The organism is Rhodothermales bacterium (assembly GCA_039944855.1).
Taxonomy (GTDB): Bacteria; Bacteroidota; Rhodothermia; order Rhodothermales; family JANQRZ01; genus JBBSMX01.
The window spans coordinates 114,057-155,959 of sequence record JBDUXZ010000011.1 but is presented as its reverse complement, the minus strand read 5'-3'; the positions used below and the strand labels follow the sequence as shown (position 1 = coordinate 155,959).

Below are 41,903 nucleotides of genomic sequence, written 5' to 3'. Positions count from 1 at the left end.
CGGCCAGTTCGCCGACGTCACGAACGCCGGGCTCCTCCGGCTCACGACGGCCGCGACGAAGCAGATCGCCGGGAACGCGGCGGTCACGAACGAGGGGACGGCCGTGATGGCCGACCTCGGCAACCTCCAGTTCCTCGGCGGCAACAGCCTCTTCACCAACGCCGCCGGCGCTACGTTCGACCTCCAGAGCGACGCCGACTTCATCATCTTCAACGGCGGCAACAGCGTCTCCAACAGCGGCCTCTTCCAGAAGACGGGCGGCTCGGACGTGAGCCAGATCAGCCAGAGCAACCTCGCCTTCAACAACAACGCAGGCGGTGTCGTCAGCGCCGAGTCCGGGGTGATCGACGTCAACGGCGTCTTCGTCCACGCCGACGACGCGCTCATTCAGGGCACCGCTGAGATCGACTTCCTCGGCGCGACCCTCACCCACAACGGCGACACCGGCCCCGGCGTCTCGCCCGGTACGCTCGTGTGGGACGGCCCCTTCGCGCCGTCCGCGACTGCGATCCTCAACGTAGAGATCGGCGGCAACGGCGGCGCGGGCGCGGCCGACGGCCACGACCAGCTCCAGGTCACCGGCACCGCCACCCTCGACGGCATCCTCGACCTCGCGATCTTCGGCACACCCGATCCCGCGCTCGAAGTCGGCGATAGCTTCGTGATTCTGACGGCGAGTGCCGTCTCGGGCACGTTCGACGCCGTGCAGGAACCCACCGGCTACGACTTCTCGGTGACGTACAACGCCGACAACGTCGTCGTCACGATCACCGCCATCACCCCGGACAACGCCGACCCGGTGATCGCCAGCCTCGATGGCGAGGTCGAAGGCAGCGAGGGGGAGGTGCTCTCGTTCACCGCGAGCGCGAGCGACGACGATGAGGGCGATGCGCTCACCTACACCTACGACTTCGGCGACGGCGAGAGCCAGTCCGGCGTCGACCTCACGAGCGTCACGCACGTCTACGATGACGAGGGGGACTACGTCCTCACGCTCACCGTGGACGACGGCAACGGCGGGACCGACACCGCGACGCTCGAGGTGTTCGTCTCGAACGTGGATCCGACCATCACGAATCTCGACGGCGACACGGACGGCACCCAAGGCGATACGTTCGACTTCACCGCCGCCGCGAGTGACCCCGGCGCGGCCGACGTGCTCACCTACACCTACGATTTCGGCGACGGCACCCCGAATCAGTCCGGCGTCGACCTCACGAGCGTGAGCCACGTCTACACGACGGCCGGCACGTACACCCTCACGCTCACCGTCACGGACGGCGACGGCGGGAGCGACACGGCCACGCTCGGCGTCACCGTCAACGAGCCGGGCAACGAGCCGCCTGTCGCCGTGGACGACGACGCTGAGACCGACGAGGACACCGCCGTCGAGATCGACGTGCGTGCGAACGATTCCGATCCCGACGACGCCACGGTAGCGATCACGGCCGTCTCCGACCCGGCCAACGGCTCGGCGGAGATCGTCGAGTGCGCGCCGGGCACGGCGGCCGTGACCCTCCCGCTCACGGACCCTGCGGCGCCGACGGTGCCCGGCACCGCGCGAGGCCGCGCCGCGCTCGCCGTCACCGACGCTGCAGGGTCCGCGAGCGCCAGCGCATCCCTCGTCGGTGGGAATCAGTGCGTCGTCTACACCCCGGATGCGGACTTCAACGGGGTCGACACCTTCACCTACACCATCGACGATGGCAACGGCGGGACCGACAGCGCGACCGTCACCGTCACCGTGAACGCCGTCAACGACGACCCCGTCGCCGAAGACGACAGCTACGCCACGGGCGAGGGTATGACGCTCGTCGTCGACGCCCCCGGCGTGCTCGGCAACGACTCCGACGTGGACGGTGACGCCCTCACAGTCTCCCTCGTGGACGACGTGGACGATGGCACGCTCACGCTCGATCCCGACGGCTCGTTCACCTACGACCCCAGTCCCGGGTTCTTCGGGACGGACACGTTCACGTACCGGGCGAATGACGGGACCAGCGACTCCAACGTCGCTACCGTCACGATCACGGTGAACGAGGGCGACGATGACGTCCCGCCGGTGTGTGCGGGCTCGCTCGACGGCGGCACCTTCTTCGGCAGCGTCACCGACGTCGACAGCGGTGTGGCGAGCATCGTCCTCGACGGCGCGAGCATGAACCTCACGCTCGCAGTCAGTCCCTTCACCTCGGGCGATTCCCCCGTGGGCTTCACCGTCATGCTTTCCGATCCGACGGTGGACGGGAGCGGGAGCGTCGTCGGCACCGATGTCGCGGGGAACACCTGCTCCGTCGCGGTCGCGATCATGGGGCAGCCTGACGGCGACGGCGACGGCGTCCCGGACGCTGACGACAACTGCCCGGGCGTAGCGAACCCCGGCCAAGAAGACGCAGACGGCGACGGCCTCGGCGACGCCTGCGACGACGACGCCTGCCCGAGCACGTTGCTGATCTCGGACTTCGCCTCGACCGGTTCCGAGTTCGTCGAGATCAAGAACGTCGGTTCCACGACGATCGACTTCGCCACGGTAAACTGCTCGCTCGGCGCTACCTACACCACGGTCTACTTCGCTACGCCGGTCCAGGGCACGCTCGCCCCGGGCGCGACCGTGCAGGTCCCGACGAATGGCGTCCTCCGCAATACCTTCGGCGGGCTCGCGGTGGTCGACCGAGAGCCGCTGGCCGTAGGCGTCTCGATCCCGGCGGTCCAGCCCGACATCGTGACGTCGCTCGTGTACCTCGCGAACGGCGTGGTCTATGGATTCTTCCACATGGACGCGGCGACGCAGCAGCTCTACTGCGCCGAGTACGGCCCGTCGCGGCTGCACCCGTTCGCGCAGAGCCAGTGCGCGGCGGCGCGTGGAGCCGGTGCGGAGGCGCTGAACCACGAGGCGATGATCGCAGCGGCCGAAGCCGAGGTAGAGGCGGCGCGCATCGCGGCGCTCCCGACGGAGTTCGCGCTGCGGCCTGCGTACCCGAACCCGCTCGCGCAGCGAGCGACGCTGGGCGTGGAAGTGCCCGAGGACGCCGAGGTACGGGTGGTGGTCTACGACGTGCTGGGCCGGTCGGTGGCCGTGCTCATGGACGAGGCGGTGGAGGCAGGGCGGTACGAGGCCCTGCTCGACGCGGCGTCGCTGGCCTCGGGGACGTACCTCGTGCGGATGACGGCGGGCTCGTTCGTGACGACGCAGCGGCTGACGGTCGTCCGCTAACACGACGCGCTCGACGCTCCAACCGCGGCCCCGATCGGATGCACCCGGTCGGGGCCGCGGTGCGCCCGGGCGAGGCGGCAGAGTCCGGCGCCTTCGTCGTAACATCCGGCGAACCCAACCGCCGCGCCCGTGAACGTCGCCTGCATCGGCGGAGGCCCCGCCGGCCTCTTCCTCTCGATCCTCCTCAAACACCGCTGCCCGGACTGGCCCGTCGCCGTTTACGAGCAGAACCCGCGCGGCAACACGTTCGGCTGGGGCATCGTGTTCTCCGACGGGACGCTGGAGAACCTCCGCGCCGCCGACGCCGTCGTGGCGGACCGGACCGAGGCCAGCCTCGCGCACTGGGACGACATCGCCGTGCACTTCCGAGGCGAGACGCTGTGCTCGTCTGGCCATGGGTTCATCGGCGTCGGGCGGCACCGGTTTCTGGAGATCCTCGAAGCCCGCGCCGAAGCACTCGGCGTCGCGCTCCACTACGAGCACCGCGTCACCGACCTCGACGCACTCGGTGCCGATCTCGTCGTCGCGGCCGACGGCGTCAATAGTGTGGTTCGGAGCACGTTCGCCGGGCAGTTCGAGCCGACCGTTGAGCCGCAGCAGAACAGGTTCACGTGGCTCGGGACGCACCGCCCGTTCGAGGCGTTCACGTTCGACTTCCGCGAGACCGAGCACGGCTGGTTCCAGGCGCACTGCTACCAGTTCTCCGAAGACACGAGCACGTTCATCGTCGAGTGCCGCGAGGAGACGTGGCACGCCGCCGGGCTCGACCGGATGACGAAAGAGGAGGGCCTCGCCTTCTGCGAGCGCCTCTTCGCCGATACCCTCGGCGGGCACAGCCTCCTCGACAACAGCCCCCACCTCGACGGCCCGGCGATGTGGATCCGCTTCCCCAAAGTCACGAACGAGCGGTGGCACGCGGCGCTGCCCTCGGGCACGCCCGTCGTCCTCCTCGGCGACGCCGCCGCGACGGCGCACTTCTCCATCGGCAGCGGGACGAAGCTCGCCCTCGAAAGCGCGATCGCCCTCGCCGACAAATTGACGGAGGCGATGGTCCGGTCTGGACCCGTAGAGGCGCAGCATGCTGCGTCTGACAGAGCGCTCGCAGACGTACTCGAAGCCTACGAAGACGAGCGTCGTGTCGAAGTCCTCCGGCTGCAGAACGCGGCGCGCAACTCGACCGAGTGGTTCGAGAGCGTCGAGCGGCGCGGCGGGCTCGCGCCGGAGCAGTTCGCCTACAGCCTCCTCACGCGCAGCCAGCGCGTGAGCCACGAGAACCTCCGCCTCCGCGACCGGGCCAGTCTCGAAGCCTACGAGCGCTGGCTCGCCGAGGCCCTGACGGACGGCACCGTCGCCGAGGCCGTGCCGCCGATGTTCCTCCCGTTCCGGCTGCGCGACCTCACGCTTCCCAACCGCATCGCCGTCTCGCCGATGGCGATGTACTCGGCCGAGGACGGGCTCGTGACCGACTTCCACCTCGTCCACTTCGGCGCGCGAGCGCTCGGTGGGGCTGGACTGATTTTTACCGAGATGACGTGCGTTGCCCCCGACGCGCGGATCACGCCGGGCTGCGCCGGGCTCTGGACCGACGCACAGGCCGAGGCATGGCGCCGCGTCGTCGACTTCGTCCACACCAACTCGCCCGCAAAGGTCGCGCTCCAACTCGGCCACGCCGGGCGGAAGGGCTCGACGAAGCGGCCGTGGGAGGCCGGCGGACGCGACACCGCGCCGCTCCCTCACGGGTGGGACCTCGTCGCTCCCTCGCCGATCCCGTATGTCCCCACGATGCCCACGCCGCGCGCGATGGATCGGGCCGACATGGACCGTGTCCGCGACGAATTCGTCGCCGCCACGCGTCGGGGGATCGACGCCGGGTTCGACCTGCTCGAACTCCACTGCGCGCACGGCTACCTCTTGTCGTCGTTCATCTCGCCGCTCACGAACCAGCGGACGGACGAGTACGGTGGCTCGCTCCAGCGCCGGCTGCGCTACCCGCTCGAAGTCTTCGATGCCGTCCGCGCTGCGTGGCCCGAGGTGAAGCCGATGAGTGTCCGCATCTCGGCGCACGACTGGGTCGAGGGCGGGATCGGTCCGGACGACGCCGTCGAAATCGCCCGCCGCTTCGCCGAGCACGGTGCCGACGTGATCGACGTATCGAGCGGGCAGGTCTCGCCCGATCAGGCGCCCGTCTACGGCCGGATGTTCCAGACGCCCTTCGCCGAGCGCATCCGGCTCGAAGCCAACGTCGCCACGATGGCCGTGGGGAATATCTACGAGCCCGACCACGTCAACTCCATCATCGCCTCCGGCCGCGCCGACCTCTGCCTCCTCGCCCGCCCGCACCTCTCCGATCCGCAGTGGACGCTCCGCGCCGCCGCCGACCTCGGCTATACCGCCCAGTGGTGGCCGCCGCCGTACCTCTCCGGCAAGCGCCAGTTCGAGCGCCTCTTCGAGCGGCAACGGGCGGCGGAGGACTGAGACGAGGGGACAGGCTGCACGTCAGGGGATGAGCCGATACGGTCCGACTCGTCTCCCGACGTGCAGCCGCTCGCGTCAGCGCAGCAGGAGCACCTTCCGGCTCTGGGTCTCCCCGTTGACGTGCAGCCGCACGACGTAGACCCCTGTGCCGAGGCGTCGCCCGCTCCCGTCGCGGCCGTCCCACGCCAGCGTGCTCGCGCCCGCCGGGCGCACCGCGTCTACGAGGTGGGCGACGGGACGACCGAGGAGTTCGTAGACGGCGAGGGTGACGTGCGCGGGCTGTTCCAGCGTGTACGAGATCGTGGTGCCGACAGCGGCGGGGTTGGGGTAGGCCGGGTGCAGCGCCCCCATGCCCGACGGCGTAGCGCCCGGTTCGGCAGAGACGGCGAGGGGTGCCGTTGCGTAGCCGATGCTCGCGCTGTTGTTCTGCCACCCCTGGACCCACATGCGGTAGGTGTCTCCGTCGCGCAGGACGCTCGGGTAGACCAGGCCGCCGGGAGCCCACGCGGGGGCTTCGAAGACCGGGTTACCCGCATACTTCGTCCAGGTGATGCCGTCGGGCGAGGTGGCGTAGCCGATGTCCTGCTCGGAGCCGCGCCGCCCGGAATACCAGAGCTCATAGCCGGTACCGGTCGAGAGGACGTACGAAGAGAAGGCGTAGTTGGTGTCCCACGCGCCCGAGGGGCCGGGCTCCAGCACGGGGTCGCTGAACTGGTACGGTGGGTCTGTTGTCGCCGGGTCGTCATAGAGTGTCCACGTGATGCCGTCGGGCGACGTGGCGTAGCCGGTGCTGGCTCGGGTAGCGGGCGTGTTGCTGCATACGGTGCCGGTCCCGGAGAAGAACCACATCTTGAACAGGCCGTCCTCCTCGATCACGCTGCCGGGCGAGAGGAAGTCGACGTTCCATTCGCCGGCCGGGCCCCGTTCCATCACCGGAGCCGGTAGCCTCTCCCACGTGAGGCCGTCGGTGGATGTGGCGTAGCCGATGCTCCCGTCGTCGGGGCACCCGCTGCCGCTGTACCACATCCTGTACGTGTCGCCGTCCTTGATCACAACGGGGACCGACACCCCCGGTGCGTCCCACTCGCCGGGGCGGTCGGTCATCACCGGATTGCCCGGGTGCTTCGTCCAACCCACTCCATCCAGTGACCACGCATAGCCGATGGCGTAAGAAGAGGGATTGTTCAGGCTGGCTAGCCCGAAGTACCACATCTTGAGCGTATCACCGTCTTGGATGACGGTGGGGGCTATCAGGCCGCCCCGGTCCCACTCCCCGCTTGGGCCCGGCACGAGGATAGGGTTTGCCGGGTGTTGCGTCCAGTCGACCTGGGGATAGGCAGCGGGAGCCCAGGCTAGGGCAAGGACGCAGGCGGTGAGGGCGAAGCGATGACGTAGCGGCGTGTTCATAGTCCTACCTCCCATTGAGCGTGAGTTGGAGCGGTGAGTCGCGGCACGCCGGAGATCGGCGTGGGAACGATGAAGACCCAGAACGTGGGCTTGGAGCGATCTGCACGGGCGCGGTCTGCCGCGCTTCACCGCAGGTTTAGACCCGGTAACAAAACCTCATGCTGTCATTGCGAGGAGCGCCAGGGACTCGTCCCGTAGCGACGCGGCAATCTCATGTGGCCTGCTGGAATCGGGAGATTGCCGCGCTCCCGCTGGTCGCTCGCAATGACGTGAAGGGGTTTTGTTAGGGACTCTTAGCGCCCGAGGTACTTCACGACGGCCTCCGTGCGCGAGCGGACGTGGAGCTTATCGTAAACCTTACGGAGGTGGCTCCGCACCGTCTCCGGGCTGATGAACAGCGCCTCGGCGATCTCTTTGTAGCGGTAGCCCTGCGCGAGGTAGTGGAGCACCTCGCGCTCGCGCGGGGAGAGGTCCGCCTCCACCGGGGCCTCGGGGGCCGGTGCGTGGAACGAGTCCACCACCTTCCGCGCGATCGAGGCCGACATCGGCGCGCCGCCGCGGTGGACGTCGGCGAGGGCGTCGAGGAGTTGGTCCGGCGGCGTTCGCTTGAGGAGGTAGCCCGTGGCCCCAGCCTTGAGCGCGGCGAAGACCCGCTCGGCGTCGTCGTAGACCGTCAGCATCACGACGGGGAGTGTGGGATGGCGCTCCTTGAGGAGGGGCACGCCGTCGACGCCGGAGAGCAGCGGGAGGTGGATGTCCATCAGCATCACGTCGGCGGCCCCGTCGAACCGGGCGAGCATCTCCTCAACGCTCCCGAAGACCCCGGTGCAGACGAACCCCTCGGCGGCGTCGAGCACGGCGCACAGCCCGGCGCGGATGCCGGGGTCGTCTTCGACGAGGGTGACGCGGAGCGGGGCGGCGGACATGGCGGAGGGGACGGTGGAGAGCAAAGGTAGCAACGATGACGGCCGGAGCAGCGCTGAGTGGAGGCGCGGCCGGCCGCCCCCGCTACCCGGCCACCGTGTCCAGAATGTAGAGGGAAGTGATGCGCCATACGCCGTCCTCCTGCCGCTGCCATTGGAACGTGTGCACGCCGGTCCCTGCACCGAGCTTCCACCGGCCGGTCTGGAAGGCGGCGTCGCCGTGTTGCTCGCTGTGGAGCGGCCACAGCACGAGCGTCCCGGAGCCGGCCATCTGCTGCCGCGCCCACCCCATCACGGCGTCGGCCCCGACGAGCGGCTCCCGCCCGAGCAGGACCACGTCACCGGCCATCAGGCCCCGGACGGCCGCCTCGTCGTCGGTGGACCAGGCGACGGCGAAGTCCATCATCCGCTCGTCGGCGACAGGGAATGAGTCGGCGGCGGGTTGCGCGGCGGCGGAGCGGCCGGCGAAGAGGAGGGCGAGCAGAGCGGCGGTACGCATAGGATCAGGCAGAGCGGGTTGGTGGCGGGAGAAGCGGGGGGGGGGAGGCGAGCGGAACGGGTCAGGGCGTGCAGCGCGAGCCGCTGACGGTGCCGGGGTTCTCGGGGTCGTTGACGGTGCCGGTGAACGTCGCGCCGTCGGCCGCGAGCGTCGCGGTGGCGACATTGGCCGTCGGGCCGGCTGCCGTAGCGTAGATCGTGAGGGTGTTGCCGCTGACCGAGCCGGAGAGGTCGATCGTATCGCCGTCCACCGACGAGACGGCGAAGCCGCGGAGGCTCGCGTCCTGACGGACGAGGTTGAACGTGCCGTCGTCGTTAGCTGTGTCGTAGGCCCCGCAGTAGACGGCGACGACGGTGCCCTCGCCTTCGAGGAGCGCCGAGAACGAACCGGAGGTGCCGCCGGGGCCAGTCCACGTGCCGGAGAGGACACCGCCAGAGAGCGTCCCGGTGAAGGTGTAGCCGCCGCCTTCGAGCTGGAGCGCGCCCGCGTTGAACGAGCCGGTGAGGGGCGGGTGAGCCGAGCCGCTCACCGAGCGTTCCCCACCCCCGGCGAGCGCGAAGGAGCCGGAGGCGTCGCTGCCGTCGATGGTGACTTCGAGCACGCCACTGGTTTGCGCCCCGGCGAGGGTCCCGACGTAGGTGCCGGCGGTGCCGGCCGGCGGGTCCTCCTCTGTGCTGTCGCAGCCGACGGCGAAGGGGACGAGGAGGACGAGCAGGAGCAGCGTGCGGGATGCGGAGAGGGGGAGGAAGGAGGCCATGAGAGTGAGAGTTCGGTAAGCCCTGAGCGGGGCGAAGACGGAGGCGCACCGGGCGGCACGGAGCCTATCCCTGGTGCGTAGTCCAGCTTAGCCCGCATCTCGCATCCCCCGCTATCCCCCATTCGGGGGATTCTCACCCTCGCTCTCCACCCGCAGCGGCAACGTGATCCGCACGCGCGCACCCGCGCCCGGCGCGCTCTCGACCGCCAGTCGTCCCCCGGCGGCCTCGGCCCGCTGCTGCATCGTCTGGAGCCCGTTCGAGAAGACGTCCACCGCAGCCGGGTCGAACCCCGCTCCGTCGTCCTCGACCTCCACCGCCACCGTGTCTGCGTCGGAGAGGAAGCAGAGGCGGATGGTGGTGGCGCAGGCGTGGCGGGCGGCGTTGCAGAGGGCCTCTTTCACCACGACGAAGGCGGGGTAGCGGACCTCGGCCGAGAGCCGACCCTCGGGCCACGTTGTGGGTCGCTCGAAGCGGCAGCGCAGCCCGGCGGCCTCGCAGAACTCGGCGGCGTAAGCGCAGAGGTAGTCGGCGAAAGCGTCGAGCCCGTCGTGGGCGGGATTCACGGCCCACACGATGGCGTCGAGATCCTGCGTGGCGGCGCGGGCGGCGTCGGCGATCTTCGCAGTGTAGGCCGCGCTCCGGCCGTTGCGGCTGCGCCGGCTGAGTTCGGAGAGGAGTTGGATCCGTGTCAGCGTGGCCCCGACGTGGTCGTGGACGTCGGCGGAGATGCGGGCGCGCTCGGCCTGGAGCGCCCGCTCCGTAGCGCGCTCGGCTTCGAGCGCAGCCAGCCGCCGCCGGAGCCGCCGACCCGCGAGGTGGCGCGTCCCCCCGGCCACGACCCCGAGCACGAGGAGTCCACTGAGGGCGCGGAACCACCCCGTCAGCCAGAACGGCGGTGGAATCACGACCGCGAGCGCGCGCGGCGGCCCCCACACGCCGTCGGCGTTGGCGGCGCGGATGCGGAAGGTGTAGCGGCCGGGGGCGAGGTTCGTGTAGCGGGCCTCGCGCCGGTCCCTGGCGTCAACCCAGTCCGAGTCGACGCCTTCCATCCAGTAGGCGTGGGCGACACGGGCAGGGTCGGCGAGATCGAGCCCGGCGAACGTCAGCGCAAAGACGGCGTCACGTTGCCAGTCGAGGCGGAGGGCCCCCGGCTCCGCCTCCGAGGCCGCGTTGAGGTCGAGGCCGGGCTCGGCGGGCTCGTCAAACCGCTTGAACCCCGTGAATGCAACGGGAGGCCCGGCCCGATCGGCAGCGACGGAGGCGAGGGTGAAGGCGTTGAGCCCCGACACGCCGCCGGCGTAGAGCGTGCTCCCGCCGTGGCGGGACCCGCGGTTGTCGGCGCGGAAGGCGGCGTTTGTGTTGAACTCGTTGGACTGGAGGCCATCGGCGGGGGTATAGACGCGGAAGGTGGGCGTTGCGGCGCGGGGGTCGAAGTGGACCAGGCCACGGTTGGTGCCGGCCCAGAACCCGCCGACCTCGTCTTCCAGCAGGAAATAGACGAACGCGCTCGTCAGCCCGTCCCGCTCGTCGAACCGGCGGAGGGCGCCTCGTTCGAGGTCGAGGCGAACGAGGCCACGTTGCGTGCCGGCCCACAGCCGCCCCTGGCGGTCGAATGCCAGCGCCATGATCGTGCTGCCCAACTCGACCACCCGCTCGTAGTCCAGCACACCGTCCGTGGCCGACCGCTTCATTTCGATGAGCCGGCCCCCGTAGGTGCCCACCCACAGGCGTCCCCGACGGTCCTCGGCCAGCGCGCGGACGTCCGTCGTGAACACGCCCCCCGTGTCTCCCCGTCTCCCCACGGCGAGGGCGAAGGAGCCGTCGCGCCGCCGGTGCGAGAGCCCCGACCGCGTGCCCACCCACAGGGTCCCGTCGCGGGTCTCCAGCAGGCGGGTGACGGACGTAGACGCCAGGTAGGGGTTTGGCAGCGCGTGCCGGACGAACCCGCCGTGTCCGTCGTAGGCGGCGAGGCCGTCGGCCGTGCCGACCCAGAGGGTACCGGAGCGGTCGAGAAACAGGGCGCGGACGTCATCGTGGGGGAGGCTACGGGTGTCACCCTCGCGGTGGTGGAAGGCTTTCCAGGGGCCGGCGTCGGTGCCCGGCGCGCGGCGGCGGAGCCCGCTCAGGCCGCCTACCCACAGCGCTCCCGCCGCGTCTTCCGCAACGGACCGGACGAAGAGCTCCGGCGTGTCCTCCGGCCCGACCTGGACGAGATCGAACTTCGGTGGGCGAGAGTCGGCCCGGAGGAGGCCCCCGCCATCGGTCCCCACCCATACGATCCCACTCCGATCCGCCAGGAGCGAAGCCACAAGCGGGATCGTCCCTCCGGGCTGGAACCGCTCGACGCGCCCGGTCGCGGCCTCCACCCGGCTCAGCCCCCCCTCGGAGGCGGTGGTCCCTGCCCAGACCCACCCGTCGTCGCTTTCCGCAAGCGCCATGGCCCCGTGCCCGACCTGCACCGCCGCGAAGGTCTCGGCCCCGGCGGCCCAGTGGAAAAGGTGCTGGTCGGTACCGGCCCACAGGCCGCCGTTCCGGTCCGCAAGGACGGCCAACACCGGAACCCCGTCGAGCCCGGGCGGGAGGGCGGGGGGGACGGCTAACGAATCGCCGTCGAGTCGGCGCAGGCCGGCGCTCGTTCCGGCCCAGACCGTGCCGCTCCATTCGGCTACGGCCCGTATCACCCAGGGACCGTCGGCGGCGGCGACGAACCGGCCCGTGCTCGGGTCGAGGGCATAGAGACCGGCACCGGTGCCGATCCACACACCCCCGGTACGGCGCGGCGCCAGCGTGTTAGGCATCCACCCGGTGGCGGGCGTGCCGTACCGTGAGACGTGGCCCGTCCGGGCGTCGAGGTGGTCGATGCCTGCGCCCGTGAGCAGCCACAGCCCCCCGTCGGCGTCCGGGAGGAGCGCGCCAACGCGGTGGTGCGAGGGCGACCGCGTGTCGCCGGGGATGTGACGAAAGACGACGAAGTCGTGGCCGTCGAAGCGGTTGAGCCCGTCGTGGGTGCCGATCCAGAGGAAGCCGCGCGCGTCGCGGGCGAGAGCGTACACGCTGCTCTGCGAGAGCCCGTCGCCGACGCCGAACGTTGTAAAGCGCACGGCCTCCTCCGGTCTCGGCTGTGCCGCCCCAGCGGACGCGAAGGCGAGGAGGGCGAGCGCCACGGACGCTATGGATCGGAACGCTCGGAGCATAGGAGAGCGTCAAGCCGGCAGGCGCGCTGGCAGGCGCGATAGGGTTAGGAGGACAGCGGGTAGGCTTGGGGCCGCACCAGCCTCGGAGGCGTGAGCTACGCACTCTCCCTTCTGACACCGGAACGTAGGTAACTAAATGGAAAGAAGCTACAGTTCGCTTCCTGTTCGGCCGCTCGCATGCGCGCTCACCAGCCTCCCGCGCGCCCGACGCTCTAGCCGCGGGGAGGTGGCGACCACGACAGCGGTGGGTGCGTACTATTCCACAACGCAGAAGGGCGCGGAGCGATAAGTTTGAGAACCCTGCCTGCCCTGCCTTTGCCGCGCCATGGACCCCTACGCCTACACCCCCGAGCATTTCCTGTGGTCGTTCGAAGACCGCGTCGCGACCGTCACGCTCAACCGGCCGGAGAAGAAGAACCCGCTGACGTTCGAGAGCTACGCCGAACTCCGCGACCTCTTCCGCGCCCTCGTCTACGCCGACGACGTGAAAGCCGTCGTCCTCACCGGTGCGGGTGGCGACTTCTCGTCCGGCGGCGACGTGCACGAGATCATCGGGCCGCTGACGGAGATGGCCATGCCCGAGCTCCTCCGGTTCACGCGGATGACGGGCGACCTCGTCAAAGCGATCCGCGGGTGCCCGCAGCCCGTCGTCGCGGCCGTCGACGGGATCTGCGTCGGCGCGGGGGCGATCATGGCGATGGCCTCCGACCTCCGTATCGGGACGCCGGAGAGCAAGGTGGCGTTTCTGTTCACGCGCGTCGGGCTTGCCGGGTGCGACATGGGCGCGTGCGCCATCCTCCCCCGGATCATCGGGCAGGGCCGCGCCGCCGAACTCCTCTACACCGGCCGCTCGATGCGCGGCGACGAGGCCGAGCGGTGGGGCTTCTACAACCGGCTCGTCAAGCCCGATGCTCTCCTCGATACAGCGCACGGGCTTGCGCACGACCTCGCGCACGGCCCGACGTTCGCCCACATGATGACGAAGACGATGCTCGATCAGGAGTGGAGCATGGGCGTCGAGCAGGCGGTGGAAGCGGAGGCGCAGGCGCAGGCGATCTGCATGCAGACGCGCGACTTCGAACGCGCCTACCGCGCCTTCGTCAACAAGGAGAAGCCCGTCTTCGAGGGCGATTGATGGCCGCGCCCGCCCATCTCGCCTGGCCGTTCTTCGACGCCACGCACCGCGCGCTCGCGCGCGACCTCGGTGCGTGGGCGGCGGAGCACGTCGCGGAAGACGAGTCGGAGGATGTCGGGGCGACGTGTCGCGAGAGCGTCCGCGCGCTCGGCGACGCCGGGTGGCTGACGCTCTGCGTGCCTGCGCCCGCCGGTCGCCACGAGCGGCTCGACGTGCGGAGCCTGTGCATCGCCCGCGAGACGCTCGGCTACCACTCCGCCCTCGCTGACTTCGCGTTCGCGATGCAGGGGCTCGGGAGCGGCCCGATCTCGCTCTTCGGCACCGAGGCGCAGCGCGGCCGCTGGCTTCCCGCCGTCGCGCGCGGCGAAGCGGTCGCTGCGTTCGCGCTCTCCGAAGCCGCCGCCGGGTCCGACGCCGCCGCGCTCGCCACGACGGCCACGCCGGACGGCGGCGGGTTCGTGCTCGACGGCGAGAAGACGTGGATCTCGAACGCGGGGCTGGCGGACTTTTACGTCGTGTTCGCCCGAACCTCAGACGGGCCGCGCGGCCTCAGCGCGTTCGTCGTTCCGGCCGATACGCCGGGGTTGACGGTGACGGGACAGATCCCGACGGCCTCGCCGCACCCGCTCGGCACGCTCCGTTTCACCGACTGCCGCGTGCCGCACGCCGCGCTCCTCGGCGACCCGGGGCAGGGGATGCGAATCGCCCTCACCACGCTCGACGTGTTCCGCTCGACGGTCGGGGCCGCCGCCGTCGGCTTCGCCCGCCGCGCGCTCGACGAGACGCTCCGCCACGTCCGCCGCCGCGAGGTCTTCGGCGGGACGCTCGCCGATCTCCCCGTCGTGCAGCAGAAGCTCGCCGAGATGGCGACGGAGGTCGACGCGAGCGCCCTCATGGTCTACCGGGCCGCCCACGCGAAAGACGCCGGGGCGGAGCGCGTGACGAAGGAAGCAGCGATGGCGAAGGCCTATGCCACCGAGGCTGCGCAGCGTGTGATCGACACGGCCGTCCAACTCCACGGCGGGCAGGGCGTCACGACGGGCTCCGTCGTCGAGCGGCTCTACCGCGACATCCGCCCGCTGCGTATCTACGAGGGCGCGACCGAAATCCAGCACCTCGTCATCGCCCGCCAGCTACTGAAAGAGGCCGAGTGATGTCCTTCCACCGTGTCATCCTGAGCGGAGGCCCGGAGGGCCGGAGCCGAAGGATCTGTCGCGGCACGTCGCGCAGATCGAGCATGCGGGTACCCGTAAAGATCCTTCGACTGCGTTCGCTGCGCTCCCTTCGCTCAGGATGACAGACTCTGCGTTTATGCGATTCCTCCAGCCCCCGGACTGGCTCCCGCCGAAAGGCTACGCGAACGGCGTCCTCGTCGATGGCCCGGTCCTGTTCGTCGCCGGGCAGATCGGGTGGGATGGCCAGCAGCGCCTCATTTCCGACGACTTCGCCGAGCAGACGCGGCAGGCGTTGGAGAACATCGCCGCCGTGCTGCGCGAGGGCGGAGCACGGCCGGAGCACGTCGCCCGGATGACGTGGTACGTCACAGACAAGCAGGCCTACCTCGCCGCGCAGCGCGCTATCGGAGCTGCCTACCGCGTCGTCTTCGGCGATCACTATCCCGCGATGACCCTCGTCGAAGTCGCCGACTTGCTGGAGCCGGGCGCGCTCGTCGAGATCGAAGCCACCGCCGTCCTCCCACGAGTTGAGTCATGACCGAGCCGAGCGCCCACACCGACACGTTCGCCCGCGACCACCTCCCGCCGCGCGAGCTGTGGCCCGACCTCCTGCTCGACGGCGACTTCGCGTACCCGCCGCGCCTCAACTGCGCCGTCGAGTTGCTGGACGGAACCACCGCCGCCGGGCACGGCGAGCGCGTGCTGTTCCACACCGCCGACGGGACGCAGACCTATCGGGAGTTCGCAGCCGACGTGAACCGGATCGCGCACGTGCTGGTCGACACCGGGCTCGTGCCCGGCAACCGCGTGCTCCTGCGCGGCCCGAACACGCCCCGCCTCGCGGCGTGCTGGTTCGCCGTCGTCAAAGCCGGCGGGATCTGCGTGACGACGATGCCCCTCCTCCGCGCGTACGAGCTGACGTACACCGTCGATAAAGCCCACGTGAGCCACGCGCTCTGCGACGCTCGCTTCCGCGACGAGCTGGAGAAGACGCAGGCGCAGACTGATCTCCTCACCTCGACCCTCTATTTCTACACCGACGACGCGGACGGGCTCGAAGCGCGCATGGCCTCGATGCCCGAGACGTTCGACGCCGTCGATACGGCGGCCGACGACGTCGTGCTCATCGCGTTCACGAGCGGGACGACGGGGCAGGCGAAGGCGACCGCCCACTTCCACCGCGACGTGCTCGCGATCTGCGACGCTTTCCCGAAATCGTGCCTCGCCGTGTCCTCTGGCGACGTGTTCACCGGCTCGCCGCCGCTCGCGTTCACCTTCGGGCTCGGCGGCGACCTCCTGTTCCCGATGCGGATCGGCGCGTCGTGCGCGCTCATCGAGAAGCCGAGCGTCGAGTCGGTCCTCCAGACGATCCACGACCACGGCGCGACGGTCTGCTTCACCTCGCCGACGGCGTATCGCGCGATGCTCGGCCGGCTCGACGAGTTCGACCTCTCCAGCCTCCGGCAGTGCATCTCGGCCGGCGAGCCGCTCCCCGCGCCGACGTTCCACGCCTGGCACGAGGCGACGGGCCTGAAGATCATCGACGGCATCGGCTCGACGGAGATGCTGCACATCTTTATCTCTGCGCCCGAAGCCGCCCTCAAGCCCGGCACCACCGGCAAGCCGATCCCCGGCTACGAGGCCAAAGTCGTGGACCGCGACGGGAACGAGGTCGCGCCCGGCACGGTCGGGCTCCTCGCCGTGCGCGGCCCGACGGGCTGCCGCTACCTCGACGACGCAGCGCGCCAGCGCGCTTACGTCCGCGACGGCTGGAACTACCCCGGCGACGCCTACATCATGGACGCCGACGGCTACTTCCACTACCAAGCCCGCACCGACGACATGATCGTCTCATCGGGCTACAACATCTCCGGGTTGCAGGTCGAGAGCGCCCTCCTCAAGCACGACGCCGTCGCTGAGTGCGGCGTCGTCGGCGTGCCGGACGAGGCGCGCGGGCAGATCGTCAAAGCGTTCGTCGTGCTGCGCGAGGGGTTCGCGCCGGGCGACGACCTCGCGAAGGCGTTGCAGGACTTCGTAAAGGCCGAAATCGCGCCGTACAAATACCCCCGTGCGGTGGCGTTCGTCGACGCCCTCCCGCGCACGCAGACGGGCAAGCTCCAACGCTTCCGGCTGCGTGAGCAGGACGCGTGACGCTTGGTCCGCGGTGCCGGGGAGATCACTGCGTCCCGCCAGGACTGCTCGGCGAAGGGCGCAGCGGGCCGGTGTGCGAGTGCCGGGGGATCAGGTGGAGGTCCGTCTGCCGCCCGTCGATGTACCACACCGAGGCGCCGTCGAAGAAGGCGTCCTGCTCCAGCATGATCCGCACCTTCTGATCGCCCCACTCGGGGACCGGCACGGCGGCGTTGAGTTCGATCGAGAACGCCGTGTTTGGGTAGAGCGGGTAGTCGCCCGTCCCCGGCACGCCGTCTTGCTTGTCCCACATTCCGATGGCAGGCCCTGCCGCGTGTCCGTGGAACCCGATCGGGTGGGTGTAGATCGTCGCCTCGATCCCCTCCCGGTCGGCCGCGCTCAGACTCGCTGCCAGGATCTCGTTGCCGGTCCGGCCCGTCGCAAACTGGTCGGTGAGGAGGTCTTGCAGGCGGTTGCCTGTCGCGAGGGCGGACCGGAGGCCGGCCGGGGCTTCGTGCTCGCCGGGGCGCAGCACATAAGCGTGCTCTTGCGTGTCCGTGTTCAGCCCGAGATAGGTGATCCCGAAGTCGACGTGCAGCAGGTCGCCGGGAGCGATCGTGCCGTTGCCGCTTCCCCAGTCGGAGAAGTCGTTGCTGCGGGGCCCGCTCTCCGCACGTTGGATCGAGACCGTCGGGTGAAACCAGGTGACGAGGCCGAGTTCGCGCACCCGGTCGCGGTACCACCACTCGACGTCCTCGACGGTCGTGACGCCCGGCGTGATGACCTGCTCGGAGAACCCTTCCGCGATGATGGCCTGCGCGATCTTGACGATCGTCGGGTACACCACCATCTCTTCGGGGATGCGGGTCTCCAGCCAGCCCACCGCCAGGGCTTCGCCCGACACGATGCGGTCGCGGAACGGCTCCGGGAGCGCCGCCTGCAACCCGTCGAATTCGCTGTCGGTCATCCCGTCGGCGAGGGCGAACGTCGAGGATCGGTTGATGGCGATGCGCTCGGGGTTGCGCTCGGCGATGACGTCGGCGAGACGCGCCCACTGGTCTGGCTGAGCGTCCGGGTCCCACGCCGCTGGGAACGCCTCGCCGACCGCGTAGCGGGCGATCGCGAGCCGCTCGACGCCTTCCTCTTCGCCCCGGTCGTAGAAGAGCAGGATCGTGCGGCGACGGGCGTTGAGCCAGGTAGCCGGCAGCATCGTCCGCGCCACCGGGTCTTCGTTGTACTCGCGCGCGCTGATGACCCACATGTCGACGCCGGCTCGCCGCATCACGAGGGGGATGACCGTCTCCAGACGGCGCTCCAGCCAAGCGTCGCGCACCTCCGCTCGCTCACGCATGGAGAGGATGGCCGGGACGGCGTCTTGGGCCGAAGTGGGGGAGCCGGCCAGGGCCATGAGGGCGAGCAGACAGATCAGCGGGCGCATGACGTTCCGAGAGGGTCGCGAGGAAGAGGCGACCGAAACGTACGAGCGCGGCCGATGCCGTGCTCAGCCGCCGAGCCCTACACCTGGAGCCGAATCTACGCCGACGGGCAAGCTCCAGCGCTGCCTGCTGCGGGAGCCGGGCGCATAGGCTTACCGCCCGTGGTGCCGTGCGATCTCGTCCTCGCTCAGCCGGAGGAACCGAGCGGCATTGTTATACAGGATGTCGCGCTTCTGCTGCTCGGAGAGGAACGGCGCTTCTTCGATGACCGCGATGGCCCGCTCGATCACGCCGGGCCACACCATCTGGTCCGAGCCGAACATCACGCGGTCGCCGAAGCCGGCCTCGAGGATCCCGCGCAGGTAGCGGTAGAAGTCGGCGCGGGGCCGGGTGTAGACGATGACGCCGATGCCCGCATACACCTGCGGATGGGCATAGAGCACGGCGAGGAGGTCATCGAGCATGGGGTAGCCCGCGTGCATGAGGTAGACGCGGAGCCGGGGGTGCTTCACGAGTACCTCCTCCATCGTGAGTGCGCTGTGGAGGCGGGCGCGGTAGCCGGAGGCACCGAGGTAGTGCACGCCTGGGGGGCCGGGGCCGATGTGGATGCCGACGGGGATGTCCAACTCCTCGGCCAGCGCCCAGTACGGTTCCATCCGCTCGTCGTCCGGCGCGATGCCGGCATATTGGTTCGTGACCTCGCCGAAGACGTCCAGGGCCCCTGTTTCGGCGAGACGGCGGAGCGAGTCGGGCGTGATGTCGGTGTCACGGGCGACGTTGAACAGGAGGCCGGGGATGAGCCGCTCGGGGGCAACGGCTCGCCATGCCGCCACGCGCTCGACGGGGCCACTCACCACGCCGATGATATTCCGCCGCTCCAGCACATCGAGCGTCTGCCGCATCACCTCCTCGTCTGTCTCCGGCGACCACACGGGATCGGAGCACGTTGGCTGCTTCATCATTGTTATGAACGCGGCGCCATAGGGCTGCGCCGGGTCCCACGCAGGGAAGGTTTCGAACGGCGCGCACATCCCGAGCGGCGGCGGTCCCTGCGCATCCGCCGCGAGGGCGTGGAGGTGCACGTCGAGGACAGGGGCCGGCGGAGCCTGGGCGTGAGCGCTCGTTGCTGCGACAGCGACGACGAGGAGGATGCGGACGAGGTTCATAGGGAGAGGGGATAAGCGATGACCGGAGTCCTGAACTGGAAAGCATCAGGTTACATCATAAGGAGATAGTGACAAATATTATGCATCGATCGGGCGTTGAGGAGAGGTACAGTAGGGAGCGTGGGGGAGCGAACCATGAAGAACGAGGCCGAGCCGAGCTGGTGCGCGCGGGTGCGCTCGGCTCCGGGTGTACCTTTCGGCTCACCCACTTCTCGTCTCTGCATGGACCTCTGGCTCTACGCGCTCGGCAGCGTGCTCCTCGTGAGCCTCGTCTCGCTCGTCGGCGTCTTCACGCTCTCGCTCAACGTCGAACGGCTGGAGCGGATCGTGTTCCTCCTCGTCTCGTTCGCCGTCGGGGCGATGCTCGGCGGCGCGCTGATCCACCTCATCCCGCGCTCGTTCGCGGCGCTCGGCGACAGCACGGCGAGCCTGCTCGTGCTCGCGGGCGTGATCGCGTTCTTCGTGCTCGAGAAGTTCCTCCACTGGCGGCACGACCACGGCGTCGCCCTCTCCGCCGCCGAACTCGAAGTGGCGGCCGCGCTCGACGTCAAGCCCGAGCCGGTGCAGCCGTTCGCGATGATGAACCTCGTCGGCGACGCGGCCCACAACCTCCTCGACGGCATGGTGATCGCGGCGGCCTACCTCGTCTCGATCCCGACGGGCGTGGTGACGACGGTGGCGGTGATGCTCCACGAGATCCCGCAGGAGATCGGCGACTTCGGCGTGCTCGTCTACGGCGGGTTCGAGCCGAAGAAGGCGCTGCTCTACAACTTCGCGTCCGGGCTCGCCTCCGTCGTCGGGGCCGTGCTCGCGCTCGTGATCGGGGCGCAGGTCGAGGGCTTCGCCGACTACCTCCTGCCGATCACGGCGGGCTCGTTCCTCTACATCGCCGGCAGCGACCTCATCCCCGAGCTTCACCACCACCACAGCACGCCTGCGATCAAGTCGGTGTGGCAGCTCGTGATGATCCTGCTCGGCGTGGGCGTGATGCTGCTGCCCGCGCTGCTCGGGTTCGACGGGATGCACTGAGGCGGGGCGCAGGATCGACCGTACGCTAAAGACGCAACATGTTGCGTCTCTACGGTTGGAATTCAGGGTCGAGGAGAGGCGGACTGTGCAGCGGCGATGCGCTCGGCGGTGGCGCGGAACGGACGGAACGTGACGCCGAGCGCCTCGCGGGCCTTCGCGTTGTCGTAGTGGAAGGGGTGCGCCGAGATGCGGGCGGTCTCGCGCGTAAGCGTCGGCCGCGTGCGCGTCACGGCGGCGACGGCCTCGGAGAGCGTCCCGGCGAGGAGCGCGAGCGGCGGCGGGAGCACGACGCGCGGGCCGCGCACGCCGAAAGCCTCGGCGAGCGTGTCGAGGATCGTCTTCCAGCGGAGGTTCTCACTCCCGAGGAAGTAGCGCTCGCCGGTCTCCCCGCGTGCCATCGCCGCGCGGTGACCGGCCGCGACGTCCTCCACGTCGACCACGTTCGTCCCGCCTGCCGGGGCCGCCGGCATCCTTCCCCGGCGCACCTTGTCCACGATCTCCATCGTGTTCTCGCCCGCCCGCCCCGGCCCGAAGATCATCGACGGGTTGACGATCACGGCGTCGAGCCCCTCGGCCACCCCACGGTGGACTTCGAGCTCCGCCTGATGCTTGCTCCGGGCGTAGGCCGTGTTCGTCTTCGACGGGACCCACACCGCCGTCTCGTCGATCACGCCCGTCGGCTTCTCCGCGCGGCCGAACGCGGCCTGGCTGGACGTGAGCACGAGCCGGCCGATGCCCTCCGCGAGCGCGGCGTCGACGACGTGGGCCGTGCCGGCGACGTTCACGGCGTGGAGCTTGTCCGCATCGCTGGCCCCGCCGAACCCGACGAATGCAGCGGTGTGGTAGACGGACGCCACCCCGCGCATCGCCTCGCGCACCGAAGCCGCGTCCGTCACGTCGCCGACGGCGTGCTCGACGTGGTCGGCGGCATCGCCGAGGAGGTCGAGCGCGGACGAGGCGCGGCGGAGGATGCGGACGGGCTCGTCCTCGGCCAGGAGCTGGCGGACGAGCACGGACCCGAGGAACCCGGTGGCGCCGGTGACTAAGATCATGAGTCGAGGGTCAAGGGTCGGGCGTCGAGCGTCGGCCGAGTCGGAGAGACGCTCGACTCCCGACTCAGGACACTCGACTCAAGCGAAGCTAACCAGCAGGTCGTTCTTGCCAACGGGGCTGCCGGGCTCGACGTGGACGGTGGCGACGGTGCCGGCGGCGGCGGCGCGCAGCTCGTTCTCCATCTTCATCGCTTCGAGCACGACGAGGCCCGCGCCTTCGGCCACCTCCTGCCCCGGCTCGACGAGGACAGAGAGGACGAGGCCCGGCATCGGCGCTCGCAGCTCGCGGTCGGCCGTGGCGGCGGCGGCTTCCATCCCGAAGGATTCGAGGAGCAGGTCGCGCTCGGTCTTCACGCGCACGGGCAGGCTGCGCCCGGCGTGCGTCAGCCGCACCGTGCCGTCGCGCTGCGGCTCGACGGTGAACGGGAAGCTGCGGCCGTCGAGGAGGAGGAGGACTTCGTTCGGGGCGATGCGCCGGAAGGTGTAGTCGGCGCGCTCGCCGTCGATCGTGAGCGTGTCGCCGTCGAGCTCGAGCTCGAGGGGCTGGTCGTGGACGAGAGCTTGGAACTTCATGGGTGCGCGGGGGCTAGAGGCGGAGACGAGGGCGAGCGGCAGGCCCTCCAGAAACTACGCCATTCGCCCGTCTTCCGGCATGTCCGATCCGCCCCTCTCGCCCGACCTCCTGCTCTACACGTACCGGCTCGGCCTCTTCCCGATGGCCGATCCCGATCAGGCCGGCGCCGTGTATTGGATGGACCCGGACCCGCGCGGCATCATCCCGCTCGACACGTTTCACGTCTCAAAAAACCTCCGCAAGCTCGTCCGCCGCGCGTCGTTCGAGGTCGTCCCGGACCGGGCGTTCGAGGCCGTGATGCGGGCCTGCGCCGAGCCCGCGCCCGGCCGGGAGTCGACGTGGATCTCGGAGGAACTCGTCGCGGTCTACACGGCGCTCCACCGGCGCGGGTTCGCGCACTCCGTCGAGTGCTGGGCGGAGGGGCAGCTCGTCGGCGGGCTCTACGGCGTCGCGATCGGCGGGGCGTTCTTCGGCGAGTCGATGTTCTCCCGCGCCCGCGACGCCTCGAAGGTGGCGCTCGTGCACCTCGTCGCGGCGCTCCGGCGCGGCGGGTTCGGCCTGCTCGACACGCAGTTCGTCACGCCGCACCTCGAACAGTTCGGGGCCGAGGAGATCCCGCAGGCCGACTACAAGCGGCGGCTCGCCACCGCGCTCACCATCGACGCCTGCTGGCGAACGGGATGGGCGCCGTCGCCCGACACGCCGTTCGACTGAACGAACTTTTAATCCACCGTGTGGACAAACCGTGGACGACGCGCGTACATCACCCCGCTCTCCCGCCCCCGAACCCTCCTTCTCCGACGATGCGCCTCCGCTCCCTCTCCGTCCTCCTCGCGGGCCTGCTCCTGGCCGCCTGTGGCTCCGAACCGTCCGATCCCGCTCCCCCGGCCGATGAGGTCGTGACGCCCGTCGCCCCGGCGTCGGACGTGGCGCTGTCGGACTCCGCGACGTTTCGGGCATTCGAAGACGTCATGGCGTACGCGCGGGAGAACGACCTCGCGGCGCGCCCCCTCGGCGAGATCGCGCAGCAGATCGGGGTGCAGCTCCTCGGGCGGCCCTACCTCGCCGGCATGCTCGACGAGGCCGAGCAGGAAGCGCTCGTCGTGGACCTCATGGGCTTCGACTGCGTGACCTACGTCGAGAACGTCGTCGCGCTCGCGCAGGCGGTCGAGGCGGGGGACCCGAGCTACGCGACGTACATCGAGAACCTCGAAGACCTCCGCTACCGCGGCGGCACGCTCGACGGCTATTGCAGCCGCCTCCACTACTTCTCCGACTGGATGCTCGACAACGCCCGGCGCGGGAACGTCGAGGTCGTCTCGCGCACGTTCGGCGAGCCGTTCGACAAGACGATCGACTTCATGAGCGGCCACCGCGATGCGTACCCGAAGCTCGCTGGGAACGACAGCCTGTTCGCCTGCATCCAGCAGGTCGAGGCGGGGCTCGAAGACCACGGCATTTTCTACGTGCCGCAGGACAAGATCCGTAGCGTCTACGACCAGCTCCGCGCCGGCGACATCATCGCCACGGCGACGGGGATCGATGGGCTCGACGTGACCCACACCGGCTTCGTGTACAAGCACGACGACGGCCGCACCGGCTTCCTCCACGCCTCGCTCTCCGGCGAGGTCAAGATCAGCGACGACCTCGCGGACTACGTCAACGGGGTGAAGGCGCAGACCGGCATCATCGTCGCCCGCCCGCTCGCGAAGAGCGCGCAGAGCTGAATGCGCGTAATGCGTGAAACGAAGCGCAACGGCGTGGCGGCCCCGTGCCCGGTGACGGCGTGGCGCGTAGGTTTTGCGCGGCCCGCTTCCCACCCTCTCGACCGAGCTTCATCATGGCAGAAATAAACCGGATCGGCGTGCTCACCTCCGGCGGTGATGCACCCGGCATGAACGCCTGCATCCGCGCCGTCGTCCGCCGCGCTATCCAAGACGATTTGGAGGTCGTCGGCATCCGCCGCGGCTACGCCGGGCTCATCGACGGAGACCTCGTGCAGATGGACCGGCAGAGTGTGTCGAACATCCTCGGCAAAGGGGGGACGATCCTCAAGAGCGCGCGCTCCAACCGCTTCCGCACGCCCGAGGGCCGGGAGCTCGCCGCCGCCGCCGTCCGCAACGGCGGGCTCGACGCGCTCGTCGCCATCGGCGGGAACGGGACGCTGATGGGGGCCGCGATGCTCCACGAGGAGCACGGCATCGCCGTCGTCGGCTGCCCCGGCACGATCGACAACGACCTCTTCGGCACCGACGAGACCGTCGGCTACGACACCGCGCTCAACACGGCCATCGAGAACATCGACCGCATCCGCGACACGGCCGACGCGCACGACCGGCTGTTCCTCATCGAGGTGATGGGGCAGGACGCCGGGTTCATCGCGCTCAACTGCGGCATCGGCGGCGGGGCCGAGCTCGTGCTCATCCCCGAGACGCTCACGCGGATGGACGCCATCAAGGAGCGGATCCTCTCGCTCATGGCGAGCCAGCACCGCTCGTCGATCGTCGTCGTCGCCGAGGGCGAGGAGATGGGCGGGGCGGTGAAGATCGCCGAGGCGCTCAAGGGCGACCCCGCGTTCGACCCCATCGACCTCCGCGTGTGCATCCTCGGCCACATCCAGCGCGGCGGCTCGCCGAGCGCGCGCGACCGCGTGCTCGCCAGCCGCCTCGGCTCCGCCGCCGTCGAGGCGCTCATGGAGGGCCACGACAACGTGATGGTCGGAATCGTCAACGGCGACGTGAAGCTGACGCCGCTGCGGCAGGTCTGCGAGCGGAAGAAGCAGATCGACTACGAACTCCTCAACCTCAGCCACACCCTCAGCTAGATGCCCGACGCCACGCACAAGCCCCCGATCGGCGAGGTCGAGGGGAAGAAGCGCGAGGTCGAGTCGATGTTCGACGCGATCGCGCCGAAGTACGACCTCCTCAACCGTGTGCTCTCGCTCGGCATCGACAAGGTCTGGCGGACGCAGGCGGTGAAGATGGCGGGCCGCGCGCTCGACCGCCCGCCGCGCCGCATCCTCGACGTCGCCACCGGCACGGCCGACCTCGCCGTCGAGGCCCTCAAGCTCGGGCCGGACGAAGTCATCGGCGTCGACATCGCCGAGGAGATGCTGGCCTTCGGCCGCGAGAAGCTGAAGGCGCGCGGGCTCGACCACCGCATCACGCTCCAGCGCGGCGACGCCGAGAATCTGGAGTTCGAGGACGGCGCGTTCGACGCCGTGCTCGTGGCCTTCGGCGTGCGCAACTTCGAGAACCTCGGGCGCGGGCTCGCCGAGCTACGCCGCGTGCTGCGGCCCGGCGGCGTGCTCGTCGTGCTGGAGTTCAGCCGGCCGCGCGCGTTCCCGATGAAGCAGCTCTACGGGTTCTATTCGAGCCAGATCCTGCCGCGCGTCGGCCGCGCCGTCAGCGGCGACAGCGGGGCCTATGCCTACCTCCCCGAGTCCATCCAGGCCTTCCCCGACGGCGACGACTTCCTCCGCGTGATGCGCGAGGCGGGGTTTGAAAAGCCCAAAGCGAAACGGCTCACCTTCGGCGTCGCCTCCCTCTACCGCGGCGTAGCCGGCTAGCGCCCGACGACGGCAGCTTCGCCCGGCGTGGCCGAACGAATCGCGTCGTTGACGCGGGGCATGAGCGGAGCGACGTGCGCGTAAGCGTTGCTTCGAGCGCTGAGCACGACCACGGCTAGGCCGAGCGCTTGCAGGTTCTGCTGGTACGGGAGATTGCGGTCCATCGTCACAAACACGTCGAACTCCGTTGCCGCCGCGCGGATCAAGTCTCCGTTCTTCCTGGCGGCCCATCCTTGCTCCTGCACGGTGACGACACGAAATGCTGGATGACGACACGAAATGCTGGATCGAACAGCGGGGTGAGGAGCCGGTCCACGTTTTCGTCGAGCAGGACACGAACGGTAGCGGCCGGGTCAGGCATGGGCCTCGGCGTCGGCCAACGTCATTTCGAGGTACGCTTCGGCCTGCTCACGCCGCACAGTGGGGAAGCCTTCGAGGAAGCGATCGAGGGTTTCGCCCGATTTGATGTAGTCCACGAGTGTTTGGACAGGCACGCGCGTTCCGGCGAACACAAGAGCGCCGCTGACAACGTCGGGGTGGCGAGATACGATGACATTCGCGTTCATGGCTTCGATGGGTTTCTCGTCCAACGTACCGCTCCTTCCGTTCGATCCCACTTCATCTTCGGCGTCGTCTCCCTCTACCGTGGCGTCGCCGGCTAGCGTCCGAGCAACTGTTCGACGGTCACGCCGATGTCGTGCGCGATCTTGCGGAGGAGCGACGGCGCGATGTCGCGGCCGTTGTGGAACGGCACGGTCGTGGCGCGCCCGTCGGGATGACGGAACTGCTTGTGCGAGCCGCGCTGACGGACTTCCTCGAATCCGAGCGTACGGAGCAGACGGATCACTTCCTGCGGTGAAAGAACTGGGACGTTGCCCACAGCGTCCTCGAGTTCAGGCAGCGACTGAGATTTGGTGCGTTCCGACGAACTCGCCCTCAAACTCCGGCTCCCCGTCCTCCAGCAGCATCTCGATCACCTCACGCATGTTCGCGTCGAGTTCATCGAGCGTTTCGGCCTGCGAGTGCGCACCGGGGAAGCCGGGGACGTAGCCGACGAGCAGCTTGGTTTCGGGGTCGCGCTCGATGACGATGGTGTAGGTACGCATGGTGAGGAGGTCAGGTAGCTGAGCCGTCTGAGTCGAACGGCGAGATGGTTTTGAAGTTGCCGTTCTCTACCGCGGCGTCGCGGGTTAGCGTCCGAGGAATTGCTTCACTGCCACGCTGATATCGAGCGTGCAGACTGAGCGACTATTCGAAGTGAGCGTCCCTAGACAGCAAGCACGTGTTCGCACTGAAGACGTACTGGATGGCGTCAATCGGCCAATCGCCCCATGTCCACCGTCGGAAAGCCTGGTTTGAGTAGGACTCGAATACGCCTCGGTAACCCAATCGTGCTTTCGCTGTGGCAGTGTCGAAGGGAGCTACAGATAGCATTGCACAGTCGCTCTCATCCAAGCGAAGCAGAGCTTTTTCGGTGCTTTCCTCAGCCCATCCGCGTTGTTCGAAGGAGATTAAATCAGGGCACGACGCTAGATCAACTTGTAAATCAGTCTCAACCTGTGAGCAGAGCCTCCGCTCTTCGAGGTAGTTACATCCGCTGAGGACACCGCAGGCGGCAAGCAGCGAGAAGAGCTTGGTCGGACTCATCGGCGAATAGTGGTGCAAACCGAGGTTCAATCCGAGGCCGCTTCGCCGTCGTTGCCGTTGAGGCGTTTGACGAGGCAGACCTCGCTGGCGTCGCCGCGGTGTCGGAACTCGACGGTGTCCACGAGCCGGTGCATCAGCGCGACGCCGAACCCGCCCTTCCGCCGCTCGTGGATGGACCGGGCGACGTCGGGCGGCTGGTAGGTGCTCGGGTCGAAGGGGACGCCGGTGTGGCGGATGATGACGGTGAAGAGGCCGGGGGCCCGCTCCGTCGTCACCTCGACGGTCCCGTTCGCCCGCCCGCCGTAGGCGTGCTCGATGGCGTTTGCGCAGGCCTCGTCCACGGCGAGCATCATCTCGTCGACGGCGCGCTCGGAGAGGCCGGCGGCCGTGGCCTGCTGGTCCACGAAGCGGCGGACGCGCTTGAGGTAGCGCGTGGCGCTGGGAATGGTGACGGTGGGAGCGGAGGCGGCCATCGGGGTCAGGCGCCGTCGTCGCTGAAACGCTGGACGGCTTCGTCCTCGGTCGAGGTGATGTCGAAGAGCACGGGGAAGCCGAGCAGGTCGAACACGTTGTAGACGCGGGGCTGGAGCGCGGCGATCTTGATGTCGCCACCCTGCTCGCGGACCTCCTCGATGTAGGCCATGAAGACGCCGAGCCCGGCCGACGAGATGTACTGGAGGTCGCCGCCGTGGACGATGATGCGCGAGCGCTGGTCGTCCAGGCATTTCTGGAAGGCCGCTTCGAGCTCGCTGGCGGTGTGGGCGTCGAGCTCGCCCTTGAGGTCGAGTACGCAGACCTCGTCGTCGGGCGAGCGGAAGGTGACGGAGAAGGAACTCACGGGGTTGGGCGTAGGGTGATCGGTGGAGACGCGACGGGGCGCGTCGGGAGCAGGAAAGACAAGAATCAGGCCGAACGGGCGACCTCGGCAGCCTGTGCCTCGCCGTTGGTGGCAGCGAGCTTGGGCAGGCCCTCCCACTTCACGATGACGAGGGTGAGGTCGTCGTCCCACACGTCGTGGCCGGCGAACCGTTGGAGGTCGTGCAGGAGGGCATCGCGGAAGGCGTCGGGGGCGAGCGTGCGGTGCTTCGCCACGGCGGCGGCGAGCCGCTCGTAGCCGTACTCCTCGCCCGTGCCCGCCCGGTCGCGGGTCTCGACGAGACCGTCGCTGTAGAGCACGAAGGCGTCGCCGGGGCGGAGCGCGATCTGCTGCTCTTTGAGGGCGCGGCGGAAGAGCGGCCCGCGGTCGAGCCCGAGCCCGAGCCCGCCGACGCGGAGGAGGTCGACGGTGCCGTCGGCGTGGGCGTGGGCGACGGGGCAGTGGCCGGCGCGGGCGAGCGTGAACGTGCCCGCCACCGTGTCCATGATGCCGTAGACGGCCGTGATGAACGCGTTCTTGCCGAGCGAGCCCGCGAGCGCCTCGTTCGCCCGCGAGAGGAACTCGGCGGGGGAGCGCGTGAGCTTGCTCGCCGACTGGAAGATGCCCTTCAGCTCGGCCATGTAGAACGCCGCGCTCGTGCCCTTCCCCGACACGTCGCCGACGATCACGCCGAAGCAGCCGTCGCCGATCTCGACGAAGTCGTAGTAGTCGCCGCAGACCTCGGCGGCGGGGATGCTGAGGGCGGAGAGCGCGACGCCGGGCGCGTCGGGGAGCGACTGCGGGAGGAGCCGCTGCTGGACCTCGCGTGCGATCGCGAGCTCGCGCTGGAGCCGCTCGCGTTCGAGCCGCTCGGCGAAGAGGTCGGCGTTGTTGAGGGCGAGGGCGGCCTGCCCGGCGAAGGCGACGAGGGCGTCGACGTCGTCGTTCTCGAACCCCTCCGTGACGGCGCGCGTGGCGAAGAGCGCGCCGAGCGGCTCGCCGTGGGCGTGGAGCGGGAGGACGAGGAGGCTGCCGATCCCGTCGCCGGGGCGCGCGCGGACGCGGTGGTCGGCCGGGGCCTGCCGCAGGAGGAGCGGGGTCTTCGCGCTGAGGGCGTCGCGCGCGAGCATCTCGTAGTCGACGAGGGCTTTGATCTGCATCGGCGTGAGCCCGAAGGCCGACGTGACGTGGGGCGCGAGCGACCCGCTGCCCTCGTCGATCAGCGCCAGCCACGCGGCCTGCGCGACGCCGGCCTCGACGGGTGCGCCCGCGATCGTGTCCACGAGCTTGTCGCGGTCGAAGACCTCGCCGGAGAGGCGGGCGAGGGCCTGCAGCGCCTCCATCTCGCCGGTCTTCTGCTGGAGGGCGGCGGCGGTGGGGAGGTGGAAGAGGAGCGAGAGCACGGCCGTCGTCGCGTAGAGCACGCCGAAGCCGAACGCCATCATCACGAACTGGCTGAGCGGCTGCGAGAACACGGCCGCGAGCGTGAGTTCCATCTCGGGCCCGACGGCCGGCATGTCGCGCAGGGAGACGCCGGCCTCGATGTAGCGCATCTGCAGCATGTAGGCGAGCAGGACGATGAGCCCGACGCCCAGCCCGAGCGTCAGCATCTTCTGCCGGAACGGGAGGTAAACGATCCACGCGAGGCGGAACGCGTTCATCACCATCGCCACGATGGCCGCACCGACGAGCACGATGTGGAGGACGTTGTCGTTGACGGCGTCGGTCGCGCCGTGGCCGAGGAGGACGAGGGCGGCGGCCGTCATCGTGCCGAGCATGATCCGCCAGTTGCGCACACTGCCCGAGGTCCGCTTGAAGAGCACGAGCGTGCGCAGCGAGAACAGGAGCGCGAGCGCCACGATCGTCTCGACGAGGGCCACGCCGACCACCTGCGTCACGTCGCCGAACCCCTCGGGCACGCCGGTCTGGAGGTCTACCTCGGCCGGGCCGCCCATCGTGACGAGGGTGACTTCGAGCGCCGCCCCGAGCCCGCCGACCACGAGCGGGGTCCACAGCGCGCGTACGGGGTTGAACACGCGCCGGGTGAACAGCCCGGAGACGAGGAACGCCAGCAGGCCGACGCACGCCGCGACGCCGAAGTTGACGAGGACCAACGTCGCCGTCGAGGGCGGCTCGCCGACGGCCGTGATGCCGGCGTGGTACGTGATGACGAGGAGCGTCCCCAGCGCCAACGCCGTCCACAGCAAGGCGCGTCGCGCGCGCCCCCCAGCCAGCGCCGGGAGGACGCGGTCAAGCGGGAGCGAAGGAAGCTGCACGGTAGGCAGGGGTCCTCGGAGTGGGTGAGCGGGCGCGATCCGTCTGCATAGCGAGCGGAGGGGGGACCGAGTTGCACGGCGGTCTCGAAACGCGATCGCCTCGGATACGTCGGGCCGAAGCGGCGCCGGGGCCCGGCCAATATACCGTCGCCCGCCCGCAACCCGGCGGGGTAACTTCTGGCGGCGGTCCCCGTACCGCCCCCTAGCGCTCCCTTCCGGCGCTTTAACGTTCTCCCACCGTGCCCTCCCCACGTATGACGCAGCGCGGCGTCTCCCGACTCCTCCTTGTCACCCTCTTCGGCCTCGCCGTGGCCTTCGTCGTGCGGTCCTGTTCCAGCCACGAGGACCACGGCAACTTCGTCGACTTCGGCGGGGGGTGGGACGAGGACCGGCTCCGCCACGACGCGTTCCGCCTCGCGCAGCCCGTCCAACTCGCCATCGCGGCCGTCGGCTCGTTCGAGACGGACTCCGCCCTCGCGGCCTACGGCTGGATCGTCCGCCGCGAGGACCGCGCCGTCGTCTGGCAGATGACGCCGAAGCTGGCGAGCCGCCCGCGCGGCACGCTCGCCATCGTCGCCGATACGATCACGCTCGACGCCGGGACCTACGACGCCTACTTCGCGACCTTCGGCGACCCGCTGCGGCCCGTCGAGCAGGCGGAGTCGGTAGGGGAGTGGATGACGGGCCTGCTCCGCTTCGGCAACCGCGCGTGGGAGTCCGACCAGAGCAAGTGGGCCTTCCGCCTCGACCTCGTGGACCCCGCCGATGCCGCGGTCGCCGAGCGCCTCACGGGGAGCGATGAGCGGAACACCGCGCCGGCCGGAGCGGACCTGCTCTGGGCCGGTGGGCCGGCGGGGCGGCGTAGCAGCGGCTCCCACACCATCACGATTGGAAATGGGAGCACGTCCATCTCATCCGTGCGGGGCGGCGACCGCCTCGTCTACACGTTCAAGGTGACGGACCCGGCATCCCTCCGCATCGCGGCCACCGGCGAACTCTACCGAGGCGCGACGGACTACGGCTGGATCGACGACCTCGCGACGGGTGAGCGCGTCTGGGAGATGACGGAGGAGAACACCGAGTGGGCCGGCGGCTCGATCAAGAATCGCCGCTACCAGGGGACGATCGACCTCGCCCCCGGCCTCTACCGCGCCGCCTTCGAGACCGACGGCTCCCACGACGCCGACGGGTGGACGGCGAACCCCCCGCTCGACCCGGCCGCGTGGGGGCTCTACCTTTACACCGACACCCCGGACCGCGTCGCCCCCTTCGACCCGTGGACCCAACTGCCGAAGGTCGTCGAGATGACGGGCGTGGGCGACGACGCACTCGAAACGGCCACGTTTACCCTCGACGACTCGCTCCGCGTCTGGGCCTACGCCCTCGGCGAGATGCGGCGCGGCGACCCCTACGACCACGCCTGGCTGATCCGCGACGGGAACGGGACGGTGTGGGAGATGGACTACGACGAGACCCACCACGCCGGCGGCGAGAAGCGGAACCGCGTCGAAGAGGCCAGCTTCGTCCTCCCGCCCGCGACGTACACCCTCCACTTCGCCTCCGACGACTCGCACAGCCCCGCGCGCTGGCGCGGCGACCCGCCGGACCACCCCGAGCGGTGGGGCGTCACGCTCTTCGCCCTCGACGGCGAGGTGCCCGGCATCGAGGTGGCGCGGAGCAGCGAGCGCGAAGGGTATGACTACGGTCCGACGCCTCCACGGAGCCCGGACGGCGCGCTCCCCGTCCGCCTCGCGCCCCTGCGCAACGGCGAGGAGGTCGCGCGCACCTTCACGCTCGACGAAGAGACGACGCTCCGCATCTACGCCGTCGGCGAGATCCTCCTCACCGACCGCTACGACTACGGCTGGATCATCGACGAGCGCGCGAACGATCTCGTGTGGGAGATGACGCGCTCGAACACGGAGTCCGCTGGCGGCTCGCGCAAGAACCGGCAATTCAAGGGGACGGTCACGCTCCCGGCGGGGACCTACACCGTCCACTTCCAGACGGACGACTCCCACGCCTTCGGCGACTTCAGCCAGGGCTCGCCCGTCGATCCAGGCGCGTGGGGCATCGTCGTCGAGCGGGCGGATGGTGCGCCGCCGCCGCCCGCGCCGCCGGCCCCGCCTGAGGAAGCGAACACGACGGTGTCCGAGGCGTAGGGGCAGACTCACCTCGCTCTCTTCGTCCTCTGCCCCTGCATGAAAACGCTCGAACTGGTCCTCCGCGTCCCGGATCGCTATCACGAATTCCTCATCGCCGAGCTGACCGACCTCGACTTCGAGAGCTTCGAGCAGGACGACGACCTCCTCAAGGCCTACGCCCCGGCGGGGCGCTGGAGCGACGTCCGCCGCGAGGCCATCGAGCACTGGCTCCTCGCCCACGACCTGCCCGTCGCCATCGAGGAGCGGATCGTCAGCGAGGAGAACTGGAACGCGCAGTGGGAGGAGACGATTCGCCCGCTCGCCGTCGGCCGCTTCCTGATCAAACCGACGTGGGCTGACGTGCCGCCCGAACACGCCGACAAGATGCTGCTGGAGATCGACCCGAAGATGAGCTTCGGGACGGGCTACCACGAGAGCACGCGGCTCGTGCTCGGCTTCCTACCGGCTGTCGTGCACGGCGGCGAAACGGTGCTCGATGCGGGGACGGGCACGGGCGTGCTCGGCATCGCCGCGCTCAAGCTCGGCGCGGCCTCGGCCGTCGGCTTCGACATCGACCCGTGGGCGAGCGTGAACGCGACGGAGAACGCCCTGCTCAACGGTGTCGGCGACCGCTTCGAGGTCCGCGAGGGCGGGCTCGACGTGGTGCCGGAGGGGCCATTCGACCTCGTCTTCGCCAACATCAACCGGAACGTGCTGCTCGACCTCATGCCCCGCTTCGCCGAGAAGCTGACGCCGGACGGGCGGCTTGTGCTCGCCGGCCTGCTGCAAACCGACCGCGACGTGCTGCTCGCCTCGATTGACGCCGCCGGGCTCGCGCTCTACGACGAGGCCACGGAGAACGAGTGGTGGAGCCTGATCGTGACTAAAAAATCGGACGCCTGACAACCCAAAGCTGTCATTGCGAGGAGCGGAGGGACTTGTCCCGTAGCGACGTGGCAATCTCCCGACTCTAGCAGACCGGAGGAGATTGCTTCGTCGCTGCGCTCCTCGCAATGACAAAGATGTTTTTCTATCGCCTCAAATGAATTGGACGCCTGACATGGAATCGACGACGCGCATCGCTACGGTAGACGTGGGGACGAACACGGCCCTTTTGCTCATCGGCGACGTGGGGAAGGGGCAGCTATCCATCGTCCACGAAGAGGATCGCTACGTCCGGCTCGGGCAGGGCGTGGACGCGAACCGACGCCTCGCCCCCGAAGCCATCGGCCGGGTGATCGCCGCGCTCACGGACTACCGAGCCTGCGCCGAGGAGTTCGGAGCCGAGACCGTCATAATCGGGGCGACGAGCGCGTCGCGCGATGCGCAGAACCTCGACGAACTGAAGGAGCGCGTCCGCGCGCTCGGCCTCGACTATCAGATGATCTCGGGCGACGTGGAGGCGCTGTGGACCTTCCGCGCCGCCTGCTCCGCCTTCCCCGACCTCGCCGCCGCGTGCGTCGTCGACATCGGCGGCGGCTCGACCGAAGTCGTCACCGGGCGTGCTGACGCGGGCGAGCCGGAGCGGGTGAGCGTGGACATCGGCTCGGTGCGGCTGACGGAGCGCTGCTTCCCGACGTTGCCGCCGTCGGACTACGCCATCGGCCGCGCCGAAGAGGTCGTCGCCGACGTGTTCGCCGGGCTCGACGTGGACAACAGCCTGCCGCTCCTCGGCTCGTCGGGCACCGTCCGCGTGCTCGGCGCGCTCGAACACCCCGACGCGCCCACCGATCCGGTCGATGCCGCGACGGTCCGCGCGTGGCGCGACCGCCTGCTGACGCTCTCGGCCGACGACGTGCTCGCGCTCGACCCGGCGCTCCTCGCCGGCCGCGCCGACGTGTACGCCGCCGGCGTGCTGATCCTCGACGCGTTCATGCGGCGCTTCGGGTTCGACGCGATCCGCCCGAGCCCGCGCGGCCTCCGCCACGGCCTCGCCCTCCGGTGGATGGCAGAGGGAGGAGGCTAGGAGACGACGAATCGAGGAGCTACGGAGCGCGAGAGCGAGGGCTGACCTCTTCCGCTCCTCGGCTCTTCCGCTCTTCGTCTCCCTCTAGAGGGAACCCGCGCCCGGCGCTGCCGTGCACTCCCGCCCCACTCCGCACGCTTCCTCTGATCCCGCAGCTATGACTCGCGAACAGGTTCTCGACGCGCTCTCGAACGTCATCGAGCCCGACCTCGGCAAAGACCTCGTCACCCTCGGCATGGTGAAGGACGTCGAAGTCGACGGCAAGCGGGTGACGTTCACCGTCATCCTCACGACGCCCGCCTGCCCGCTGAAAGAGCAGATCCGCGGCGCGTGCGTCAAGGCCGTCCACGAACTCGTCGACGCCGACGCGGAGGTGACGGTCAATATGACCTCGAACGTGACGAGCAAGCCGGGCGCGGCGGCCGGGCCGGGCCGGCAGCCGCCGGTGATGGGCGGGATCAAAAACATCATCGCCGTCGCGAGTGGCAAAGGCGGCGTCGGCAAGAGCACGGTCGCGGCGAACCTCGCCGTCGCGCTCGCGCAGACCGGCGCGGCCGTCGGGCTCGTCGACACCGACATCTACGGCCCGTCCGTCCCGACGATGTTCGGCATCCCGGCCAGCGAGAAGCCGCGCGTGGGCGAGGACCGGAAGATCGTCCCGCTCGAAAAGTTCGGCGTCAAGCTCCTCTCGATGGGCTTCCTCGTCGATGAGAAGCAGGCCGTCGTGTGGCGCGGCCCGATGGTCTCGTCCGCCGTCCGCCAGTTCCTCAACGACGCCGCGTGGGGCGACCTCGACTATCTCGTGCTCGACCTCCCGCCCGGCACGGGCGACATCCAGCTCACGATCGTGCAGACCGTCCCGCTGACGGGCGCCATCATCGTCTCGACGCCGCAGGAAGTGGCGCTCGCGGACGCCCGCAAGGGCGTGGCGATGTTCGGGAACGTCAACGTGCCGGTCCTCGGGATCGTCGAGAACATGGCGTACTTCACGCCGCCGGACCTCCCGGACCGGAAGTACTACCTCTTCGGCGAGGGCGGCGCGCGCCGGCTCGCCGAGGACATCGCCGTCCCGTTCCTCGGCGAGATCCCGATCGAGCAGAGCCTCCGCGAGAGCGGCGACCACGGCACGCCAATCGTCGAGAAAGACCCGGACAGCATCTCGGCCCGCGCCTTCCGCCGAATCGCCGAGCTCGCCGCGCAGCAGATCTCGATCCGCAACGCCGACCTCCCGCCGACGCCGCAGGTGGAGATCCTCTACCGCTGACCCCGCGAATTCGCTGCCAAGCGGGCGACCCCGCGCGATCTTTCGGCCCTCTCCGGCGTTATACTCCCCGATTCCGCCAGCCGCCACTCCCTATGCCTGAGACGATCCACACCGACCCGGCCCTCCACCAGCGAATCGAGGAGACCCTCGACCAGATCCGCCCGTACCTCATGGCCGACGGCGGCTCCGTCCGTCTCCAGAGCGTCACCGACGAGTTCGTGGTCGAGCTCGAACTGCTCGGCGCGTGCGGGACGTGCCCGATGAGCATGATGACGCTCCGCGCCGGGATCGAGCAGGCGCTCAAGCGGTCGATCCCCGAGATCAGCCGCGTCGAGGCCGTCACGCCCGCCCCGATGAGCTGACGCTCGCGCGCGAACGCTACACGTACGAAGCCCCGGCCGCCATGCAGGCGGCCGGGGCTTGTCATTTCTACGCGGGCGCCGTCTGCTACGGCGTGAGGACGTCAATCAACTGCCAGTCGAACCGGGAATGGAGGACAAGCTCACCGCTGTCGTTCGTGCGGAGGAACGAGCAGCCGATGAACGCGAAGCCCTGGCCGGGGACGAGGAACCGGTCGAGCCGGCCGTCGCCCTCGCGGACCGGGTAGTCATAGACCATGTCGGTCTCGAGCTCGTAGTGGTAGGCGCGGAGGGTGCCAGCGGGCGTCTCTACGGGCACGTTCTGCGCGAGCACCGTCACGGTGAAGTTCGTCGGGCCGGGCAGCTCGTACGTCGCGCCGACGCGGGCGGGATACTTGTAGAGGAGGTAGGGAGTTGCGTCGGAGTCGGGGCCTTCCCACTTCCAGACGCCGTCCTCCCGGTTGGTGTAGAACCCGCCGGGGATGCACGTCGCGCGGGAGCGAGAGCAGGTGATCTCGGCCCACCGCTCGCCCTCGACCCGGATGCTGCCCACGACGCGAAGCGTGTCCGTCGTCGCTTCGGTGACCTCGCCGTCGGCGTTCGTGCGGGTGAAGGCCATCGCCCATTCCGTGCCCTCAGCGAGGGGGAGGAGAGCGGGGCGGTCGGGGGTCTCGCCGCCGTGGTCCCAGAGGTCACAGCCGGGGAGCAGGAGAACGAGAGCGAAGAGCGAGAGGAGCGTGCGAGCCATGACACCGGGGGTCGAGTGGAGGGGGAGGAGCCGTGGCAAGGGGAATAGGCAGCGCGGTGCGAGAGTGGGGCAGACTCACAACATAACGCGGTGTGGGGAAGATTCAAAGAGGAGGCGGAACTACTTACTTGTTGTGACAATTAATGAGGCCCACCCTCCTCCACCCAGCCTCCCCGAATCATGTCCCTACGCCAGAAAGTCGACGCCCTCAACCAGCAGATCCTCGATGGCGACATCCTCGGCGCGTTCGAGAAGTACTACGCCGACGACGTCGTGATGAGCGACAACAACCAGGACCACCGCCGCGGCAAGGACCGCAACCGCGAGCACGAGAAGCAGTTCGTCGGCGGCATCACGGCCTTCCACGGGGCCGAAATCAAAAGCTCTGCCGTGCACGAAACCGGCGAGGGCAGCGGCACCGCCTTCACGGAGTGGTTCATGCACTTCGACCATTCCGCCTACGGCAATGACACGCGCCTGGAGCAGGTCGCCGTGCAGGAGTGGAAGGACGGGCAGATCGTGAAAGAGACGTTCTACCACGCCTGAGCCCCGATGCCTCTGCGCTTGTAAGCCCCGGCTGTCTCCGCGACGGCCGGGGCTCCGTGCGTCGATGCGCGTCAGTCCTGCGCGGTGTTCGACACCGCGAGGCGCGGCCGGAATCGCCACGCCCCGGTGGAATCGCGGGCGAGCGAGGCGGCGGGGTCGAGCCGGAGGCGGAGGTCGGCGCGGCTCCGGCTGAGGAGGTCGAGGACGAGTGGCACGCGGACGAGCCCGCTGTCGGCGAGGGTGAGCGGTCCCCCGGCGTTCGGGCCGAACGTGACGAACGGCTCGGCGAGGACGACGGCGAGCGAGTCGTAGCGGCGGCGCGGCACGTCGGCGGCGAGGAGGCGGACGGGCGGCCCTCCGCTTTCCACCGCGCCGCGGTCGACGGGCCGCTTCTGCCAGTCCCCTCCGGCTGGACGCAGCCACAGCGCGGTGACGCGGAGGCGAAGCGCCGTCACGTCCGCCGGCATCGAGTCAGCGACGACGAGGGTCACCGCGAGGGCCGTACGGTCGGGCGCGCTCGCGGTATCGGGCACGACGACGGCCGGGCGCGGCGCCTGCGTCCTCACTTCGCGCACGCCACCGCACGCCGCCAGCGCTGCGGCGGCGAGGACGAGCAGGACGCGAGCGAGGCGCGGCATCAGGCCGGCTCCAGCGCGTCCCACCCGAACGCCAGCAGCGGCTCCATCGTCCGGGCCGCCGCGAGGAGGGTCTCGGTGAAGGCCGGACGCATCAACTCCTCATCCGCGACCGGCTGCACGGCAACGAGCGACTTCGCCTTCAGCCAGTGTTCGAGGTCGGTGTCGGCGAAGCCCTCGCTGCCACGCGGCATCCGCTTGTACGACTCCTCGACCTCGACGGGGTGGCCGGCGGCCTCCATCTGCTCGGTCATCTCCAGGAACCCGCCCGGGTCGGCCATCATCCGGTTGCGCCAGCGGCGCATGAGGTCGGTCTCGGGCCGCCAGAAGCCCCCCGCGATGAACGAGGCCCCCGGCTCGACGTGGACGTAGACCGAGCCCTGTTCCCCTCGCCCGCCGCTCCGCGAGAGCACGGCGCCGACGTGCGTCTTGTACGGCTGCTTGTTCTTCGAGAACCGCGTGTCGCGGTAGATCCGGAAGATGGAGCGCTTCGGGTCGCCAGAGAGGGGGAGGCCGGCGGCGCGCGCGCGGCGGGTGAAATCGGCGACGAGACACTGGAAGGGCCAGAGGATCTCGTCCTCGAACGTCTGCTTGCGCGGCTTGAACCACTCGCGCTCGTTGTGCTGCTTGAGGTCGCGGAGGAACTGGAGGCCCTCTTCGCGGAATCCGGGGAAGGGCGGGAGGTCGGCGTGGAGCATCGGGAGTGGGGCGGTTGGGGGGAGCGGAAGATAGCAGGCGGCGGTGCAGACGGCGTGTCAGTGGGAGGTCGAAGAACGGACGCGGCTGCGCCCTTCGAGAGCCCGCGGCCGATGAGCCGGCTCGACGAGCGTTCCCGTTAATAGGAGGGAACGGCACCTCCTGACCTCGAAACCAGCACGCCCCATGTCCCGCCCTCTGCTCGTCGCCGCGCTCCTGCTCGCGCCCCTCGCCCTCGCCGCCTGTGGCAGCTCGTCCGACTCGTACGATGATTACGCCGACGAAGCCATGACCTCCGACGACTCCTTCGCATCCGACGACGCCTACGCCGAAGCTCCCGGCGCTTTCGGTCAAGAGATTTCCGCGCCGACACCGGACGGCGGAACGCAGCCGGTAGTGATCGTGGACCGGGGCCTGCAGATAGCGCAGGGCACGTACATGATTCCCGCCGGCTGGCAGCTCCAGCAGGACGTCGCCACCGACCCGAACACGGGGCAGCCCGCCCGCTACCGGCTCGACATCCGGGGGCCGAACGGCGAGTTGATCCGCGGCCTCCGCCCCGCCAACTACGGCCCGATGACGGGTGCCGGCTTCGAGCAGACGTGGCGCGGCCTCGCGATGCAAGGCGCGCAGGGGGAAGTCGGCAACGTCTCCATCGGCAGCTTGCAGCGCAGCGAGCGGTTGGAACGTTTGCGCCCGTTCCAGCGGGCCGCCGCGAAGGCGCAGCAGATGGGCTTCCGCATCGAAGGCTTCGAAGCACCCCTCCGCGCGCAGTCCGACCGGGGGCCGGTGGAGGGCGCCGTGCATGTGCTGCACTGGACGTCGCCGCAGATGGCCGGGATGGGCGTGGTGGTCGCGTCCGTCATCCTCAGCCCGGCCGACCGCGCCGCCGCGACGCTCCGGCTCAACGCGCAGATCGCCAACGGCTTCCAGCACAACCCGGCGTTCGAGCAGCGGATGGAGCAAATCAACCAAGCCGCGATGCAGCGGCAGGCCACGCAGCATCAGCAGCGCATGGCGAGCAACCAGGCGGCGTTCAACGCACATCAACAGCGGATGGCATCGAACCAGGCTGCGTTCGACGCCTCGCAGCAGGTTTACCGGAGCAACAGTCAGGTCGCTGACATGCAGATGCAGTCGTGGCAGAACACGCAGCGCTCCAGCGACGAGATGCACCGCCGCACCATCAACGAGATCAACGGGACCGTGGACCTCTACGACGCCCAGGCCGGCCAGTCGATCTACGGAGCGGAGAGTGGCTACAACACCTATTGGACCGATCCGAGCGGGAATGTGGTCGGATCGCAGGGCTACGACAACCCGGACGCGTTGCAGTACAACCAGGCCACGGATCTCGACGACGTGTACGACCAGGGTGGCTACGACGGGGGGGACTGGTAGGCCTAGCCGCCGCTCTCTTCCAGCCGGGCCGCCTCGCCCGGCCGGCCCTGCGTTCGGAAGAAGTCGGCGAGGCGCTCGGCTGCCCGTGCCGTCATCGTGTGGCCCGCGCCGAGCGCCTCGTGGAGCACCTCGTAGGACGCAACGAGGAGGGACTCGGCCTCGGCGACGTCACCGAGATCGCTGAGCGCGGCGCCGAGGATGCTCGCGGTGTTGGCCCGCTCGGGGTTGTCGGGGGGGAGGAGGGCGACGCGGATCGCGTGGGCTTCGCGCAACAGCGGGAGCGCCTCGCGCGGGCGATCCTGCGCGAGCAGCACGGCCCCGAGGTTGGAGAGCCCGTAGCCGAGGTACGGGTGGTCCGGGGAGAGCCCGGCCTGCCAGATCTCGACGGCGCGGCGGTAAGCGGCCTCGGCTCCGGCGATGTCGCCCTGCTGCCGTTGCACGGAGGCGATGTTGTTGTACTGGATGCCGAGGTTCGGGTGGTCCGGGCCGAGCGCGGCCTCGTAGAGTGCGGCGGCCTCGCTCTGGAGCGCGACGGCCGCGTCGAGGTCGCCGAGGTTGGCCTTGACCGAGGCGAGGTTGTTCATCGCGTACCCGACGTCGGGGTGATCGTCGCCTTTGAGGCGGCGGAAGAGCGCGAGGGCCTCGGTGTGGAGGGCCTCGGCCTCGGCGTGGTCCTCGAGGTCGTCGCGGATGATGGCGATGTGGGAGAGGGCCTGCGGGATGCCGGGGTGGTCGTCGCCGTGGTTGGCGCGGAGGATGGCGAGCTCGCGGCGGTAGAGCCGCTCGGCCTCCTCGTTGTCGCCCCGGTCGGAGAGGAGCGTGGCGAGGTTGCCGAGGTTGGTCGCGACCTCGTCGTGGGCGGGGCCGCGGAGGCGCTCTTCGAGGGCGAGCGCGTCGCGGAGGTAGGGCTCGGCGGCGTCGTAGTCGCCCTGCTCCCAGAGCACGGTCCCCATGTCGCTCAGGCGGCCGGCGACGCGGGTGTGCTCGTCGCCGAAGAGGGCGCGGTCCGTGCCGAGGGCGAGCCGGAAGAGGGAGTCGGCGGGGACGTGCTCGCCCCGGCGCTGGAGCGTGCGCGCGAGGCGGCCCTGCGTCTCGGCGACGTCGGCGTGGCGCGGGCCGTGGAGGCGCTCGCGGAGGGCGAGCGCGCGGCGGAAGTGCGCCTCGGCCTCGTCGTAGAGCCCGAGCTCGTGGTAGGTCACGCCGAGCGTGTGGCGCACGGCGGCCTCGACGGCGGGCTGGCCCTCGAACTGCCCCTCGACCCGGTCCCGCGTCCGGTCTAGCACGTCCACGACGCGGACCTCGCGCCCGTCCGCGTACGGGTCGGGCGAGGCGAGCATGTCGAGCAGGAACGCGTTGACCGTCTCGGCCTTGGCCGCCTCCGTGCTCGCCACGCGGCCCTGCCACACCGCCATGCCGAGGCCGACGAGGAGGGCGACGACGGCGAGGGCTCCGGCGGCGACGCCAGTCCGGTGACGCTGGATGAACTTCCGCGTGCGGTAGCCGGCCGTGGCGGGGCGGGCGCGGACCGGGAGCCCGCCGAGGTGGCGCTGGAGGTCGTCGGCGAAGGCTTCGGCGCTGGGGTACCGCACGGTGGGCTCTTTCGCGAGCGCCTTCAGCACGATCGTGTCGAGGT

At 69.7% G+C, this 41,903-nt stretch carries 38 protein-coding genes (1 of these 38 only partly in view); 18 read left to right on the top strand and 20 right to left on the bottom strand.

Annotated elements, in window-relative coordinates:
* Positions 1-3,211, top strand: a 3,211-nt coding sequence (locus tag ABJF88_06680) for a tandem-95 repeat protein (protein MEP0546599.1), incomplete at its 5' end; no start/stop codon positions are given.
* A gap of 129 nt (positions 3,212-3,340) precedes the next feature.
* Positions 3,341-5,686 carry a bifunctional salicylyl-CoA 5-hydroxylase/oxidoreductase gene (locus ABJF88_06675; GenBank protein ID MEP0546598.1) on the top strand — a complete coding sequence of 782 codons (2,346 nt, stop codon included), beginning with the start codon at positions 3,341-3,343 and terminating at the stop codon, positions 5,684-5,686.
* Positions 5,687-5,761: 75 nt separating this feature from the next.
* Here the strand turns inward: ABJF88_06675 and ABJF88_06670 are convergent, their stop codons facing one another.
* The 5 genes from ABJF88_06670 to ABJF88_06650 form a co-directional block, all read right to left on the bottom strand.
* On the bottom strand, positions 5,762-6,976 hold the full coding sequence (locus tag ABJF88_06670; GenBank protein MEP0546597.1) for a T9SS type A sorting domain-containing protein: 1,215 nt from the start codon (positions 6,974-6,976) through the stop codon (positions 5,762-5,764).
* Between the two features lie 410 nt (positions 6,977-7,386).
* Entirely contained in the window at positions 7,387-8,019 is a 633-nt protein-coding gene (locus ABJF88_06665; protein MEP0546596.1) for a response regulator transcription factor, read from the bottom strand.
* Positions 8,020-8,101: 82 nt separating this feature from the next.
* Positions 8,102-8,515 carry a hypothetical protein gene (locus ABJF88_06660; protein MEP0546595.1) on the bottom strand — a complete coding sequence of 138 codons (414 nt, stop codon included), beginning with the start codon at positions 8,513-8,515 and terminating at the stop codon, positions 8,102-8,104.
* Positions 8,516-8,576: 61 nt separating this feature from the next.
* Complete coding sequence (locus ABJF88_06655) at positions 8,577-9,272, bottom strand: hypothetical protein (GenBank protein MEP0546594.1); 696 nt, start codon at positions 9,270-9,272, stop codon at positions 8,577-8,579.
* A gap of 111 nt (positions 9,273-9,383) precedes the next feature.
* Entirely contained in the window at positions 9,384-12,437 is a 3,054-nt protein-coding gene (locus tag ABJF88_06650) for a two-component regulator propeller domain-containing protein (protein MEP0546593.1), read from the bottom strand.
* A gap of 355 nt (positions 12,438-12,792) precedes the next feature.
* Here ABJF88_06650 and ABJF88_06645 point away from each other — a divergent pair, with 355 nt between their 5' ends.
* The 4 genes from ABJF88_06645 (at position 12,793) to ABJF88_06630 (ending at position 16,928) form a co-directional block, all read left to right on the top strand.
* Positions 12,793-13,602 carry an enoyl-CoA hydratase family protein gene (locus tag ABJF88_06645; protein MEP0546592.1) on the top strand — a complete coding sequence of 270 codons (810 nt, stop codon included), beginning with the start codon at positions 12,793-12,795 and terminating at the stop codon, positions 13,600-13,602.
* Complete coding sequence (locus ABJF88_06640) at positions 13,602-14,756, top strand: acyl-CoA dehydrogenase family protein (GenBank protein MEP0546591.1); 1,155 nt, start codon at positions 13,602-13,604, stop codon at positions 14,754-14,756. The genes ABJF88_06645 and ABJF88_06640 overlap by 1 nt, the downstream gene beginning before the upstream one ends.
* A gap of 157 nt (positions 14,757-14,913) precedes the next feature.
* Positions 14,914-15,315: a RidA family protein gene (locus ABJF88_06635; GenBank protein MEP0546590.1), complete on the top strand. Its 402-nt coding sequence runs from the start codon at positions 14,914-14,916 to the stop codon at positions 15,313-15,315.
* Positions 15,312-16,928 (top strand): AMP-binding protein, encoded by a 1,617-nt coding sequence (locus ABJF88_06630; GenBank protein MEP0546589.1) that lies wholly within the window; start codon positions 15,312-15,314, stop codon positions 16,926-16,928. The genes ABJF88_06635 and ABJF88_06630 overlap by 4 nt, the downstream gene beginning before the upstream one ends.
* A 25-nt stretch (positions 16,929-16,953) precedes the next feature.
* Here ABJF88_06630 and ABJF88_06625 read toward each other — a convergent pair whose 3' ends face one another.
* Both ABJF88_06625 and ABJF88_06620 read right to left on the bottom strand, forming a co-directional pair.
* On the bottom strand, positions 16,954-18,345 hold the full coding sequence (locus ABJF88_06625; protein ID MEP0546588.1) for a M24 family metallopeptidase: 1,392 nt from the start codon (positions 18,343-18,345) through the stop codon (positions 16,954-16,956).
* Between the two features lie 150 nt (positions 18,346-18,495).
* Positions 18,496-19,509: an amidohydrolase family protein gene (locus ABJF88_06620; GenBank protein MEP0546587.1), complete on the bottom strand. Its 1,014-nt coding sequence runs from the start codon at positions 19,507-19,509 to the stop codon at positions 18,496-18,498.
* A gap of 222 nt (positions 19,510-19,731) precedes the next feature.
* On the opposite strand from ABJF88_06620, the gene ABJF88_06615 reads away from it, so the two are divergent.
* Positions 19,732-20,538, top strand: coding sequence for a ZIP family metal transporter (locus ABJF88_06615; protein MEP0546586.1), 807 nt, complete (start codon positions 19,732-19,734; stop codon positions 20,536-20,538).
* A 62-nt stretch (positions 20,539-20,600) separates the two neighbouring features.
* On the opposite strand, the gene ABJF88_06610 is transcribed toward ABJF88_06615, so the two are convergent.
* Both ABJF88_06610 and ABJF88_06605 read right to left on the bottom strand, forming a co-directional pair.
* Positions 20,601-21,590 carry an SDR family oxidoreductase gene (locus ABJF88_06610; protein ID MEP0546585.1) on the bottom strand — a complete coding sequence of 330 codons (990 nt, stop codon included), beginning with the start codon at positions 21,588-21,590 and terminating at the stop codon, positions 20,601-20,603.
* Positions 21,591-21,668: 78 nt separating this feature from the next.
* Entirely contained in the window at positions 21,669-22,163 is a 495-nt protein-coding gene (locus ABJF88_06605; GenBank protein ID MEP0546584.1) for a biotin/lipoyl-containing protein, read from the bottom strand.
* A gap of 79 nt (positions 22,164-22,242) precedes the next feature.
* On the opposite strand from ABJF88_06605, the gene aat reads away from it, so the two are divergent.
* The 4 genes from aat (at position 22,243) to ubiE (ending at position 25,732) form a co-directional block, all read left to right on the top strand.
* Entirely contained in the window at positions 22,243-22,878 is a 636-nt protein-coding gene (aat, locus tag ABJF88_06600) for a leucyl/phenylalanyl-tRNA--protein transferase (protein ID MEP0546583.1), read from the top strand.
* Positions 22,879-22,967: 89 nt separating this feature from the next.
* Positions 22,968-23,891 (top strand): N-acetylmuramoyl-L-alanine amidase-like domain-containing protein, encoded by a 924-nt coding sequence (locus tag ABJF88_06595; GenBank protein ID MEP0546582.1) that lies wholly within the window; start codon positions 22,968-22,970, stop codon positions 23,889-23,891.
* 113 nt (positions 23,892-24,004) lie between these two features.
* The gene (pfkA, locus tag ABJF88_06590; GenBank protein ID MEP0546581.1) at positions 24,005-24,988 is read left to right on the top strand and encodes a 6-phosphofructokinase; all 984 of its coding nucleotides are present in this window, start codon (positions 24,005-24,007) and stop codon (positions 24,986-24,988) included.
* Positions 24,989-25,732, top strand: coding sequence for a bifunctional demethylmenaquinone methyltransferase/2-methoxy-6-polyprenyl-1,4-benzoquinol methylase UbiE (ubiE, locus tag ABJF88_06585; GenBank protein MEP0546580.1), 744 nt, complete (start codon positions 24,989-24,991; stop codon positions 25,730-25,732).
* Here ubiE and ABJF88_06580 read toward each other — a convergent pair.
* From ABJF88_06580 to ABJF88_06550, 7 genes are all read right to left on the bottom strand, one after another.
* On the bottom strand, positions 25,729-25,896 hold the full coding sequence (locus ABJF88_06580; GenBank protein ID MEP0546579.1) for a hypothetical protein: 168 nt from the start codon (positions 25,894-25,896) through the stop codon (positions 25,729-25,731). The two genes, ubiE and ABJF88_06580, sit on opposite strands and share 4 nt — an antisense overlap.
* Before the next feature lie 189 nt (positions 25,897-26,085).
* Positions 26,086-26,298 (bottom strand): DUF433 domain-containing protein, encoded by a 213-nt coding sequence (locus ABJF88_06575; GenBank protein ID MEP0546578.1) that lies wholly within the window; start codon positions 26,296-26,298, stop codon positions 26,086-26,088.
* 92 nt (positions 26,299-26,390) lie between these two features.
* On the bottom strand, positions 26,391-26,612 hold the full coding sequence (locus tag ABJF88_06570) for a type II toxin-antitoxin system HicA family toxin (GenBank protein ID MEP0546577.1): 222 nt from the start codon (positions 26,610-26,612) through the stop codon (positions 26,391-26,393).
* 13 nt (positions 26,613-26,625) lie between these two features.
* Positions 26,626-26,838, bottom strand: a complete 213-nt coding sequence (locus ABJF88_06565) for a type II toxin-antitoxin system HicB family antitoxin (GenBank protein MEP0546576.1) — start codon at positions 26,836-26,838, stop codon at positions 26,626-26,628.
* Positions 26,839-27,405: 567 nt separating this feature from the next.
* Positions 27,406-27,852, bottom strand: a complete 447-nt coding sequence (locus ABJF88_06560) for an ATP-binding protein (GenBank protein MEP0546575.1) — start codon at positions 27,850-27,852, stop codon at positions 27,406-27,408.
* 5 nt (positions 27,853-27,857) lie between these two features.
* Complete coding sequence (locus tag ABJF88_06555) at positions 27,858-28,217, bottom strand: STAS domain-containing protein (GenBank protein MEP0546574.1); 360 nt, start codon at positions 28,215-28,217, stop codon at positions 27,858-27,860.
* 65 nt (positions 28,218-28,282) lie between these two features.
* Positions 28,283-30,511 (bottom strand): GAF domain-containing SpoIIE family protein phosphatase, encoded by a 2,229-nt coding sequence (locus tag ABJF88_06550; GenBank protein MEP0546573.1) that lies wholly within the window; start codon positions 30,509-30,511, stop codon positions 28,283-28,285.
* A gap of 239 nt (positions 30,512-30,750) precedes the next feature.
* Between ABJF88_06550 and ABJF88_06545 the strand changes: the two genes are divergently transcribed.
* The 5 genes from ABJF88_06545 to ABJF88_06525 all read left to right on the top strand — a co-directional run bounded on the left by ABJF88_06545 (position 30,751) and on the right by ABJF88_06525 (position 36,247).
* On the top strand, positions 30,751-32,673 hold the full coding sequence (locus tag ABJF88_06545; protein MEP0546572.1) for a hypothetical protein: 1,923 nt from the start codon (positions 30,751-30,753) through the stop codon (positions 32,671-32,673).
* Between the two features lie 39 nt (positions 32,674-32,712).
* A complete protein-coding gene (prmA, locus tag ABJF88_06540) occupies positions 32,713-33,558 on the top strand; it encodes a 50S ribosomal protein L11 methyltransferase (protein ID MEP0546571.1) in 846 nt (281 codons plus the stop codon).
* A 139-nt stretch (positions 33,559-33,697) separates the two neighbouring features.
* A complete protein-coding gene (locus tag ABJF88_06535) occupies positions 33,698-34,621 on the top strand; it encodes an exopolyphosphatase (protein ID MEP0546570.1) in 924 nt (307 codons plus the stop codon).
* Positions 34,622-34,778: 157 nt separating this feature from the next.
* Complete coding sequence (locus ABJF88_06530; GenBank protein MEP0546569.1) at positions 34,779-35,885, top strand: Mrp/NBP35 family ATP-binding protein; 1,107 nt, start codon at positions 34,779-34,781, stop codon at positions 35,883-35,885.
* Between the two features lie 92 nt (positions 35,886-35,977).
* A complete protein-coding gene (locus ABJF88_06525) occupies positions 35,978-36,247 on the top strand; it encodes a NifU family protein (GenBank protein ID MEP0546568.1) in 270 nt (89 codons plus the stop codon).
* Positions 36,248-36,332: 85 nt separating this feature from the next.
* On the opposite strand, the gene ABJF88_06520 is transcribed toward ABJF88_06525, so the two are convergent.
* Positions 36,333-36,992 carry a hypothetical protein gene (locus ABJF88_06520; GenBank protein MEP0546567.1) on the bottom strand — a complete coding sequence of 220 codons (660 nt, stop codon included), beginning with the start codon at positions 36,990-36,992 and terminating at the stop codon, positions 36,333-36,335.
* Between the two features lie 180 nt (positions 36,993-37,172).
* On the opposite strand from ABJF88_06520, the gene ABJF88_06515 reads away from it, so the two are divergent.
* Positions 37,173-37,538 carry a nuclear transport factor 2 family protein gene (locus ABJF88_06515; protein MEP0546566.1) on the top strand — a complete coding sequence of 122 codons (366 nt, stop codon included), beginning with the start codon at positions 37,173-37,175 and terminating at the stop codon, positions 37,536-37,538.
* Between the two features lie 71 nt (positions 37,539-37,609).
* Here the strand turns inward: ABJF88_06515 and ABJF88_06510 are convergent, their stop codons facing one another.
* Together ABJF88_06510 and ABJF88_06505 are read right to left on the bottom strand one after the other, a co-directional pair.
* Positions 37,610-38,176 (bottom strand): hypothetical protein, encoded by a 567-nt coding sequence (locus tag ABJF88_06510; protein ID MEP0546565.1) that lies wholly within the window; start codon positions 38,174-38,176, stop codon positions 37,610-37,612.
* Positions 38,176-38,871, bottom strand: coding sequence for a DUF2461 domain-containing protein (locus ABJF88_06505; protein MEP0546564.1), 696 nt, complete (start codon positions 38,869-38,871; stop codon positions 38,176-38,178). The genes ABJF88_06510 and ABJF88_06505 overlap by 1 nt, the downstream gene beginning before the upstream one ends.
* Positions 38,872-39,055: 184 nt before the next feature.
* On the opposite strand from ABJF88_06505, the gene ABJF88_06500 reads away from it, so the two are divergent.
* Positions 39,056-40,270, top strand: a complete 1,215-nt coding sequence (locus ABJF88_06500) for a hypothetical protein (protein MEP0546563.1) — start codon at positions 39,056-39,058, stop codon at positions 40,268-40,270.
* A gap of 2 nt (positions 40,271-40,272) precedes the next feature.
* Here the strand turns inward: ABJF88_06500 and ABJF88_06495 are convergent, their stop codons facing one another.
* Positions 40,273-41,903: the 3' portion of a serine/threonine-protein kinase gene (locus ABJF88_06495; protein MEP0546562.1), read on the bottom strand. It continues 994 nt past the right edge of the window; only the last 1,631 of its 2,625 coding nucleotides appear in the window; its start codon lies beyond the right edge, outside the window — the gene reads right to left on this strand; the stop codon is at positions 40,273-40,275.

Coding starts and splice junctions, on each gene's coding strand:
- ubiE (MEP0546580.1), top strand. CDS start 24,989: ATGCCCGACGCCACGCACAAGCCCCCGATCGGCGAGGTCGAGGGGAAG.
- ABJF88_06630 (MEP0546589.1), top strand. CDS start 15,312: ATGACCGAGCCGAGCGCCCACACCGACACGTTCGCCCGCGACCACCTC.
- aat (MEP0546583.1), top strand. CDS start 22,243: ATGTCCGATCCGCCCCTCTCGCCCGACCTCCTGCTCTACACGTACCGG.
- ABJF88_06565 (MEP0546576.1), bottom strand. CDS start 26,838: ATGCGTACCTACACCATCGTCATCGAGCGCGACCCCGAAACCAAGCTG.
- ABJF88_06615 (MEP0546586.1), top strand. CDS start 19,732: ATGGACCTCTGGCTCTACGCGCTCGGCAGCGTGCTCCTCGTGAGCCTC.
- ABJF88_06620 (MEP0546587.1), bottom strand. CDS start 19,509: ATGAACCTCGTCCGCATCCTCCTCGTCGTCGCTGTCGCAGCAACGAGC.
- ABJF88_06665 (MEP0546596.1), bottom strand. CDS start 8,019: ATGTCCGCCGCCCCGCTCCGCGTCACCCTCGTCGAAGACGACCCCGGC.
- ABJF88_06645 (MEP0546592.1), top strand. CDS start 12,793: ATGGACCCCTACGCCTACACCCCCGAGCATTTCCTGTGGTCGTTCGAA.
- ABJF88_06610 (MEP0546585.1), bottom strand. CDS start 21,590: ATGATCTTAGTCACCGGCGCCACCGGGTTCCTCGGGTCCGTGCTCGTC.
- pfkA (MEP0546581.1), top strand. CDS start 24,005: ATGGCAGAAATAAACCGGATCGGCGTGCTCACCTCCGGCGGTGATGCA.
- ABJF88_06580 (MEP0546579.1), bottom strand. CDS start 25,896: ATGGACCGCAATCTCCCGTACCAGCAGAACCTGCAAGCGCTCGGCCTA.
- ABJF88_06605 (MEP0546584.1), bottom strand. CDS start 22,163: ATGAAGTTCCAAGCTCTCGTCCACGACCAGCCCCTCGAGCTCGAGCTC.
- ABJF88_06525 (MEP0546568.1), top strand. CDS start 35,978: ATGCCTGAGACGATCCACACCGACCCGGCCCTCCACCAGCGAATCGAG.
- ABJF88_06515 (MEP0546566.1), top strand. CDS start 37,173: ATGTCCCTACGCCAGAAAGTCGACGCCCTCAACCAGCAGATCCTCGAT.
- ABJF88_06535 (MEP0546570.1), top strand. CDS start 33,698: ATGAATTGGACGCCTGACATGGAATCGACGACGCGCATCGCTACGGTA.
- ABJF88_06530 (MEP0546569.1), top strand. CDS start 34,779: ATGACTCGCGAACAGGTTCTCGACGCGCTCTCGAACGTCATCGAGCCC.
- ABJF88_06640 (MEP0546591.1), top strand. CDS start 13,602: ATGGCCGCGCCCGCCCATCTCGCCTGGCCGTTCTTCGACGCCACGCAC.
- ABJF88_06595 (MEP0546582.1), top strand. CDS start 22,968: ATGCGCCTCCGCTCCCTCTCCGTCCTCCTCGCGGGCCTGCTCCTGGCC.
- prmA (MEP0546571.1), top strand. CDS start 32,713: ATGAAAACGCTCGAACTGGTCCTCCGCGTCCCGGATCGCTATCACGAA.
- ABJF88_06560 (MEP0546575.1), bottom strand. CDS start 27,852: ATGGCCGCCTCCGCTCCCACCGTCACCATTCCCAGCGCCACGCGCTAC.
- ABJF88_06505 (MEP0546564.1), bottom strand. CDS start 38,871: ATGCTCCACGCCGACCTCCCGCCCTTCCCCGGATTCCGCGAAGAGGGC.
- ABJF88_06660 (MEP0546595.1), bottom strand. CDS start 8,515: ATGCGTACCGCCGCTCTGCTCGCCCTCCTCTTCGCCGGCCGCTCCGCC.
- ABJF88_06520 (MEP0546567.1), bottom strand. CDS start 36,992: ATGGCTCGCACGCTCCTCTCGCTCTTCGCTCTCGTTCTCCTGCTCCCC.
- ABJF88_06575 (MEP0546578.1), bottom strand. CDS start 26,298: ATGAACGCGAATGTCATCGTATCTCGCCACCCCGACGTTGTCAGCGGC.
- ABJF88_06635 (MEP0546590.1), top strand. CDS start 14,914: ATGCGATTCCTCCAGCCCCCGGACTGGCTCCCGCCGAAAGGCTACGCG.
- ABJF88_06625 (MEP0546588.1), bottom strand. CDS start 18,345: ATGCGCCCGCTGATCTGTCTGCTCGCCCTCATGGCCCTGGCCGGCTCC.
- ABJF88_06500 (MEP0546563.1), top strand. CDS start 39,056: ATGTCCCGCCCTCTGCTCGTCGCCGCGCTCCTGCTCGCGCCCCTCGCC.
- ABJF88_06655 (MEP0546594.1), bottom strand. CDS start 9,272: ATGGCCTCCTTCCTCCCCCTCTCCGCATCCCGCACGCTGCTCCTGCTC.
- ABJF88_06510 (MEP0546565.1), bottom strand. CDS start 38,176: ATGCCGCGCCTCGCTCGCGTCCTGCTCGTCCTCGCCGCCGCAGCGCTG.